The following is a 56750-nucleotide window of genomic DNA, read 5'->3' on the forward strand; positions in this document are numbered from 1 at the left end:
TGTAACATGGCCGGGGATGCCTTCAACCTGGGGCTAAGGTCGTTTTATTACGCGCTGGCGGTGGTCGCCTGGTTCTTCCATCCCGTTGCCTTCATAGCCGCCTCCACCATTGTGGTGATTGTGCTCTACCGTCGGGAATTCTGCTCCGATGCTCTGGAGGCGCTACGCTCAGGAAAAGTGTTTGAGGAGCCGGCTGCGAGCAAGGCCGAAAAAACCAACTGATCAACAGGATTCTCCTGAATGGATAATCAAACCCGAATAGACCGTGTAACCCGGTTTATCGAAACCCTGAACCAGGCCCGCGAGCTGGGTCTGTCAGTCACCGACGCTGGTGACGGCACGCTGACCCTGTGCCTGCCGTACAGTGACCGGATCATTGGTAATCCGGATACCGGCGTCATCCACGGTGGTGCGATCACCACTCTTATGGACACCACCTCCGGCTGCGTCATTCTTTGTGCCCTGGAGGATTTCGAGCTGTGCCCGACCCTTGACCTGCGGGTGGACTACATGCGACCGGCGCATCCCCACAAACCGGTCTACGCCCGCGCGGAAACCTATCGGATTACCCGCAACATCATCTTCACCCGCTGTGAGGCCTACCAGGAGGGCGGGGAAACCATTGCCAACTGCGTGGCCACCTTCATGCGCATCGGCAAAGAGGCCAGCCCCAAACATTACCGTGACCTGATCGCCGGAGGTGCCAAATGACCGATCCGGAAATCCTCCGTTACACCCAGGAAACCGGTGACTTCTCCCGCATGCTCGAAAGCATTCCCTATGCCACCTGGATCGGGCTGCAATGTGAGCGTTTCGGAGATGACCTGATTTTTCGGCTGCCAAAAAAGGAATCCAACCTGGGCAATCCGATCCTGCCGGCCATTCACGGCGGCGTGATTGGTGGCTTCATGGAGATGTCGGCGAACATCTATCTGATTATGTCCCGTGAATCCCTGCGCATGCCCCGCATCGTGGATTTTTCCCTGGACTACCTGCGTGCCGGCCTGAACCGGGAAACCTTTGCCGAGTGCCGGCTGACCCGGCAGGGCAACCGCGTGGCCAATGTGATGGTCACCGCCTGGCAGAAATCCCGTTCCGAGCCCATTGCTACCGCCCGGGCCCATTTCCTCCTCGAAGATTGATCCTGCCTGACCAATCCGGGGCTTGAAATGCCCCGGTGTGGCCCCATTTTTCCTGCAGACCTAACACGACAGTCGGGTGGCAAGGGCAGGAAGGCAGTTCCAAAACCGTGCGGAGCCATGGATGGCGGAGCCGAGCGTACAGGGACGTATTCACAGCGTGTTTTGGAACTGCCTTCCTGCCCGTGCCGCTCCACCGATCCAAGACAGCAGGAGAACCAAAAGCCATGACGGTTGAAGCAAACAAAGAGACTTTGGGGTTTCAGACAGAAGTTAAGCAGCTGCTTAACCTGATGATCCACTCTCTGTATTCGAACAAAGAGATCTTCCTTCGTGAGTTGATTTCGAACGCTTCGGACGCCGAGGACAAACTGCGCTTTGCAGCCCTGAAAGACGACAAACTTTTCGAGGGCGATTCCGAGCTGAAAATCCGCCTGGATTACGACAAGGACGCGGGTACTGTCACCCTTACCGATAACGGTATCGGCATGAGCCGGGATGATGTGATCTCCAACCTGGGCACCATCGCCAAGTCCGGTACCGCCGAGTTCCTGAAGCAACTGTCCGGTGATGAGAAGAAGGACAGCAAGCTGATCGGCCAGTTTGGTGTCGGTTTCTACTCCGCGTTCATCGTGGCGGACAAGGTGGACGTGTTCACCCGTCGTGCCGGCGCGCCTGCCGAAGAAGGCGTGCATTGGGAGTCCAAGGGCGACGGCGAGTTCTCCATCGAGCAGGTGAACCGCGAGCAGCGTGGCACCCAAATCGTTCTGCACCTGAAATCCGACGCCAGGGAGTTTGCCGACGGCTGGAAACTGCGCAGCCTGGTGAAAAAATACTCCGACCACATCTCCTTCCCGGTGGTAATGAAGTCCGAGTCCGAGGAAGAGGACAAGAAGGGCGAGGACGAGACCGTAAACGATGCCACCGCCCTGTGGACCCTGCCGCGTACGGAGATCAAGGACGAGGAATACAAGGAGTTCTACAAGCACATTGCCCACGACTTCGAGGATCCGCTGACCTGGTCCCACAACAAGGTCGAGGGCAAGCTGGATTACACCAGCCTGCTGTATATCCCCAAGCGGGCACCGTTTGACCTGTACAACCGGGAAGCGCCCCGTGGCCTGAAGCTGTACGTACAGCGCGTGTTCATCATGGACGACGCCGAGCAGTTCCTGCCTCTGTATCTGCGCTTCACCAAGGGTGTGATCGATTCCAACGATCTGTCCCTGAACGTCTCCCGGGAGATCCTGCAGAACGATAGCACCGTGGATAGCATCCGCACAGCCATGACCAAACGGGTACTGGATATGCTGTCCAAGCTGGCCAAGAAGCAGCCGGAGGACTACCAGGCGTTCTGGAATGAGTTCGGTACCGTTCTGAAAGAAGGCCCGGCCGAGGACTTCAGCAACCGCGAGAAAATTGCCGGGCTGTTGCGCTTTGCCTCCACCCATACCGGTGAAGCTGCGCAGAACGTCTCTCTCGATGAGTACATCGAGCGGATGAAGGACGGCCAGAAGAAGATCTTCTACATCACCGGTGACAACTTTGCCGCCGCCAAGAGCAGCCCCCACCTGGAAGTATTCAGGAAGAAAGGCATCGAGGTGCTGATCCTGTCCGACCGTATCGACGAGTGGATGATGGGCTACCTCAGCGAGTACGACGGCAAGCAGTTCCAGGACGTTGCCCGCGGTGACCTGGACCTGGGCGAGGTCGAGACCGAAGAGGACAAGAAACACAAGGAAGAGGCCGCCGAGGAGCACAAGGACCTGGTGGAGCGCATCAAGAAGGCGCTGGACGACCGGGTTCAGGAAGTGCGCGTGACCAACCGCCTGACCGATTCTCCCGCGTGCCTGGTGGTCGGTGAGTTCGACATGGGGGCCCAGATGAAGAAGATCATGGAAGCCGCGGGCCAGAAAGTGCCGGAGAGCAAACCGATCTTCGAAATCAACGTCGACCACCCGCTGGTCCAGCGCCTGGAAACCGAGAAGGGCGAAGAGCGCTTCAGCGAACTCTCCGCCGTCCTGTTCGACCAGGCCACCCTGGCCAGCGGCGAGCAGCTGAAGGATCCCGGCGCCTATGTGAGCCGGCTGAACCGGCTGTTGCTGGAGTTGGCTAACTGAGAGGGAAGGCCGTGAACATGGGGTCAGAAGAAGGCTTTCTTCAGACCCCTGACTTTCGCCCAACATCGGCGGCCAGCACCGGGGTCAGATGAACGCTTTCATCTGACCCCTTTTTCATCAAATTGGGGTCAGAAGAAGGCTTCCTTCAGACCCCGCCCCCCGCCTGCACCATCCATAAACAAAAACTCTCAAAAGTTTATCTTTTATTAATTATCCCTCTCTCCACCCCCGCGCTAAGGTGAAATCGTTCTCGTTAACGCAGGAGCAGTCCGATGTCATCCGAGAAGAGTCTTCCTTCCGTAGCATGGTCAGGCGCTCTCGCTATTCTGACGGACTATTTCGGGAACTACGCCATCGCCCAATAGGGCTACAGGCAAGGATTCGAGACGGGCTGCCGGCGTAACGGGAAAGGCTATAGGAGCCCGCTATCAAAGCAGTAGGAAACATTCAAGCAGCGCAATTTGAATGAACTATATTGAGTGTTGCTTCCATCACAAAACGTTTGTTTGCCAATGCAGCACAAACAGGAGAGTACGATGACTGAGAATAATACCGGCGGTAAATGCCCGGTCATGCACGGGTCTAACACTCAGGAGCAGGGAGATGTCACAGCCTGGTGGCCGGAATCCCTGAATCTCGACATTCTGCATCAGCACGACCGCAAGACAAATCCGATGGGCGAGGATTTCGACTATCGGGAAGAGGTCAAAAAGCTCGACTACGAAGCCCTTGAAAAGGACATGCATGAGCTGATGACCAACAGCCAGGATTGGTGGCCGGCGGACTGGGGCCACTATGGCGGCCTGATGATCCGTATGGCCTGGCACGCTGCGGGCACCTACCGTATCGCCGATGGCCGTGGTGGCGGTGGTACCGGTAACCAGCGTTTTGCTCCGATCAACTCCTGGCCCGATAACGGCAACCTGGATAAGGCCCGCCGTCTGTTGTGGCCGATCAAGAAAAAATATGGCAACAAAGTGAGCTGGGCCGACCTCTTTATCCTGGCCGGCAACATTGCCTATGAATCCATGGGCTTCAAGACCTTCGGCTTCTCCTTCGGCCGTGAGGATATCTGGCACCCGGAGAAAGACACTTATTGGGGAGCGGAGAAAGAGTGGTTGGCGCCGTCCGATAGCCGCTATGAAGACGTCGCAAAGCCGGACACCATGGAAAACCCGCTTGCTGCGGTACAGATGGGTCTGATCTATGTGAACCCGGAGGGTGTCAACGGCAATCCTGACCCAATCAAGACCGGCGAGCAGGTGCGCGAAACCTTCGCCCGTATGGCCATGAACGATGAGGAAACCGCTGCCCTGACAGCCGGTGGTCACACTGTGGGTAAGGCCCACGGTAACGGCGATGCCGATGCACTTGGACCAGAGCCGGAAGGTGCTGACGTTGAAACCCAGGGCTTTGGCTGGATGAACCCCAACATGCAGGGTAAGGCCACCAATGCCGTTACCTCGGGTATCGAAGGTGCCTGGACCGCCAACCCGACCCAGTTTGACATGGGCTACTTTGACCTGCTGTTCGGCTACGAGTGGCAACTGACCAAGAGCCCGGCTGGCGCAAACCAGTGGGAGCCGGTGGACATCAAGGAAGACCACATGCCGGTGGATCCCACCGATCCTTCGGTCCGCCGCAAGCCGATGATGACCGATGCTGATATGGCCATGAAGATGGACCCGAAGTACCGGGCTATCTGCGAGAAGTTCATGGCGGATCCCGAGTACTTCAAGGACTGTTTCGCCCGCGCCTGGTTCAAGCTGACTCACCGGGATATGGGTCCGAAGTCCCGTTACATTGGTCCGGACGTACCGGCTGAAGATCTGATCTGGCAGGATCCGGTGCCGCAGGGTGAGACCAACTACATCGAAGAGGCGGTCAAGGAAAAGATTGAAGAGGCCGGTCTGAGCCTCAACGAGCTGGTCTGCACCGCCTGGGATAGCGCCCGTACCTTCAGGGGCTCTGACATGCGCGGTGGTGCCAACGGTGCACGTATCCGCCTGGCTCCTCAGAAGGACTGGGAAGGCAACGAGCCCGACCGGTTGGCCAAGGTGCTGAAGGTCTACGAGCAAATCTCTGCTGACACCGGCGCCAGTATCGCGGACGTTATCGTGCTCGGTGGTAACCTGGGCGTGGAGAAAGCCGCGAAAGCTGCCGGTTACGACGTACACGTACCCTTCCTGAAGGGCCGTGGTGACGCGACCGATGAGATGACCGATGCCGAATCCTTCGAGCCGCTGGAGCCGCTGGCTGATGGCTTCCGCAACTGGCAGAAGAAGGATTACGTGGTCAAGCCGGAAGAGATGCTTCTGGACCGAGCCCAGCTGATGGGCCTGACCGCGCCGGAAATGACCGTCCTGATCGGTGGCATGCGGGTGCTGGGTACCAACTACGGTGGCACCCGGCACGGCGTGTTCACGGACCGCGTTGGCCAGCTGACCAACGACTTCTTCGTGAACCTCACCGACATGGCGAACCGCTGGGAGCCCACTGGCAAAAACTCGTACAACATCGTGGATCGCAAGAGCGGCAACACCAGGTTCACCGCGACCCGTGTTGATCTCGTGTTCGGCTCCAACTCCATCCTGCGTTCCTACGCGGAGGTGTACGCCCAGGACGACAACCAGGAGAAGTTCGTGAAGGACTTCGTTGCCGCCTGGACCAAGGTCATGAACAACGACCGCTTCGACGTGAAGAAATAACCCGTCAGTAACCGGCCGGGCATCCTGTTTCGGGATGCCCGGCTACCAACTTTCCGCCAAATTCCTTACAATCCGCTCCGCCTGATTTTTGATCAGTCGCCACCTGATTTTCTTTTCTCAGCCGCTGGAGCCTCCATGCGAATCATCCTTGCCCCGATGGAAGGGCTGGTCGATGCACCCATCCGTGAAACCCTGACCAAAGTCGGTGGCATTGACCGGTGCGTGACCGAATTCATTCGCGTGACCCACGGCATGCTTCCTCCCCGGATTTTCTACAAATACGCACCGGAACTGCATCGTGCCTGCGAGACCGAGGTGGGTACGCCAGTGGCTGTGCAGCTGCTCGGATCAGACCCCGAACAGATGGGCCGCCACGGCCTGAAAGCGGCCGAGCTGGGTGCGACCCAGGTGGACATCAACTTCGGCTGCCCGGCCAAGACCGTGAACAAGCACAAGGGCGGTTGCGTGCTGATGCGTGAGCCGGAACTGATGCACGAAATCACCGCCGCCGTGCGCAACGCTGTGCCTGTCGAAATCCCGGTGACCGCCAAAATGCGCCTGGGCTATGACGATCGTTCCATGGGCGTGGCCTGTGGTCAGGCCCTTGAAGCCGCCGGCGCCTCCGAGATCGTGATTCACGCCCGCAGCAAAGTGGACGGATACAAGCCGCCTGCCTACTGGGAGGAGATTGCCCGGGTGCGGGAAGCGGTCAAAGCCCACGTGATTGCCAACGGCGAGGTCTGGACCGTCGAGGACTACTGGCGCTGCCGGAAGGTGTCTGGCTGCGAGGATGTGATGATCGGCCGGGGCCTGATTGCCCGTCCGGATCTGGCCGCTCAGATCAAGGCCTCCCAGCGCGGTGAATCCTTCACACCAATGACGTGGCTGGAGGCTGTGGCACTGGTTCGGGAATATTCCGCCGCGCTACAGACCCGGCTCGAAGACAGATACGTTACCGGCCGCATCAAGCAATGGCTGAACTTTTTGCGTCAGGGCTTTGCCGAGGCGGAGTACCTGTGGCCACAGGCCCGCAAGATCCGCGACGTAGCCCCGATGCTCGCCTGCCTGGAGCAGGGGGTGCCCACTGATGCCCTGAAAGAGCGGGCAGCCTGACAGCGTCGTTTCTCTACCGTTGGTTCCCGAAAGCCCCTTCCGAGGGGCTTTTTGCGTCACTGGGGGACGTTTGCGGGTCTACACTGGTACGAACAGGCAGTGTGACCGTACAAACACAGACCAATAACAAAGAACGGAGAAGGAGGCACCATCTCATGAGTAACGGATTAGTCAGGCGGACCCTGGTGGGCATCGTCGCAAGTGCCGGTCTGTTCGCGGCGGGTGCCGGGCTGGCCCAGGAAGACGGGCAGGTGAAGGTAACGCCGCTTGGAAGTCATGACGGCGAATTCTGTGTAGTGGACCGCGCCATGGTGTTCGAGGATCCCAATGGCACCCGAATTCTCTATGACGCCGGTCGCACCGTGGCCGGAGCCGACGATCCACGGCTCGGTGACATCGATGTGGTGCTGGTGTCGCACATGCACGGTGACCATGTGGGCGATCGCCGCATCGAGGCGGTGAACCGGGGCGCGTGCGGCTCGCCGGAGTTTCCGGTAGTCACCCTGCCGCAATCCAACACCGTGGATATCGCGGTCGCGAAGCAGGCCACGATTGTCACCGGCAGCGAAATGCCGGCGTTCTTTGCCGCCAAGCTCGAAGCTGCCGGCGCGGACAAATCAAAATCGCAGCTGGTCCGTTTCGGGGCCAGCAAACAAGTGGGTGGGGTGAAGATCACGACCGTGCCTGCGGTGCACAGCAACGGCGTGTCGGCGTCCTTCCTGACCGGGCCGCTGGCGGAATACCTGAAAGCCGCCGGCGTGTCCGCGAACGTCGGTCCGCCCACCGGTTATGTGCTGACCTTCTCCAACGGTTTGGTGGTGTATTTGTCCGGTGATACCGGCATTACTGCCGAGCAGAAACTGGTGGTTGCTGACCATTACGGCGCCGAACTGGTGGTCATGAACATCGGTGATACCTACACCACCGGCCCGACCGAGGCGGCCTACGTCATCAACGACCTGATCAAACCCCGCGCGGTGATTCCGTCCCATGCCAATGAACCGGCCACCGAAGGCGGCAAGGTGAAAGAGGGCACCCGCACGGCAATCTTCCGCGATGCCGTGAACGTGCCCGTCCATATTCCCCTCAGCGGCCGCACCATGGCATTCAATGGCAGCGGCAAATGCGTGGATATCTGCGATTAGGCGTCAGTCTTCATTCTCCAACTCCGGGGAATAGTCCCCGGAACGAGCCAGGCCATTGAGCCTGGCCCGTTTGTGCAGGGCAGCCTGGGCTTTGTCTGCATTAGCCAGGTCACCGGCCCAGGCATGCTGCGCCGGCTCTTGCAGGGCGCGCCCGTACGAGAAGCTCAACTCCCAGGGATGGTAGCCCATGCTGTTGATGGCATTGAGATTGACGGTGGCCTCCGCCGGCGTCTGGCCACCTGACAGGAAGAAGATTCCCGGCACTGCCGCGGGTACCGCGCGCCGGAAAATCATCAGTGTGTGTTCCGCCACCTGTTCCGGGCTGGCGGAAGGCGATTCCTTGCCCGGGGTGACCATGCTGGGCTTCAGTACCATGGTTTCCAGATCCACATGGTGCCGGTACAGCGCCTTGAATACTTCCCGGAGTACCGCTTCGCTGACTTCCCCGGCCCGCTCAATGCTGTGGTGGCCGTCGATCAGTACTTCCGGCTCGACAATCGGCACAATGCCCATCGACTGGCACACCGCCGCGTACCGGGCCAGCACCTCGGCGTTGGCCTTGATCGCCTGGCGTGAGGGCAGGGTGTCGGAGATGTGGAACACATCCCGCCATTTGGCGAAGCGGGCACCCAGCTTCTTGTATTCCTCCAGGCGGGATTCCAGGCCATCCAGGCCATAGGTGATCTCGTCTCCGGGTGCATTGACCAGCGGGCCCTTGCCCTTGTCCACCTTGATGCCCGGAACGATGCCCTGACTGGCCAGCAGCTTGGGCATGGCTACATCCTCAAGGCTCAGCTGCTCCAGGGTTTCCTCGTACAGGATGACGCCGCTGATGTATTTGCCCAGGTCGGGGGTGGAGAAGATGATGCTCCGGTACTCCCGGCGCTTTGCTTCCGTGGATTCCACGCCAACCGCCTTGAAACGCTTGGCGATAGTGGGGGTGCTCTCATCCGCGGCCAGGATGCCTTTGCCGGGCTGGACCAGGTCCGCGATGGTTGCGGTCAACTCTTCCTGAATGCTCATTGGGTTCTCCTTTACCGGCAAAACCGGTGTCCTTTGGGATGTTTCGGGTAATTGTAGACCCTGTACGACTTGCGCAAATTTGACCTACGCTAAGACATACCGAATCCGTCTGGATTAGGCTAATTACAAGACCGACAGGAAGGATGGAAGACCGCTATGAAAACGGTTGTGAGTGTAAGCCAGGGATCGTCCGACTACGACTACGAGCTGGAAACGGAATTCCTGGGACAGGCGTTCCGGATTATCCGCATCGGCACGGATGGCGACATTGAAAAGGCCGAATCCGTTCTGGAGTCGGTGCACCCGCAGGCGGACGCCATCGGCCTGAGCATGATTCACGACCACTACCAAGTAGGGCGGGAACAGCTGGAGCACCCGGAGACCGCCAGGCTGGAAGCCTGTGTACCGGACAAGCCGGTCACCACCGGCGCCGGCCTGCGTGGTATTCTGCAGGAGTGGGCCATTCGCCACACCCAGACCGAGCTGGGCCATTTCTTCGATAACGCCCGCGTGCTTTTCCTGAACGGGCAGGCCGGTTACCGGATCGCCAAATCCCTCTCCGAACATACCGAGAACCTGCAGTTCGCCGACCCCTACCTCGATTTCGGGGTGCCCCGGGTACTGACTTCCCTGGGCCAACTCGAGACCTACACCCGGCTCACCGCGCCGCTGATGTTCCGGCCGATGGCGGTCAAAGCCATCAACGCGCTGCACCAGAGCCCGTTGTACCGGTTGGGAGAGAATCTGGTGGCCGGTTCCCTGCACAGTGCAGTCCGTGACTCCCATGTGATCGTGGGTGCGATCGGTGACCTTGAAAGCTTTACCGAGAAGGAGCTGGACGGCAAAACCGTCATCACTTCAAGGGTAACCGATGCGGTACTGGACTGGATGCGTTCCCGGCGCGTGGCGATGGTGGTGGACTACAGCCCGTGGCTGGAAGGACGGCCCATCGGCGTGAATGTGATGGAGGCGATGATCAGCGCCGCCCTGTCACGCACGCCGGAACAACTGGGCGCGGATGATTTCCTGGACGTCATCCAGAGCCTGGGTATCGAGCCCCGGATCCTGTACCCGAACGGCTACCGGCGGGTAAACCGGTTTGCCTTCGTGATTCATCCGCTGTCCCAGCAGTACCTGACCAAGACTCCGCCGCTGGACTGGGTGGCCAGTGTGTCGCCGCCGAAAGTGATGGACCTGGTGGAGAAGGCCATTGCCTACACGCCACCTTTCATCTATTCGAAAGTTTCCGGCATCCGATCACCCACCGGCGATGAAGTGGAGGGTTGGCTTATCACCGTCGGCGGTACCCCCCGGGAGATCATGGCCCATGGCCCGGAATTTACCTATAGCCGGTTGCTGGCGGCCGCCAAGCTGGCGAAGAAACTGGGCGCCCAGATCATGGGGCTCGGCGCTTTCACCAAGGTGGTGGGGGATGCGGGCATCACCGTGGCCAAACGGGCGCCGCTACCGATCACCACCGGCAACAGCTACAGTGCCTCAGGAGCCCTCTGGGCCGCCCATGATGCGGCGAAGAAAATCGGCCGTGTCCACGTTGGCGGAAGCGGCAAGATGGCCGGCAAAGCCATGGTGGTGGGTGCGACCGGAGCTATTGGCTCGGTCTGCGCCCGGTTGCTGGCCAAAGCGGTGGATGAGATCTACCTGGTGGCCCCGGAGGCCGCGAAACTGCTTGCCCTCAAGGAAAGTATCGAACTGGAAACTCCGGGCGCGGTGGTTCACGTGGCCGCCACCACAAACCGGGACCTGGCGGATATGGACATGATCGTGACCGCCACCTCGGGCGCGGGCAAGCGCATCCTGGATATCATGAAAGTGAAGCCCGGTTGCGTGATCACCGACGTTGCCCGGCCCCTGGATATTCCTGCGGAAGACGTGGCCAAACGCCCGGATGTGCTGGTGATCGAATCCGGGGAAATCCAGCTGCCGGGGAACCCGAAGATGAAAGATATCGGGCTGCCGAAAGGCATCGCCTATGCCTGCCTGGCGGAGACCATCGTTCTGGCCCTGGAAGGGCGCTTCGAGAACTTCACCCTGGGCCGTAACATCGAGTGGGAGAAGGTGCGGGAAATCTACAAACTCGGCCTGAAGCACGGCATGGAGCTTGCCTCGATTTCGGGCGTGAACGGGGTCTTCACTGAAGAAGATTTCGAGCGGGTGCGGACTCTGGCAGCCGAAGCAACAGAGCCCGCGTGAGCGGGCTCCGGACTCAGCCGATACCGTGGGCGCGGAAGTGCTCCACGTAGGCCTTATCCACCTTCAGAATGTGGTGGGTGAGCCAGTCCTTTAACAGTTCCAGGGTTTCCTCACCGGCCGAATCGCCGTTTTCATGGCGATCAATCAGGCTCATGATCTGGCCGGTGAACTTGTTGTGCTCGGCCTTGTGCGCATCCGTTTCCGGGTACCCCAGGCGCAGGAACAGGTCCTCCTCCACAATGAAGTGGTTCATGGTGTAATCCATGAGAGATTCCAGAATCTCGCTGGTTTTCCCCTGATCCGCGCCTCCGTCGAGTGCGTCATACAACTGGTTGGTCAATTCCACCAGCCACTTGTGTTGCTCATCAATCTCTCCGATTCCGACTTCAAGCTCTTTACTCCATGGCCAGAATGTCATCGGTATCTCCCCTGTATTCCTGTTTATAGTTATGTCTTCAGGGACATCCTATGAACAGGCATTCATCGGGATATTGACTGACGTCAAGGAAGACAGGGGAGTCTGTCCCGAACAGTCATCAGGATTGGAAGATTTGCAATATCCGGATAGCGCAAGTGCTCAGGCCGCCGCCACCCGAGAGGCCTCACGAGCCAGCAGGGTCTGCTTGCGTTCCACACCCCAGCGGTAACCACTCAGGTTGCCGTCGCTGCGCACCACGCGATGGCAGGGGATGACGACCGCGAGCCGGTTGGCAGCGCAGGCACCGGCGACCGCCCGTACCGCTTTCGGGCTTCCGACTTTTGCAGCGAGTTCTGCGTAACTGACCGTTTGGCCAGCCGGAATAGAGCGGAGCGCTTCCCAGACCCGTTGCTGGAAATCGGTACCCTCAATGGAAAGGGGCAGGTCGAGGCGTGATTGCGGCGCGTCGATAAAGCGGATCAGCTTGGGCAAAAGGCCACCCAGGTTGTCGGTGACTTGCTGCAGCGTGGCATCCGGGAAGCGGGATTGCAGTGCGGAACGCAGCGAATCGGGGTCATCGCCCAACTCGATGGTGCAAAGGCCCTTGTCGTCGGCTCCGGCAAGGACCCAGCCCAGGCTGCAGCGCTCAATGGCGTAACGGATCATGGGGGCACCTCCTTTCAATCAGGTGGAAGGATCCAGTACCCCAGCGTACCGCACGCCACTCAGGAGTGCCATATCCCGGTTCCAGGTGGAAAGGTCGTCAATGGAGAGCTTGCCCAGGCTGTCGTGACCACAGGCCCGTGCCATCACCTGCATCAGCGAGACTGAGCCCTGCAGGAAGTTCTTCAGCTGATGGGCGGACTTATCCACATCCAGGCGCTGGCGCAGATCCTTGTTCTGGGTGGCGATGCCGGCCGGGCAGTTGTTGGTGTTGCAGATGCGCGCGGCGACACAACCGATGGACTGCATGGCGCTGTTGGCGATGGCAATACCGTCTGCGCCCAGAGCCAGTGCCTTCAAAAAATCCATCGGCACACGCAGGCCCCCGGTCACAATCAGCGTGACCCGCCCGCTGGCACCGTGGTTGTCCAGATAGCGACGGGCCCGGGCAAGGGCAGGGATGGTAGGCACGCTGATGTGGTCCCGGAAAATCTCCGGTGCCGCGCCAGTGCCACCGCCCCGGCCATCCAGGATGATGTAGTCGGCGCCAGCGTCCAGGGCAAACTGGATATCCCGTTCAATATGGTTGGCACTGAGCTTGAAACCCACCGGAATACCGCCGGTGATCTCCCGGACCCGACCGGCGAAATCCCGGAAATCCGCCACCGAACCCAGATCCTCGAACGTAGGGGGAGACACCGCCGGTTCACCCTCGGGGATGCCCCGCACCTCGGAAATCCGGCCGGTGTTCTTGTTGCCGGGCAGATGGCCGCCGATGCCGGTCTTGGCCCCCTGGCCACCCTTGAAGTGGAAACTCTGGACCTTCCTGAGCAGGTCCTCTTCATAGCCGAATTTGGCACTGGCCAGCTCGTAGAAGTAGCGGGAGTTCTCCTGTTGCTCCTCCGGCAACATGCCGCCTTCGCCGGAACAGATGCCGGTGCCTGCCAGTTCCGCACCCCGGGCCAGGGCAATCTTGGCTTCCTCGGACAAGGCACCAAAGCTCATGTCCGAAACCAGCAGAGGCATGCTCAATGTCAGCGGCTTCTTTGCTTCCGGACCCACCACCAGCTCGGTAGCGACATCTGCGTCTTCCATCAGCGGCTTGCTGGCCATCTGGGCGACCATGATCTGCAGGTCATCCCAGTGGGGGAGAGTGTGCCGCGGAACACCCATGGCGGTGACCGGCCCGTGGTTACCCATGCTGTCCAGGCCTTCCCGGGCCAGCTGGTGGATGAATTCCACCGTGGGTTCCTCTTTGGTTGCCTTGGCCTTCGGGGCCTTGTCCTGATTGCCCGAGTCGCCGGACTCCTCTGAATCATCGGAGCTTTCCGGCGCTTCCTTGCCCACCAAGTCATCACTGAACTGCTGGTGAGTACCATCGCAGTAAGGGGGATTGCCGGTTTGCTTGCACTGGCACAGCACCGCCTCTTCGTTGTCTTCCGCCACGAAACGCCGGGGCGTGATGCCGGTCCCGGCGTGGGAGCCATCGCAGAACGGCTGGTTATCGGAGCGCCCGCAGGCGCAGAAGAAATACTCCTCGCCCTTCTCCAGCTTGACCTTGGTGGGCTTGTTGTCGGCAATGACTGGCTTTCCCATGGTACAGGCTCCTGAACCGTTGAGTGAGTTGAGGATACGGAGGTGTACGTTGTCCGAACGATGATCGGACCAGTGCACGGGAAAGTGTGGCTGAAGTGGATGAATCCCGCCAATGGGCGGGATTCCGATTATTTCGCCAGGTGCTCTGTCAGAAAGGCGGCAACCGTATTGAGGACTTTCGGCTGCTGCTCCCGATGGGGAACATGGCCGCAGTTCTCAAGGATGCACTGGGCCGAGGGCCCTTGAACCCCTTCAGCAATGCGCCGGGGAAATTCCAGGGTACCGAACTCATCGTGGTCGCCATGAAGGGCCAGCACGGGGCAGTGCACCTTCGGCAGGAAAGGTTCCAGGTTCCAGTGGTGGAAGCTGGGGTCCAGCCAGACTTCGGTCCAGGCCTCCAGTACCCAGAGGGCCTTGTCGCCATGATATCGGGCCAGTTTGTCCAGCTGCCCCGGTTTCTGGAACTGGGCTTTGGCGGCCCGGATGCCGTCCAGGGTGTGCTCTTCCACAAAGGCCTGGGAGGCTTCGGTGATCACCAGTTCGCAGTCCCCGGCAAACCGGGTGGCAATGATGATTGCCATGGCGCCGCCTACGCTGTGGCCGAAGAGCAGGAACTTTGTAAAGCCCAGGGCTTCCCGCAGGGCCGGGAAATAAATTTCCGCTTCTTCTTCGATAAAGCGCTGGGAAGGCAGGCCCTGACGCGGGGAAGACTGGCCGAACCCCAGGCGATCGTAGGCAATCACCGGACGTTCGAGCCGGCGTGCCAGCGCTTCCGGGAAATCCCGCCAGAGCTTCACGCTTCCGAGGGAGTCATGAAATAACACCATGGGCGCGCGGTCTTCGGTGCCGGCGGGGGTCCAGGTGCGAACAAACAATTCGCCCCCGGGGACATCAACAAAACGGTCCTGGACGTTCAAGACAAGGTCTCCAGATTCATTCAATTTCTACTCAAACGGAAGGAATGGCCGTAATCAGGCCACCAACTCCCGCAGATCGGCGAGGAAACGGTCCACCTGGGCCTCACTGGTGGACCAGGAACACATCAACCGGGCACAGCCGCCGATGAAGTTGTAAAATCGCCAGCCCCTTGCCCGCAGCGCGGCCTGGACAGGTTCCGGCATCTCCACGAACACCCCGTTCACCTGTCTCGGGTAACGGAGGCTCACCCCCGGCAGGCCGGCCAGGCCCTTTTCCAGCCGCTCGGCGCAGGCGTTGGCGTGGCGGGCATTGGCCAGCCAGACATCGTTCTCCAGCAGCCCGCACCACGGCGCGGAAATATACCGCATTTTGGAGGCCAGTTGCCCGGCCTGCTTGCAGCGCCACTCGAAGTCCTCGGCCAGGTCCCGGTTGAAGAACACCACGGCTTCGCCGAGGGCCAGCCCGTTCTTGGTGCCGGAGAAGCACAGCACATCCACGCCGGCTTTCCAGGTGATCTCGGAAGGGTGCACATCCAGCGCCGCCACGGCATTGGCGAAGCGGGCACCATCCATGTGGATGTTCAACCGGTGGGTGTCTGCCACGGCCCGGATGGCTTTCAGTTCCTCCGGGGTATAGACCGTACCCACTTCCGTGGCCTGGGTCAGGCTCAGGGCCTTGGGCTTGGGGTAGTGGATATCCGTGCGCTTGGTCACAAGATGCTCGATGCTTTCCGGCGTGAGTTTGCCATCCGGCCCCTCGCCAAGCAGCAGCTTGGCACCGTTGGAGGCGTATTCCGGGCCACCGCATTCGTCGGTTTCGATGTGCGCCAGCTCATGGCAGATCACACTGTGAAAGGACTGGCCGATGGAGGCCAGGGCCAGGGAATTGGCGGCGGTGCCGTTGAACACGAAATACACTTCGCAGTCGGTATCGAACAACGTGCGCAGGCCGTCCGCGGCCCGCTGGGTCCAGCTGTCCTCCCCGTAGGCGGGCTCGTCCATCCGATTCGCCTGCTCCATGGCGGCCCAGGCTTGAGGGCAGACACCACTGTAGTTGTCGCTGGCGAACTGTTCGGAATCGGACACGCTGAGCTCTCCTGTCTCGGGGATTGAGGTAACAGATTACCGTTTTTTGATAACTGACATCGAGTTGATGTGTGTCATCCTTCAATTAAGCTTACGGGACTCACCATAGGGACAGCCATTATCACAAAGGAGAAGTCAGCGTGACGGACTCAAAGAAACGGACAGTTCCAGACCCCAGCCTCGACGCACACATTCGTGCCCTGAAAGCCCGAGGGGTTGACGCAACCCCGGATGCCACCGCCACGCACCTGCACAACGGGATCGACACACCCCTCCCACCGGCTGACCTGCACGGTACCTACGTCAACCATCGGCCAATGCCCACCGCGGGCATTGAAGACCGTCGCGCCTACATCATTGGCAGCGGAATTGCCGGAATGGCTGCGGCCTTTTTCCTGATCCGCGACGGCCACATGCCGGCGGAGAATATCGTGTTTCTGGAAGAAGGTCCGATTGAGGGCGGCTCCCTGGACGGAGCAGGCAATGCTGAGGAGGGCTACATCGTCCGGGGTGGCCGGGAAATGGAGATGACCTACCAGAACTTTTGGGATGTGTTCTCCGAAATTCCTGCCCTGGAGCTGCCGGCGCCGTTCACTGTGCTCGACGAGTACCGCCTGATCAACGATCCGGACAAGAACTGGTCAAAGGCCCGCCTGCTGGAAAAGCAGGGGCAGATCGCAGATTTCTCCACCATGGGGTTGAGCCGCAGGCAACAGCTGGAAGTCATCCGCTTGCTGCTGGCCCGAAAGGAGGACCTGGACGACATCACCGTCGAACAGTGGTTCAGCGAGGGCTTCCTGGAATCCAATTTCTGGACCTTCTGGCGCACCATGTTTGCCTTCCAGAACTGGCATTCGGTACTGGAAATGAAGCTCTACATGCATCGTTTCCTGCACCTCATGGACGGGCTCAATGACATGACCTCGCTGGTCTTCCCCCGCTACAACCAGTACGACAGCTTCGTCCGCCCGCTGATGAACTGGCTCAAAGATCAGGGCGTGAAGATCCAGTACGACACCATCGTTTCGAACCTGAAATTCAGTACCAGGGGAGGCCAGCGCACGGTTACCGGGATCGAGTGCGAGACCGAACAGGGTGAGAAAACCATCCGGGTGCGCAAGCGCGACCTGGTGTTCGTCACCACCGGCTCGATGACCGAAGATACCGCCTACGGTGACGATGACACCGCGCCGGTACTGAAGGATGAGAAGGAACCGCGCGATTCTTCAGGCTGGCAGCTGTGGAAGAACCTGGCGAGCCAGTCCGACGTGTTTGGCCGGCCCGACAAGTTCTGTGGCAACGTGCCGCAATCCACCTGGGAATCGGTGACCCTGACCTGCAAGCCGTCACCGCTCATGGACAAGCTCAAGGAGCTGTCCGTCAACGACCCGTATTCCGGGTTCACGGCTACCGGCGGCATTGTCACCTTCACCGACTCATCCTGGCTCATGAGTTTTACCTGCAATCGCCAGCCGCATTTTCCCGATCAGCCGGATGACGTGATCGTGCTTTGGGTATATTCCCTGCTCATGGACAAGCCCGGCGATTGCGTCAAAAAGCCCATGCCGGAATGCACCGGCCGGGAAGTGCTGACGGAACTCTGCTACCACCTGGGCCTGATCGATCAGGTGGAAGAGGTGATCGCCGCCACCAAAACGCGAATCGCCCTGATGCCTTATATCACTTCCCAGTTCATGCCCAGGGCCCAGGGCGACCGGCCCGAGGTGGTTCCGGAAGGCTGTACCAACCTCGCCCTGATGGGGCAGTTTGTGGAAACCCCGAACGATGTGGTCTTCACCCTGGAAAGCTCGGTCCGGACTGCCCGGGTCGGGGTCTACAGTCTGTTGGAGATCCCCAAACAGGTACCGGACATCCACCCCGGCCAGTACGATATCCGCCGCCTGCTGCGTGCCACCCGAACCCTCAATAACGACGAACCGTTCATTGGCGAGGGCTTACTCCGGCGCTTGCTCGGTGGCACCTACTTCCGGCACATCCTGCCACTGGGGCAGGACGAGGACAGCGAGGACGTGGAAAAGCCCGGGCTATTCGAGCAACAGCTGAACGCGGTCCGTGATCTGCTCGGTGGCAGTCATACTCTAAACGAAGCCAGAGACCGTATTCAGGGCGTGGTGGAGAAGATCCGTGGGCGCTTTTGACCAGTCTTCCCGGGTGCGGCCTGATAAAACCTGTTAGTTGAGGTTGGGGCCCGTCGGGAACAGAGAGAACTCGGCATTTCACGGAATACAGTCGACCGCTTTGGCAAGCGGTCGACTGTGGTGTGGGTGGGGTTGCTCAAACGGCTGCGGCGGCCTTGTGGCTGGGGTGATGGGCACTGATGTGCCGGAGAAGCTCCATGGTTTCCTTCGAGGAGATCTTTTTGTCCCCGGTTTTCGCGACAGTTTCAGCGCCAGTGAAAGACACTATGTCTCCCATGCTGACCATACCGCAGAGCTGGTTGTACTGGTTGACCACAGGAAGGCGACGAACTTCATGCGCTTCCATCAGTTGCAGGGCTTTCGCAATGTCTTCTTCCGGTTCGCAGCAGTACAACTCTCGATGGCTGGAGATATCCTCTGCATGAATATCCCACAACGGTTTTGATTGCAGCGCAGCACCCATGGCAATGTCCCGATCGGTGATTATGCCCAGGGGGTGTTCCTGTTCATCTACCAGTGGAATTGCGCCACAATCGTTGTTCCACATCATCATGGCGATGTCTTGCAGGGAAGTGTGCGGCGAGCAGCTCGCCACCTCGGTAACCATTACTTCGTTGACTTTCATTCGAATATCCTCCGTCCTGGGGCTCGCATCTAAATGAATGCCATCAGCAATACGCCCTTGCGACATCGGATCCTGCATACTTCCATGGGGTATCCGTCCTGAAGGCTGCACCGGCTCCATCGCGGGAACGGTGCCAGTCCCAATGTGTGCTCAGATCGGGTGATTGTCGATGACCCAGATCAAAGTGATTGGCCTCCGGATTTTCCGGTAGGTTAAGCTTAGTCTATGACTACCGGGGGTTGGTTCCATGAGTAACGTTTTAAAAGTCGCAGAACAGCAGTGCGATGCCATTGATGCGCCGTGCACTGCCATTGAGAAGATCCTGACACCTCGTGTCGCAGATCTGGGCGGATTCTCGGTACGCCGGCTGTTGCCAACCGCGAAACAGAAAATGGTCGGGCCCTGGATCTTCTTTGATGAAATGGGGCCGGCGGATTTTCCCGCGGGCGAAGGCATCAACGTTCGTCCCCATCCACACATCGGCATCGCCACGGTGACCTACCTCTTTCAAGGCGAGATACTGCACCGGGATTCCGTGGGCAGCTGCCAGCCGATCCGACCCGGTGATATCAACCTGATGGTGGCTGGCCGGGGCATCGCTCATTCAGAAAGGGAACGCCCTGAAGTCACTGCATCGGACCATCGATTGCACGGCCTGCAACTCTGGCTGGCACTGCCGGAGACGCACGAGGAAACCGAACCGGCGTTTCACCACTATCCCAGTGACGATATTCCGGCGATTGATATCAACGGTGTTCCCGTACGGGTGATGATTGGGAGCGCCTATGGAGTGACATCCCCAGTGCGCAGCTTCAGTGAAACCCTCTACCTGGAGGCCACCCTCAAAGCCGGCCAGACTCTGGAGTTGCCCGATGCACCTGAGCGGGCAGTCTATGTGGCGAGCGGGTGCCTCAAGGCGCATGGCTCGGAACTACCAACCCACAGTATGGCCGTGTTTGCGCCGGAGCCTGGCGTTTGTATCACCGCTGCGGAAGACACCCGGATTGCCCTGATTGGCGGTGAGCCCGTGGGCCGGCGCTTTATCGAGTGGAATTTTGTGTCGTCCAGGAAGGAACGTATCGAACAGGCGAAGGAAGACTGGCGGGCAGGGCGGTTTGCGAAGGTTAAGGGAGACGAGGCGGAGTTCATCCCCTACTAGGCTGTAAGCAGATCCGGAAGGAAAGACGCCTCTTGCCAACATCGGCAAGAGGCGCAGCCAGTCGATTACTGGAAGGGGCTCTCCAGTTTTCCCTTGTATTTGTCGAAGGCATCACCATAGACGGTGCCGTTGCGATCGACCAGTTTCTTGATCGCGGCATTCATCATGTCCCAGGCGTCCATGTCGCTGTCGGGGTTATTGCCACCCCCGCCGAACTTCACATGGACATTGATGCCATCGTAGGTCGCTTCTGCAAGCACCTTGAGGAGGTTGATTACATCCCGGGCTGAAGCGTCCAGATCATTCAGGGTGGCCACACTTGGCGCATACTGCAGGTTGTGCTCCAGATAGTAGCGACCGTCCGTGAAAAAGATCTCTGGCCGGTAAAGCGGGTTGTCATAACGCCGCGCGAGATCCAACGCGTAAGTCTTGTAGTACTCTCGCACCTTGTTGGCGAGTATCACCTCAAGATTCCCTCCCGTGTCGTAAAGATCCATGATGGTCAGCGCAATGTTGGCGTCGGTATCGCCACCGTCCGCCTCATCGGTCAGGATTTCCCGGATCCGAATCTTCACATCATGGATGTCATCGTCCTTCCTGCGAATCTGGACTCCGTTGCTGGCTGTCAGAGTCTCGCGCACCGTCACCGAGCGATTCAGGGCCCGCTGATACTCGTTGTTGTCGTTGAACAGGCGACTGTCTGAAGGGCCGATGTAGGAAATCCGATAGCCGGTGCTTTGGAGACCTTCGGCAACCGCCTGGGCGCGTTCTCTCTGGAGTCTCGCATTCTCATCTGCGGGCCCGGTACTGTCCGCCGTGCCCAGGATCTGGATTTCCAGAATCTGGTTACGCTCTTTCAGTGCGGCGGCCCGCCGTTCCAGAAGATTACGGAGCGACTTCAGGTCGTCACGGGTGATCTCGGAGGAAGCCACCGGGAAGTCGTACACAATGTAGGACAACAACTGAACCAGATCCGGATTCGCGGCGCTGGACAGGAGCCTGTCGGTATTGAGACCTCCCACTGTGAAGAAAAACGGCCGGGTCATAGAGCGCTGGCGCTCCGCATCGCTGATCCTGTCCTCTACCGGTTCCATGAGGGGGAAGAAGGACTCGATGGTATCCTTCGACGGGGTGGCAAAGAAGCTGTGATTGAAAATCGCCTCTTCATCCAGAGGGTCCGATTTGGCAATTGGAAAACTGTGCCGGGAGGCGGCTGTTCCGCCGGGTCCGGCAACAGCACCTTCCAGCTCATCGGCCATTGCTCCTGATCCTTGACCAGACCGGGATTGAGCCGCTTTCACGCTGGTAGTCACCTGACCATCGGGCGTTGTCTCCGTCACAGACACATCGCGTTCTCCACCGAAGCGTTCCACCAGATCCTTAGAATTGGTGGACAGTCCGGAGGGCGATCTGCGTCCCATGGCTTCAGCTTGGGCCTGCAGTGCTTTCTCACCATCGGCCCTGGACATCGAGCCCTTGTTGACCGCACGATCAATCGCCGCCCGTTTCTTGTCGAAGTTCTGCCCGGCATCCCGTTCCGATTGCAGCTCTGCCAGCCTGGCCTGGAGCGCATAACCTCCGAACTGCCCGGCCAGGTTGGCGGCAGAATTCAGGGCGCCCATGGCGTTTTTCTGGGTGCCTTCCAGGCCCGCCATGTCTCGGAATGCGCTGTTGCTTCCCAGTGTGCCCAGTATGTCACCAAATCCTTGGGGCGCCGGCGCGGCAGGGGCATTTTGCAGGTTAATGATGGAGTCGGGCATGTCCGTGGGTGTCATGTTCTGGGGCTGGGTTCGGCGAGAGTCAAAGAAGGTGCTTGGGAACTCCGCCAGGGCCGGATCCTCGTCGTTCAGTACCCAGTCGGTTGAGCCGTGATGCTCCTCGCAGGCCTCGCACTGGTCCATGATGGCCTGGGCATAGAGACCGTCGGTGGGCAGGCTGACGCGCATGGGCGTAGAGGGTGCCCCTTCGCCCTTGTAATAGTTGAACGCTTCCTCGTAACTTTCGTGGCCGTTAACGCCAAGGAATGCGCCGGCGGCCACCCGGAACACCAGGGAGTTCCCCAGTATGGCGATGGGCTCGCGTTCCACCACTGAGGCTATGGAACGGCGGTCGCTGGAGGAGATGGCAAAGCCATCGAGCAGCATGTAGAGCTCATCCCGGTCCATCGTCCACCAGAGCACCTTGTGGTAGTAGTGCAGGTTGTCGTTAATGTGGTCGAGAATCTTCTCGTTGGCTTTCTCTGCTTCCCGCCTGGGATTCTGCTTTTCCCAGTTCGACGGATTGAAGGTGAGGGTTGCGCTCTCCGTCGGCGCCGGCCGGGTGGTGTCCTCATCATCCCAGGCCGGCGGAGAGATCAGGTCCTGGGTGCCTGTAGATGCGCGAACACGCCGGTTGTAGTGGTCGGTGTGGAATTCCACAGTGGCGCTGGTTACGTTGGCGACCGAACCTTTCGGCAGGTGTTCGGAGGCCGAGAGCGTTAGCCGGGTCAGCGCTGCGCGGGTGGTGTCGGACAGTGAATCTGTGGGCACGTTGAAATCAACCCGAACGGTCCGGTTGAACTGGTATTCGCCCACCAGTGTGAAATCGGCGCCCTGAAGCTCGCCACTGTCGGTCTCCAGCTTCAGCCTGTCGATCCAGCGACGGGCCATGGACGGTGCAATTTCCCGCTGGAAATAGGCATCGCGCTGGGAGGCACTGTAGTCGCGGATGCGGGCAACGATTTGTCCCACCGGTATTGGTAGAATTCCTGCGTATGCCTGCCACACCCGGGTGGTTACCTTTTCTCCTACGGCACCTTCCTCCTTGAGCTGGTCGTCGATCTCGTCCGACACCACCTCATCCCGAGGCCGCTCAATGCCGAGTTTGATGTAGATAGAACCGGAGAGACTTCGCACCGTCTGGGCGGTTCGTTCGCCGTCGGGAGGTGTGTCAGCACCTTCCCAGTTGTTTGCCACTGCTTCGGCGTATTTCAGGGCCCAGCGCAGCTCGCGTTTCTTTAAGTAGCGTTCGAAGACGTCCCGCCACCGGGCAATTCGATTCTGGGTAAAGGGCCGTATGGAGAAGGGTACGAACAGGCACTCCCGAACCCCGGCCAGCACGGTGTCCACCCGCATATGGCGGAGGATTTCGTGATAGATCACCGTCAGGGAATGGCAATAGTTGGGGTTGCGGACGACTTCCGACACGCCCTCAATCGATTCATCCTGACTGACTTCGTTTACCACAGTGCTTTCAAACTGGCGGAGAGAATCACCGAACTGGCGTACCGCGTCACGCAGGCTCTGTTCCTCGGCTGCGGCGACGCTGCGGCCGCCGTTCTGCCAGCTGCTGGAACTTGCTCGGCCATGAGCTGCACCACCCCCGATCACTACCGGGCCCATGGCAAAGCCGATGCCACCCGCAACCCCCGTGGTTTGAGACTTACTGCCGCCTTTACTCCATTCGTTCAGGTTGGAACGGACGGCATCGTTGTAGTCCCTCTCCCGCAGGGTGGTTTGTGAAACCTCCTCGCCAAATTCGGTGCGCTCAGACCGGATGCTCTGTTCGCGGCGGCGCCAGTCCAGTTTGACGATGCGGCGGGTTTGACGTGGTGCGAGCGTCAAGGTGTGCGCCACGTCGCCAAGGGAGTAGCCGTTCGAACGCCATTGCACCCGCCACTCAAGGATATGGCCGCCGGCAACGGACAGTGCCTGGTACTGGGTGGAGTCACCATCCCAATCAATCGGGTTGTTGGGGCCCACGGGTTGGCGCCGGTTGAGCCAGGGGATCTTGGGCAGTGGCAGGAAATCGATGGCTTTCACGGGCGGCATCAGGAGTGTGTTATCCCGGGGCAGGAACCGGTTCAGGCTGGAGCCCAGGTTCCGTAGGACCGGAAACCCACTGCCGAAAGCCGGGTTGCTGCTCTCATTGTTCGCGACCATGGCACTGCGGATCATCATCGGCTGGTTGGCATCCTTGGGATGCAACAGACCCTTGTAATCCGGTTTGGTGTTGGCGGTGGACTCAATCTCCGGTTGCTCTACCCGGAACACAGTATGGAAACGCCGTTCTCCGAGAATTCGTGCCGGATTGCTGAATGGCTTGCAATAGGAACCGGGGTCGTCGCTGAACAGGTCCGGTTCATTAAGAAGACTTTCTTCATTCACGTTGAGTGGCGGGTGTTTACCGTTTTCCGACTGACTGTGTTTCGACGCGCCTTGGTCGTCGGCACCTTTTTCCTGCCAGGGGAGGAGTATCCGAAGATCACGCTGGGGCGAACGCAGTGTCGGGTCTTCCCGGTATCCGATGATCAGCTCGGGGCCGTTCAGCAACCAGGCCCAGCCAGGTGCTTCGGTTTGTGGATCAAAGTGTCGGTTGATCTGGAAGGAGCCATCGAATTTAAGATCGGCGGCGGTGAGCGAGAACACACCAAGCTGCTCAGCAGTGGTGGCGTCCAGCGGAGACTGGCTGGAGCTTGTACCCAAGGCTCCTTCAGGTGACTGTCCCAGCAAAGCTTTCAGGGCATTCTGTTTGGCGGGGGTGTCAACCAGATCAACACTGAGAGTGTATTGGTCGAAGCGCTGATCTGGCTGGCCAAGGCGAACGAAACGGCCGGAACGCGAGAGCACCGGCTGCTGGTCGGGCTCCAGGCGGGCCAGCGCCTGTTTCAGTGTGGCGGATGGAATTACCAGTTTTACCGGTTCGCCCTCGCTGGCGGGCGTACCGTCAATGGTGCCCAGGTCCGCGACTTCCAGGCCCTGCCGGTTTTCGAGGATGGCGTTGATGGTTTGATCAAGGGCGATGGGCTGGAGGGTAGCTTCGGCCCGGGCGTGCCGGTCCAGCCTTAAAATGTCACTGCCGGGGTGGGATGTGGGTTCCCCGTCGTCGGTTTTGCCTGGAATCTGGTAGGTAATCCGTATCTGAAGCGATTCGGCTTCGGTGCTGTCGACACTGTCCTTGGGTTCGACGGTCAACCGGAGTTGGTCTGGCATGATTGGTCCCTTTCTGTTGCTTGTGCATCCCTGCCATCGCTCCGCGCTGGAGCAGACTCTTCAGACAATACAACCGGGCCCACGCATGACCATGCGTTATGGGGCAAGACAACCTTGTCACATCAGGACTTCACTGCGCCGATTAGCGCGAGGCAATGCCACTGGCATGCTTCCATTTTCCCTGTGCCGGCGAGTGGAGGTGTATGATTTGACTACATTCTTTCGCCGACTGTTTGCAGTGAAAGGATTGCGGCTGAGGCCGGATTTGTAAAGTCTGAACCGCAATTTTGTGCAATAAATCTCCTTTGAATCAGGCCAGACTCAGTGAACCATCACCAAGGAGCACTGATCCAATGAGTCTTTCACTGATTCTGCCCATGTCCGCCTTTGCCCTGGCCGCATCCATATCGCCGGGGCCAGTTAACCTGGTATGCCTGAGCAGCGGAACCCGTTACCCCGTTTCGCGGGGGCTGATCTTCGTAAGCGGTGCCACCATCGGCTTTATCGCACTGTTCATCTCCGTTGGGCTGGGACTTTACTCCCTCCTGACCCTGGTGCCGGCCTTTGAGGCATTTCTGAGGTGGGCGGGTGTGGCATTTCTGCTCTATCTGAGTGTGAAACTGGCCCTCGATAGCGGCCACATGCCCGAGAATGCGGCGGAAAAGGCACCCGGCTTCGGGACCGGGGCGTTGATGCAGTGGCTCAATCCCAAGGCCTGGTTAGCCTCGGCTTCCGGCATCGGCGCCTATACCAGCGCTAATGACTGGCCCCAGGTGCTGTTGTTCGCCTCGGTGTACCTGCCGATTTGCTGGCTCTCCCTGGCGTGCTGGGTCTATGCAGGTGCCTTTCTCCGGAAACAGGTTCAGCGGCCCGTGGTGTTGGCAACGGTAAACCGGGTACTGGCTTTACTGCTCGCGGCGAGCTGCCTGTACCTGGTGATCGGCTGAAGCGCGCCGATACTGGTTTGGCGTTGCTGCCATCAGCCGTTTGAAGGCACGCTGGAAATGCGGTTGGTCGGCGAAGCCCGCGTTCAGGGCTGCCTCGGCAATGGCGGAACCGTTCTTGAGTTCATGGCGCCCCAGTTGCACGCGACGGTTCACCAGATAAGCGTGGGGCGTGAGTCCGAAATGTTGTTTGAACGCCCGGATCAGATGGCCCGGGCTGAACCCGGACAACTCGCAAAGGGTGTCCAGCGAGACGTCATCTGTTGCGTGGTCGTCCAGATAGCGGGCCAGGCCAGCGAGAATCTCTGGCGTCTTTGGTGCTGTTGCGACGGGTTGGCTCGCCAGTTCATGCATCAGGTCTGACAGAAACTCCACAAGCTTCGATTGCTTCTCAAGCAACTCATGCCCCGGTTCCAGCAGGCATTCGGCCAACTGGCAGTAACGTTCAAACCAGGCGGCATCCGATATCACTGCAGTGGAGATGTCCTGCCACCGCGGTTCCGGGAGCAGTCCCGCCCGGAACCGCAGGTCTGTCAGCCACGTCGTATCCACATATAACATCAGATACGCCCACGGCTGATTGTCGATGGGATTGCAGGTATGGACCCACTCGGGGTTCATCAGCACAAGATCCCCCGCCTGGACACGGTAATGATCATCCCGGTACTGAAATTTACTCTTGCCCCCGGTGATGGCGCCCATCGACCACTGGGTGTGAGTGTGCGGGGCATAGCAAACCTCGCGACCGTCGGCGACCTTGCGCAGCTCCACATGGGGCAGGCGGGCGTCTCGCCAGAAGATGGGCTTGCTTTTACTGGTGGCTGTTTTCATCTGAATTGGCGCTCGCAGTCAGCAAGAACACCGGATAGCTCCGATCTTCTTTTTCGATGGCGCTGGCGGACACGACCTCAACTCCGGAGAAGCCTGCCTTTTCAGCAGCACGGGCGATGTCGTCCCGCTCAAAACCGAAATGGAATACGCCGGTGTCTTCACTATGGAAGGTGCCATCTTCCTTGTCCAGATCCGAAATGGCGATAAAACCACCCGGCTTCAGAAGCTCCCGGAAGCGTCGGAACATGGCATCAATATCCCTGACGTGATGCATGGTCATGGAGGAAATGATGCCATCGAACCGTTCATCGATTGACTGCTTTTCAAGATCAATCTCCTTGATCTCCAGCTCGCAGTTCAGTGAAGCCCGCTTTTCGGAGAGCTGGCGGTTCATGGAGGGGGATATATCCACCGCCGTGATTTTCTTCACGTGAGGGGCAATCCGCTCCAGCAAAAGACCGGTTCCGGAGCCGAAATCCATCAGGTGCATGGAGGGTTCAATATGCGCCTTTTCCAGAATGGTGTTGGCGATATTGGTAACGTTATCGACGCGATCGCGATTCTGCTCGTAGGTGTCTGCCTTTTGGGCGAAGTAGTCTTTGCTCATGAATCTGGCCGTTTTTGGTTAAGGAAACTCAACTGATTATGCGGCGTTCGTGACCGAGTTCAAGATGAAATAACGTTATGCTAAAAAAGTCGTAAGAGCATTTCTGTGGATTGGAGAAAGCTGGCCCCTCCATTAATGCGAACAGGCCGGCTCATTCTACATTGTCGCCATCGCCGTCGTTTCCGTCTTAATCGTCATCGTCACTGCCCTTGTTACTGCCATTACCACGGCCATTACCTTTACCACTGCCATCGCTGCTTCCGTCGTCACTGGCATCATTACTGCCATCGTCACCGCCATCGCCACCGCCACCGTCGCCGCTGCTGTCGCCGCCGCTGCCATCACCGCCACCGCTGCCGCCGTCATCGGTGCCTGAAGGTAGGGGAGCCGACGGGATAGCGGCGAGGTTGCCACTGGAGATCAGGTCAACAAACTCACCGTAACTCGCAACATTCGGTAAATTTCTGACAGCCTCAAAAAAGACATCGAGCAGCTTGTCGATCGTGTCGTTTATCTGGAAACTCGAGTGGAAAGGATCGAAATCAGCCGGGACACTGTAGCCTGCCTGTGTAAGGGCCTGAACAAACTCGTTTTTGGCTTGATCCAGGTTGTTGGTCATTGAGGCATAGTCGTCCTGCTGGTACCAGATTTCCGGTGTGCTCGAAGTTGAGAGGGTAATGATCAGATCTGTGAATGGGGTTACGTTGACGGTCCCCGCTGAGCCGGTATAACTGTGCAACACGTCATACTCCGCTCCAGCACTCACCCTCAGGGCACAGGGTAGAGCGGTCGCGGCTACTTGCCCTGTAAAACCGCCTGAGGAATCCGTCTGGACCTCTTCAATGAAACGTCCCCCGTTTTCGCATCGGGCATCAACCGGAGCATTTGCAATCGGGGCGCCCACAGCTGCCCGCCCGGACAAAACCACTACCAGTTGGTCCGTGGCAACTTCGCTCCCACTTGGATCATTGGATGATATTCCGTCGCACCCGCTTATTATTGCTGCCAGAGCCGGGATGCAAGCTCCCTTCGCTACCCAGATCATGACCAAACCCTCTGTCAGCCCTCGACACACCTGCCAAAAGGTGTTTGGAAGCAAGATGAACGCCACGGAACAAGATGTTCACTGAAAACAGACATCGGCAGCGATGGGCGATTTGCGCCTGGAAGATGAAGTGTAAAATAGGCCGACGGATTCTAAGCTCTCGCCAGAACCGGTGCAGCCCGGGGCAGCATCGGGGGGGGTAAGCTAAGGTCTTTATCCTGGGACCGTATCTAACCGGATGTGAAGGTCAGGCGACCTTGTCCTCGGAGCGGCCATGGTCGGGGAGCCAGCCTTCAGTCGCCAGCGCTCCGGCAATGGCCCGGTAGCCTTTGTCACTCGGATGATAGCCGTCGCTGGCCAGCATCGAGGTGTCGGTGATGGTCGGGTAGGTCAGATAGCGGAAATCCCCCGGGGCCCGGTGCGCCAGTTCCTGGTACAGGCGATCCAGCTGCCGCGCCCGCCAACCCATGATATGCCGGAGCGGCGAGGGCAGCGCCGTGAACAGATGCATCGGCGGTACGCTCAGCAGGTAGACCGGCGCCGGGTAGCGTTGGGCGAGCAGGTTACGCAGGTCCGTCAGCTGCTGGCGAAACCGGAACCTCGGGGTGAATCCGGTGGTGTCGTTAACGCCCATGCTGAGTAAAACCACATCGGCTTCCGGCAGGTCGGCATTTGCCAGCTTGCTATTGAGCTCGCCCAGACGAATGCCGTTCACTCCGAAGGTATGCCAGGCGATGGTCTGCCCGGAGCGTTCATACAGCTGCAACGCCAACTGGCTGGCGAGGCCCTGGTCATGGGTGGACACACCCACGCCAGCGGCGGTGGATTCGCCGATAACCAGAACCCGGAACACGGGGGTGCCCTTGCCGTACTGGCCCCCTGGAGAGCCCTTAGCTTCCGGGAGTCGTGGCGTTTCCCGCCGGGCACGTTTGCCCTGGTACAGCAGTACCGGGAAAAGCAGGGCGGTGGTCAGCCAGAAGGGAAGGTGCATGGGTAAACCTCAATCAAGTAGCAAGCGCCTTCTCAACGGCCTGAGCGGCGTGGAGTTCGGTGGTGTCATAGAGAGAGACTGACGTATCTTCCTGCCGGATCAGCAGGCCGATCTCGGTGCAGCCGAGGATGACTGCCTGCGCGCCCCGTTCTGCCAGGGAAGCGACGATCTCCAGGTAAGCCTGCTTTGACGCCTGAATGATCTCGCCCTGGCAAAGCTCCTCATAGATGACCCGGTGAATCAATTCCCGCTCCGGCTCATCCGGAATGATCACCTGTATCCCGGTCTGTTCCAGACGCTCCCGGTAAAACTCCTGCTCCATGGTAAACCGCGTACCCAACAGTCCCACACTGGAAACGCCATCCCGCTTCAGGACCCCGGCCGTTGCATCGGCAATATGAAGCAGGGGAATCCCAATGCTCTTTTCAATCTCCGGTGCTACCTTGTGCATGGTATTGGTGCCAATCACCAGAAAATCCGCTCCGGCCTGTTCAAGAGCGCGGGCAGCCCGGGACAGAATGTTGGCAGTCTCTGCCCATTTGCCCTGGTGCTGGAGCGCCTCGATCTCGGCAAAATCCACGCTGTAGAGAATCAGCTTTGCAGAATGCAGTCCGCCCAGGCGTTCTTTCACGCCCTCATTGAGCAGCCGATAGTAAGTCTGGGTCGATTCCCAGCTCATTCCGCCGAGCAGACCAATGGTTTTCATGCTAGCCCTTCTTAACCAGACTTATCAGATACAACAAAATGACAGCGCCAATGGTGGCCATGATTATTGAGCCCAGCAACCCGCCTGTTGTTATGCCAAACAAACCGAACAAAAAGCCGCCCAATACTGAACCGACAATTCCCACAACAATATTGCCCAGGATGCCAAACCCTCGTCCTTTCACAATGTTGCCGGCAAGCCAGCCGACAAGTGCGCCGATGGCTAAAAATATTATTAAGCTAATGATATCCATGTTGCCTCCAGTGTAAATCCTTGGCGAAAATGTATGTTCCGACAACAAAACTCATAGCACCGGTAGTGACGAAAGTCATTGTTGGATTAGAATATTTGCGCGCTTTCTGACCTGAATTCTAGGGCCACCATCTCACGATCATCGGCCTCACAGTCAGCCCGTGGATGATGATCGAAAGTACGATAACAACCAGCGTAATGTGGATGAACTCTACGGCGAGGTCTTCCGGCAGGCCAAATACGATCGCGAACATCAGGTAATAGATTGAGCCGATTCCGCGCACGCCAAACCAGCCGACCAGCAACTGCAGCCTGAACGGGATTCCAGAGCCAAGCAGGCCCAGATAAACGCTGACAGGCCGAATTACTGCAAACAGAAACATCGCCAGTCCGACGGACCTGAAGCTCCAGGAGTCTAGAAAGAGCATCCCGCCCAACAATAATACGAGCACCAGCTCCGCCATTCGCTCCAGGGGTTCCTTGAAAAGCAAAGAGCCCTCGGACACCTGGGGCCTCAGCTGTGGCCTTTGCTTCCAGGTGTGATCCATAGATACCGGTAACATGTGACCGTCATGACCAGGGGCGTCCCTGGCTGCGAGCTTGAGTTCCGTTTGCCGAAGAGAAATTGCCGAGACAAAAACTGCCATAAACCCCCAAGCCTCAACGACCAGACAGGTGCCATAAACCACACCGATCAATCCCAGACCAAGAAAGTCGTCCAGTAAAGGGCCTTCGCTCTCCAGGACGCGCTGCTTCTGTACAACATGTGCCAACAACCATCCCAGGGCCAGTCCAACAACCAGGGCCGACAGCGTTGACCACAAAACGTCCTTCAGCACCCAGGTACTGAGCAGTTCAGAACTTGCCGGAGAGCCGATCATGGCCAGCCCCAGCATGACAAACGGGAAGGCGCTGCCATCATTCATGCCGGCTTCACTGGTCAGGGTGAATCGCAAAGGGTCCTGATCGCCCACGTGGCGAACCTGGACTTCCGTTGCCAGCACTGGGTCGGTGGGCGCCAGAATGCCGCCCAGGAGAATGGCTGCGCCCAGGGGCAGGGCAAGCACGTAGTAACCAAAAGCCGCAGTCAGCGCGACACTGATAGTCATGGAGAGAAATGCAAGTCGAATCGGCGCGCGCCATGCCCGCCACTGGAACGGGACCGGCATTTTCATACCGGCAATGAACAGCGACACCAGAACCGCAACTTCGGCCAGCACTTCCAGTAGTTGTGCCTGTTCCAGCGGGTTGAAATGAAAGGCGCCAAGTACTGACGGTCCGAGTGCAACGCCGACTGCCAGGTAGACCAGGGGCGGCGTCAGATGGAAACGCCGAAGAAGGGATGACCGCAGACCTATCAAGATCAACAGGCTTCCAATCAATACAAACCAGGTTGCGATGGTCACGGTGGTTTTCCGCTTGCTTTCGAACGGGGCAGTCGCCGCTTCAGTGAACGGTCGACTGCGATCCGAAAATGGCCTTTACAGGGTGGCGGTAGCCTTGTGGCCGGGGTGATGCGCACTTATGTGCCGTAAAAACTCCATCGTATCCGCCGAGGAAATCTTTGCATCTCCGGCTTTCTTTACGCTTTCGGTGCTCGTGAAGGAAACGATGTCCCCCAGGCTGACCATGCCGCACAGCTGGTTGTACTGATTCACAACGGGAAGACGCCGCACCTCCCGTGCTTCCATCAGCTGGAGTGCTTTCTGAATGGTGTCCTCCGGCCCGCAGCAATAGAGTTCCCGATGGTTGGATATCTCCTCGCCGCGAAGCTCCCACAAGGGTTTGTGTTGTAGCGCAGCGCCCATGGAGATGTCCCGGTCGGTAATGATGCCCACTGGATGCTCATCGTCATCGACCAGTGGAATGGCGCCACAGTCGTTGTTCCACATCAGCATTGCGATGTCCTGCAAGGAGGTTTGTGGGGAACAACTCGCCACTTCGGTAACCATGACTTCGTTGACTTTCATTTGGATTTTCTCCGTCCTTAGGGAAGCGTTCGAATGAATGCCGTCAGCAATACGCCCTTGCGACGTCGGACTCTGCAAACCTCATTGGGCTATCCATCCTGAAGGCAGCGCCGTTTCCATCAATGATCCGGCGCAACGTCCAATGTGAGCTTATATTGGCTGATTGTCCATGACTGATGCGCATCAAAGTGCCCGGGCCCCGGGGCACTGCAGTCCCAGCCATGTTGTTGGAAATTATCCGCCACAGGATCTAATTTTATTGGCAGGGAGGGATCAGCCATGGATCAGGGTAATCTCCAGGAATCGGGCAACAGCTCACCGGAACACAGCGAGGGCATCCGGGTTGGCCGGGAGTTGCTCGCGGCCACGAAGCCGTACGTTGAAGAGTCAGCCGCAACAAGCTGGTGGTACGTCGGCTCTACCTTCGGATTGATGATTGCAGCACTGACGGCCGCCGGGGTGATTCCGTGGTGGCCCCTCAGAGTGGTGTTTTCAGTATTGGGAGGTCTGCTGATGGTACGCGCCTTCATCACCTTTCACGATTACCTGCACGGTGCGATTCTCAAAGACTCCCGGATTGCCTACTGGCTTTTTCACGCCTACGGCGCCCTGACCCTGACGCCAACGCGCTCCTGGCTTGCCAGTCACAATTATCACCACGGCCACGTTGGCCAGATTTCGTCTGCCAGTGTGGGCGCTTTCCCGCTGATAACCGCCCGTATGTGGCGGGAATCAACGTGGTGGCAGCGCTTCGCCTATCGTGCACAGCGGAATCCCATGGTGGTGCTGTTGAGCTACCCCATCGTTTTCGGGTTAAACATTACGCTCATCCCCCTGCTGAAGGACCCCGGCAAACACTTCGACTCCCTGATAGCACTGCTCAGTCATTTCGGGTTGATTGCAGTGCTTTGGATGCTGGGCGGGTTCAGTCTGGTCTTCTTTGTCATCCTGTTACCCATGACCCTTGCCTCGGCGATGGGGTGTTATCTGTTTTTCGCCCAGCACAGTTTCCGCCGCATGAAGATTGCCTCGTCAGAAGACTGGACCTTTTACCGCGGGGCCATGGAGTCCTCAAGTTTCATGCGGATGAATCGGGTTATGCAGTGGTTTACCGGGAATATCGGTTTCCACCATATCCACCATCTCAATGTACGAATCCCTTTCTACCGCCTTCCGGATGTAATGGCGGCCATTCCCGAACTGCAATCACCAATAACAACAACCCTTGCACCCGGCGACATTGCGGACTGCTTCCGGTACGCCCTTTGGGATGAGGACAAGCAGCGAATGGTGTCCTATCGGGAGGCCCGGGGTTGAACGAGGAGGACGAGTCGCCTCACCCGCAGTGCATCAGCGACTCATGTTTTATGCCGGGATTCCACCTTTCAGGAAGCAGATTCCGGCTTGATGATCAGTAGGTTAGCAGGATCACCATGGTGCAGGACGACCTTCGCGTCTGAATTGCCGGCGGTAAACTCCAGAACCTGTCCAGGCCCCAGATCAATATCAACCCGGCAACCATCACCACAGAACAGGCTGATTGAAAGCCTGGCGGTATGGGTATTTTCAATGCTGGCAGATTCGCCGGCACCAATTCTTTCTCCGACATCCGGTAAGTTAGTCATAGGTAGTGAGCTCCCTGCGTGTTTTGGGGACCAGACTGCAATCGTGCTTCTGGTCACTCACATGAAAATAGTACGAGTTGGCTCACGCTGCCGCTATTACGATCAACTTTAATTCAGGGTCAGATACCGTATTCCCTTTCTACCTTCGCCACCCGAACACGAAAGCTGGAATACCATTGCTGGTGACCCAGCCGCTGGGCTTCCTGATGCTCGGCATTGCTTTTCCAGTTGCGGATGGCTTCGAGGCTTTCCCAATAGGAAACCGTAATGCCCAGACCTTCCCGGGCGGACTCCATACCCAGGTATCCGGGTTGCTGGGAGGCCAACTGCGCCATGCGCTCGGCCATTTCCGTATAGCCGTTATCCCCGTCCGTCCGGTGGCTGCTGAAAATAACGGCGTAGTAGGGAGGGGTGGGGGTATTCGCGATGTCTGACATAATATCCTCCGGGCAATTGATGCAATGCAGCGCGGTGTTTTCCAGCTGTGAAAGGATCAGCTTTTGGAATCAACCTTGTTGATCGTGCCCTGGGCCACTGCAACGGTGCGCTCACCGGCCTCTCCATTCGCGATAACGGTGCACTGGCAGACTGCCTGGTTTCTGCCCGACGAGAGGACTGTGGCCCTGGCGACCAGCTTGTCTCCGATCGCAGGGCGGAGGTAATTGATCTTGTATTCGGAAGTCACCGAATCGCCCAGGACAGAGCCCCCGGCATAGGTCAATGCGTTGTCAGCCAGGTAACTGACAACGCCTCCATGAACAAAACCGTGCTGTTGTTTCAACTCCGGCCTGATGGCAAGCGAGAGAACGGCGGTTCCGGGCTCAAAGACCTCCAGCTCGGTGCCGAGCAGGGCGCTGAATGGCTGGTTCTTCAGTATTTTCTTTCCAAATTCCAGTAACTCACTCATTGAATGATCTCTCCTCAGCATTACCGCCGTTAACCCCGTGCTCTGGTAATTGGTCCGCCAGATGGCGCAACTTGTCCGGATTGCGAATCACATAAAGAGCCACTATTCGATTCTCCGCTATAGTGCAAAAGAGACATCGCTGGCCAGAGCCTGAGCGTCTACCGGAGCCTCCAGTGGTTCCAGCAGAGGCTCCGTCAAGGCAAAGTCAGTCACAAATCCGGTACTTCGCATGGTTTTCAAAACGCCGCTTCGTTCGGGTGAGCGTTCCTGAATCCTACGCCAATCCGGTTCCAGGCATTGATGACGCCGATTAACAGCGTCAGATCCACAAACTCCTTCTCAGAGAAGTGGGCGAGGCCCAGCTCATAGTCCCGGGTGGGAGCGCCGGTGTCCTGGAGTCTCGTCAACGCTTCGGTCCAGGCCAGCGCCGCTTTTTCCCGGGGGGTATACAGGGACGATTCACGCCATGCGGACAGCAGATACAGCCGAGCCTCACTCTCACCAGCTGTGCGGGCTTCACTGGTGTGTTTGTGCAAGCAAAAGGCACACCCGTTAATCTGCGAGGCCCGCGTGACTACCAGCTCGATGAGGCTTTCTTCCAGCCCACAACGGCGCACATGGTCGTCCAGCCTGGCCATGGCTGCGATGGCCTCCGGATTGGCTTTGTAAGCATTCAGGCGTTTCTCCATTTTCTGGCTCCTCTGTGATCCATGGATCATTTCCATGGATTTCTACAGAGGTAGACGAATTGGCCCCGGACTTTGTGACATGCCTGAGAAAGCTTATGGCCCGCGAGATCCGTTGAGCGGGGTCCGAGGCCCCCGTTACTTAACCCCTTCGCGCCGCTTCAATGGTCGCAATGTCGATCTTACCCATCTCCATCATCGCCTCGAACGCCCGGCTCGCAGCTGCAGGATCCGGGTCGGCGATGGCTTCGGTCAAAGCCACCGGCGTAATCTGCCATGAGATGCCCCATTTGTCCCGGCACCAGCCACAGGCGCTTTCTTCGCCGCCATTACCGATAATGGCATTCCAGTAGCGGTCGGTCTCCTCCTGATCGTAGGTGGCAATCTGGAAGGAAAAGGCTTCGTCGTGGGTAAAGGCGGGCCCGCCGTTGAGCCCGAGGCAGGGGATGCCGAGGACCATAAACTGCACGGTCAGCACATCGCCTTTCTTGCCGGATGGAAAGTCTCCCGGAGCACGGAGGATTCTGCCCACGGATGAATCCGGAAAAGTCTCCGCATAAAAGCGGGCCGCCTCTTCGGCGCCGCCATCGAACCAGAGGCAAATGGTGTTCTTTGCGTGTTCCATCGCGTTAGCCCTCCTGCCGTAGTTTTTCGCGGCGTGCGAGTTCCGCCGGAGTAGGTGGGTCCATGGCAAAGTCGCCGGTTGCTACTTTGCCATCGCGCACGTAGCGCGCAAGCACTATGCCGCTCGGTGAAACCCGGCTGGCGGCCAGCTTGAATGCGGCTGGTTTGGTGCCATCGCCAAACAGCTTCTTGCCGTGGCCGAGTACGACCGGGAAGGTGAAGACATTGATCTGATCCACGAGGTCGTTCGCGAATAGCGTCTGTAGCAGATCCGAGCTGCCTTGCGTAACCAGCGCAGGACCCTCCTCCTGCTTTAGCCGTGCGACATCGGCCGCTGCGTCATTGAGTGCCACCGAGCCCTGCCAGGTCAGATCGAGCCCTTTCCGGGTTGCAACGTACTTGTTGATCGAATTGAAGGTTTTGGCGATGGAGTCGTCCGGCCCGTCCTCGGCATAGGGCCAGTGAGCGGCAAAAATCTCATAGGTCTTGCGCCCGAGCAGAAGGTCGAAGGGCTGGCCGAACATACGGTCTATCTCTTCGCCAAACACCTCATCCACCATCGGGGCGACCCAGCCGCCGTAGCCGAATCCACCGGTGGGATCTTCTTCAGGCCCGCCGGGTGCCTGCATCACTCCATCCAGCGACACCATGGCACCAACAATCACTTTTCGCATGAGTTCATCCTCCTGGTTTGCGTTCTTGCAACCAGTAGTCGCGTGAGGCACCGATAAATCGACAGCAAGTTTTATTCTGGATGCAAACCCGTTTAGCTGCCCCTCGGCGCAAACATGATGATCGCCATACCCAGCAGGGCCACGGCCGAGCCAAGGATGTCCCACCCGGTGGGCCGGATACCGTCAACCGCCCAGAGCCACAGTATCGCCATAAAAACATAGACCCCGCCATAAGCCGCATACACCCGGCCGGCCGCCGTCGGATGAAGCGACAACAGCCAGGCGAAAAGCGCGAGGCTGAGGGCGCCGGGCACAAGCAGCCAGATGCTTTTGCCTTCGCGAAGCCAGAGGTAGGGCAGGTAACAGCCAACGATCTCCGCCAGGGCGGTGACGACAAACAGACCGAGGGTTTTCAGTTCAGGCACTGGGCAGGGCTCCTGTTGATTGGCTGGCGGCTGTTAGCCGGGTCGATCAGTCAGTCTACTGACCGCAGCAGCGCCCGGTCCAGAGCACTCGGTTCCCCCTAAGTGGTCGGCCACAGGGGCGGCCATTGCCCGTGCTTCCTGATGTACTGTTCGATAGGCTCACTGCGATAACCATTCTGGTACCGCTGCTTCACACTGGGATGGACGAAGGTACGGTTCTGGTCCGGCGCCGGTATTTCCCGGACCAGTTTGCCCAGCAGCTTATACTTGCCCTTGTACTCGTTGTGCTGTTCAGCGGTGGGATGGGTCCGGGTTGGCAGGTTGTTATTGAACACCAGCTGGTGTTTTTCCGCCTCCTCCGCCATCCAGAGCAGGGGAATGTCTGCCAGAATCCGGCCCAGCTTGTCCGGCCCGTAGCCGCCGCCAACGTCCGAGTGCACGCCGGCAAACCACACCTGCTCCAGATCGGTCCCCGGTCTGGGCTCCCAGAGAGTAGGTTCAAAGGGCTCCCGCTGTTCGTCGAGCGAAAGAGCATGGCGTGCCACCCGAACATTGCTGCCGATCTTGCGATCGTAAAACAGATCGCGATCCCGGATCAGCCCAAAGACCGTGAAAGGCAGTCCCAGGGCGCCAACCGTGTCCCACACGCCGACGAACTTGATAGCAGTGCGCTGCTCCACGGAATGCTTTTTCTTCCACGCCATGGAGTAGTCGTCGTTGGCCTTGTGGCTTTTGGTCTTGTAAAGCTTGAAGGCGGTTTCGATCAGCTCGGCATTGTCTTTGCGCAGAACGCTGCAGTTGTTGACCATCCCGCAGAGGCTGCGGGCGGTGTATGCACCCCGGCTGAACCCGAACAGGAAAATCTCGTCACCGGGTTCGTAGTTGTGCACCAGGAAGCGGTAGCCATCCATGACATTCTTTTCAAGGCCATAGCCCGTGGCGCCGGCGCGGATCTCATCGTGGTAGGAGCCAATGCCCCAGTCGTAGAACACCACCTGTTCCACCCCCTCACCATCCGAAGGCCGAATGGCCCGGGAGAACTGCAACACATTGGTAGGAAAATCCTCGCTGAGGTTTTCCTCGGGCCGGTTCCAGGTGCCGTCAAAGCAGATCGCGATACGTTTCATGGGGGTGACCTCCTGTCATCCGGTTCCGTGTTTCCCCGGGGCTGCTATCCAAAGCCCATACCCGGGGTGGGACTCAGCTATTTGTCTCCGTTAAAGCCTTGTATAGGGCATCCAGGCTGTCAGGGCCAGCGCCCAGCCGGACGCAGTTCTCAGAATCGCGCTCCCACGCCGCCGCCGAGTCGAGGTGAAGATGAACATTCACCACCGTATCGAAATCCTCCTCCAGCAAACCGGCGGGCACCCAGACCAGCTCGGTGCCTCTCAGCTGGTTGGGCACCGGACTGCCACACACGGAGCAGAAATCACTGCGATAGCCGGTGGGTTTCTGGAACGAGGTGATCCTGTCCTGGCCTGAGAGCCAGCGGAAATCCTGCTGGTGGACAAAGGTTGCTGCGTTGGCTGCCGATCCGGTGGCCTTGCGGCAGAGGGAGCAGTGGCATTGGTAGAGGTTGGGGAGATCGCACTGGATCTCGAATTGCACTTCGCCACAGAGGCATTCGCCGTTCATTGGTTATTCCGATTAACAGTGGAGTAGGGCCCGTTATGGGTAAAGCGCAACTACAAGCTGTTGTTTCAGTAGCTTAAAGCCAAAGACCTTCCCGCGCACATCAGTTGCCAAGATTCCGGTTGCCATGGGGGTACCCGATTACAGGCGAAACCAACAGGCTATCGAAGCTGGCTGTCCTTACTGCCTCTGCGATTGATGCTGCCGGAGTGGGTCTGCTGCTTCTCATGGGCCGACTGGCAGTCAATGCACAGCCGTACACCGGGAATGGCCTTGCGCCGGGCTTCCGGAATCGGAGCGTCACACTCATCGCAATTCGTGGCGCTCTCGCCTTCGGCTAACTGGCTGCGTGCGCGCTGAATTTCGTCTTCAACGCTTGCGTCGATCTGTTCCTGAACCGCACCATCACGTGACCATCCACCTGCCATGAGCCCCTCCGGAGTCTGGATGACTGAAACCACCAAACGGTATCATTCGAGTGCAGGTGCTCCAAGATTGCCGATAACCCAACGAGGCAACACCATGTCCTATACCAGCCAATATACACCCGAAACGCTCAGCCGTGACGAGCTGGACCAGACCACGGGCCCGATGGTCATCGAATTCGGTACCAACTGGTGCGGGATCTGCCAGGGTGCGCAGGCCGATATCAAGGCGGCCATGGACAATCACCCAGGCGTTCCGCATGTGAAAGTTGAGGATGGCAAAGGCCGGAGGCTGGGGCGTACATTTGGCGTTAAGCTCTGGCCGTCGCTGATTTTTCTGAAGGATGGTGAAGAAATGGTGCGGCTGGTCCGCCCGGAAAACAGCGGCGAGATCGAGGGTGCACTGAAGAAAATTCTGTGAGGACGTGCTGGTAGTGGTAGATGTAAAAGTCTGTCCCGCTTTCGGAGCGGAAACAGGTTTCCTCGATCTATCCTCAGGTTTTGTCCCTCACCCACTTGTCACCTTCCTTGTGGTATTCCTTTTTTACCGCCGCCCAGGCTACCTTGTGGGCTGTTTCTTCCCGCCCTGAATTGCCACGGCGATCTTCAGGATCGCTATATTCTTCCCAGGCGGAATTGAACGCTTTGCGATAAATCTCCTGAGCATGGGCTGGCAAATTGTCTCGTACACTGGCTGGTAGTTCCGAATTGCTATCGTATGGCATTGGTCTCGTCCTTAAAACGTTTCCCTCAGTGACAGCCTAGCAGCTGGTAGTCCCGGGGCCGGCAAAAGCTTACAACTCCAGCACAAGATTTCTGCCGCCAAGAAAAAGCACCCAAACCGTTACCGCAGCCCAGTGAATGATCACCGGAACCCAGATAGACCGGGAAAGCACGTAGGCGTAGCCACAGGTAACCCCCATAGCGCATACGATGACCAGAAACCACGGATCCAGGAAAAGAGGAACAGCGGTGGGGTTAAACGCCAGCGCATTGAACGGATGCCACAGAACGAAGACCAGTGTGCTGATTGCCACACTCCAGACAGCTTTCAAGTGCCCCGATGCCAGGATGTTTCTGGGTATAAGTACGCCCCTGAAGAAGGCCTCTTCGAGCATCGATGGGAACACGAACAATATGATGGGTAGCACGGGCGTGATTGGCGAGTCCAGCCACCCGAATTGGAAAAAACCGGCGCCGAAACCAACGGATACCGATAGGATTGCGAACACTGGGACCAGTGCCCAGGCCTTCAACGGGGCCTGGAAAGGGGAGGTCAGGAAACCCTGGCCAAGGTTGTTGCCGAGGGACTTTACAGGCTTTGCTGAAATCATAGGGTTACGGATTCAGAAAATAGATCTGTTCCGGTCTTCTCGCCCAGTCACTTGTCGTGTGATGGTCGCTCACTCTGGCAGACCCTCGAATTTTGGCACGTCTCCTAACTCCCCATCCCAAGTAGCTTTGCTGGATGAAAAAATGTGCGCAGTTGGCAACATAGAGAGTTCAGTGTCCAAACACCCTGCGGGAACGACGAGCAAACCTGCGATCTGAGTGCTTGGCAATGCTGAACCACACAACTTACAAAAGCTTTTGTTGTGACGAGTGCCTGGAAGCGTAAAGGAAGTTACAGCATCTGCACCCGACTGCCAGATCAATTTAGCTGACCGTGAGAACAGATTTGCCGCATGAGCAGAACCCGTATCTTTTTGGCAACGTAGACAATGACACAGGTAAAAGCTGTCGAAGTCACCTTCTACCTCAAAGTTCACCGTGCCGCACAGACAAGAACCGAAATGATTAGTCATCAGAACTCCTTCCATGGCCACTGGGTGAAATACAACGAGGCTGTAGAAAAACCCGGTTCCGAGTCGTTCCCAGCGCCTGGTTCTTAAAATTTTTGTAGCGGCCATCAGCTAGCTGATTATCGCCATTCCAATGTTCAGCCATCAGTTTCGGCCCTTTGACGGTCTCAGTGCCGGTATTACTAGCATTCAGCGACCACATTTCTGGCCTTCCACCCTCGGCATTACGCCGCCAACCGCCCGTAATTCGCCAGCTTCTCAATATTGTGCACCAGGCAGTATAGCTGCCACTGGCTCTGTACTTTCTTCCTGCCTCGCAGGCTGAAGCGGTTCAGTCGCTTCGTGGTACCAATGTTACCGAACACCGGCTCCACGACCGACATCCGGTGACTATAGATTTCCTTGCCTTGCTGGCTATCCACACGGTGTTTCATCCAATCCGTGTAGGTCGGCAGGCGCTTGTTCTCAATGATGAATGATACCTGCCGACCTTTGCCTTTCCGGTGATTGGCAGCCTTCGGGTTCTGCATGCACTGGTGCTTCTTCGGGCAGTGTCGGCATTGCAAAAGGCGGCCCTGGAAGTAGGCCCGACTCAGGCCATTTTGGTCCGTGCGAGTGGCATGGTATTTCAGGCTCTCACCCGCCGGGCAAAGGCAGGTCAGGCTGACCGGATCGAACTGGAATTCACTGGCCGGAATAATGTCTTTCCAGCCCGTATCCGGCTGGTTCTGATGGCGCTTGCCATACTTGTCTTTCTGGTTCTGGAACTTCGGATCACGGCTGCGGAACCGGTTGTCCGGCACGTAGCCATTGATCTGCCGTTCGTGCAGGTACTTCATGTTGGCTTCGTTGGCGAAGCCGGTATCAGCGGTAACGATGGTACCTTGCTGGTAGATGTTGTCGGCGATACCCAGTTTCTTGAAGCGGGCTTCCACGCTCTCCACTACCGGTTGCAGGGTGTGGTGTTCCTGGCCTTCGCCAAAGGCCTGGGCGTCGATGATGATCTGGTGTTTCTTGTCCACCGTGGCCACGCCGTTATAGCCCTGAATCGTGCCCTTGCTGGTGGTCATCTTGGCGCTTTCGTTATCGGTGATGTTGCTCTTCACTTCCTTGCTCCGCTTCCCCCGGCCCATCCTTGGGCGGTTCGTCTTTAGGAAGCGGTCGACTTTCTTTGCGGCCTCATCCAGGGAGAGGATGGTCTTCGCTCGTCGGATATCCCGGTCCAGTTCGGCCTCGGTCTCAGCCTCGTCCCGCTCGTGATGGGCCTCGAGGTGATGGCGAACCAGCCGTCGCAGCTTGGCGCGTTTCTCTTCCAGTTCTTTGAAGGTGCCGGACCATTCCTTGGCCGCATTCGACGACATCTTGCAGCCGTCGATGGCAAAGAGTTCGTTGCCCAGCAGGCCCTGGTCGTGGCAGACCAACAATACCTGCTCGAACAACTCTTCGATCTCATCCGAGTGGCTGCTGACGAACTTGGCCAAGGTGGTGAAGTGCGGAACGGTATCGCAGGATAACGCTTTGAAGATGATGTTGGTCTCGCAGCACCACTGCATCTCGCGACTGGAAGTAATGCCCTTGGAGTAGGCGAACAGGATGATCTTCAGGAGGATGGCCGGATCGTAGGCCAGCCGGCCGGTGTCTTCGTTGCGGTACTTGGGATGGAATACCGACAGGTCCAGCTTGTGCTCGATCAGGTAGTGCACCGCGTGTTCAAAGGTGCCGGGCTGAAGCTGTTCCTGGTAGTTGATCACGACCATCGCGTCTTGGTCGTAGCTGTAGTGCTTGAAGCGGGGCATGCCGACCTTCCGTTGATCCGTTTTCTGCATCCTATCAAAGCCAAGCGCTGGTTTTTGGGAGTTTTTCTACAGCCTCAACGCGGAAATAAGCGGCGGCTCGTCAGGGGAGTCCGGTGGACGGCCACCAGGCCGGGAATGGTATTCCCCCAAATAATTGGACACGCCCCCATCAGTTAGCGCTCGTCACGACATAGCCAAAGATATCGTCTGTAAGACGCTCACAACTGTCAGGAACCCACCAATTACGGTAAGTCTTCTGTTAGAGAGATCGATCCCCTGAATCAGGATAAAGCTCCCAACCGCGCCGCTGAAAAAACCTCCGCTGAACTGAGAACCACCAACCGCAAAGACAAACACCAAGTAAACCACTGCCAGGAAATACAGCAATACTCGTAGCGGCTTGACCTCAAAACGCTTGTAGTAGGCCTGGTCTTCTGGGGAAAGTTCTTCTTTGCTCACTGAAAACTCCCTTGAGCCTTTAACGCCTGCAGCAGGGGCGCGACGCTAGGAGCGTCCCTTGCCTGCACTGGTTATGTTTTAGAGCGAATCCGCAACCTGGAATCCACGCTCTGTGATCTCGAATATTTCTCCTTTGATGCCTCGCTCTACGACCAAGTCCGCTTCAATCAACTGTTGTAGGGCTGCCTCCCATTGGGCGACGACTCTGCGATTCTGATCGTTGATCAAATTCTTGCCGTTCGTTTGAAGGTCAGTACCCCCAAGGTGGCGGAGATGCATGATCACACCATGCCCATCCAAGCTGGCCTCTTTTAGCAACATTCTGGCTTCCTCCGATAACTCCGGTAACTGGGAATCGTCAGGAAGCGGGATGGGATCTATAAACGAGGCTTCTTCCGCAGAGGCAAACAGTTGATGCTCATTCAACTTTAATTGGAGGTGCCGATAGAACTTTTCCTTGAACTGAGAGTGGCTGTCATAGACCTCGTATAGCCCTCGATCTTTGCAGGAGGACTTAAACCTTTTTAGCTCTTGGTATTGCCCCTCATCAACACTATCAAGGCGTGCAGGTTGCTCCGAGAAATACAACATTGCCTGCTTTCCCGATGATATGTGCCGCTCAATTTCTTCGACAGTTCCACTCGCGTAATCCTGCGTTTGTGTTCCGATTCGGGTCCAAAAAACGCCGACCAATAGATCGCCTTTATCCAGCACCTGATCATTTATGATTGATTGAGCTGAATCTCCCATTTCAGGGGATGAATGTGACTCCCAGCCAGTCGGCAGTAGAACAATCTTGCGGGTCGAAGAATGGACGGCATTCCATTCAGCAATGACTTCCCGAACGATAGCCCTCTCGGAGGCGACATCTCCGGGTGAGGCGATCATCACGTTATAAACCGTTGCCCTGTAGCTCATAGGAAATCCATTTGTTTGAAAACATAACAGCGTATTCGATAGACGTATTCATGATTACTGAAATGTGGCGTCTTCATTTATGCGCCCTATGTTTACGTCATTTATAAGCAACCTACGGATAAATATGGCCTTAAATCAGTAGATTACCAGTCTGTTGCGCCAAAAAAACCCAATATCACCGCGTAATAACGAACCGATCACACGAATACAGGCCCCGCTCAGACAATCCCCAACCCCAAACAAAAAGGCCCGAAGTTCTCACCCCGGGCCTTCTTGCTAATTCACCACTAAATCACCTCAACCGCACTTGCTATCGCCGCAAGCCAGGCAGGTGGCGCAACCGTCCATTACGATCACCGCCTTGGTGCTGCACTTGCCGCACATGGTGGCGTTGGCGGGGTAGTCGTTGCTGGTTTCGTCATTCGTCGCCGTGCTCTGGCTGGCTTCGAACTCGGCGCGCTTTTCGGCGAGGATGCGCTTGGTGGTTTCGCTCATTTCCTCGCTTTCCAGCAGGCCGATGGCCTTCAGGTGCTTCTCGATCACGGCGCCGATTTCGGCCACCAGTGAGGGCATGAATACGCCGCCTTTCTTGAAGTAGCCGCCGTTGGGGTCGTACACGGAGCGCAGCTCTTCCACCAGGAAGGTGACGTCACCGCCTTTGCGGAACACCGCGGAGATGACGCGGGTGAGGGCGATAACCCACTGGAAATGCTCCATCGACTTGGAGTTGATGAACACTTCGTAGGGCTGGCGGCTCTCGTGGTCCGTTCCCTCGTTGAGCAGGATGTCGTTGATGGTGATGTACATCGCGTGCTCGGCCACCGGCGGCTTGATCTTGTAGGTGGTGCCCAGCAGGAAGTCCGGCCGTTCGATGTATTCGTTCATCTGGACCGGCTTGCTTTCTGCCTGTACCTGCGCCTGGTGCTCGTTCGGGGTTTCGGTCTCGGCCTTCTTAACGCGGTAGCCGACGATTTTGTTGCTGATTTTGACTGTCATGTTCGTTGTCCTGTTGTCGGTTCCCGGATCAGTACTTGCCGTAGGTGCCTTCTTTAAGCGCATCAAACAGGTTGGCGGCGTTGTGGATTTCGCCGTCGTACTCCACCTGTTCGTTACCGCGCAGGGTCACCTTGCTGCCATCGTCCAGGGTGAACTCGTAGAGGGTGTTCTCAAGGTCTTTCTCTTTCACCAGCACGCCCTGGAACGCTTCCGGGTTGAAGCGGAAGGTGGTGCAACCCTTCAGGCCCTTGTCGTAGGCGTACAGGTAGATGCCCTTGAAGTCCTGGTATGCGAAGTCTGTCGGAACGTTGGCCGTCTTGGAAATCGAGGAATCTACCCACTTCTGGGCGGCGGCCTGGATGTCCACGTGCTGCGTCGGCGTTACGTCGTCCGAGGTGGTGAAGTAGGCCGGCAGTTTCTTGTCCTCGTCTTCGGAGAACGGCATGGCGCCCGGGTTCACCAGGTGGCGGTAGGCCAGCAGCTCGAAGGAGAATACGTCTACCTTCTCCTTGGTCTTGCGGCCTTCGCGGATGATGTTACGCGCATAGTGGTGCGAGAAGCTCGGCTCGATGCCGTTACTGGCGTTGTTGGCCAGTGACAGGCTGATGGTGCCGGTGGGCGCGATGGAGGTGTGGTGGGTAAAGCGGCCACCTTTCTCGGCCAGCTGCTTCACCAGCTCCGGCTCCACGTGGGCGATCTGCTGCATGTAACGGCTGAAGCGGGCGTGTAGCAGCTTGCCCTTGAGGATGTCGCCGACCTTGTAGCCTTCTTTGGCCAGCTCCGGGCACTTGGTCATCATCTTCGGAGTGATTTCGAACTCTTCGTCCATGATCGGCGCCGGGCCTTTCTCTTCGGCCAGGGCCAGGGACTGGCGCCAGCCTTCCACGGCCATCTCACGCACCACTTCCTCGGTGAACTGTACGGATTCTTCAGAACCGTACGGCATACGCAGCATGGCGAGGGTGGAGCCCAGGCCCAGGATACCCATGCCGTGGCGGCGCTTGTGGGTAATCTCGTGGCGCTGCTCGGCCAGCGGCAGGCCGTTGATCTCAACCACGTTGTCCAGCATGCGGGTGAAGATGCCCACTACCTTGCGGTACTTCTCGTAGTTGAAGCTGGCCTTGTCGGTGAACGGGTATTCCACGAACTTGGTCAGGTTCACCGAGCCCAGCAGGCAGCTGCCATACGGGGGCAGGGGTTGCTCGCCGCAGGGGTTGGTGGCGCGGATGTCTTCGCAGAACCAGTTGTTGTTCATCTGGTTGACCTTGTCGATCAGGATGAAGCCCGGCTCGGCGTAGTCGTAGGTGCTGGTCATGATGGTGTCCCAGATGAACTGGGCCTTGACCGTCTTGTAGATGCGGCAGGCAACCTTGCCTTCATCGTTGACCACGTAACCGTCCTGCACCGGGAAATCGCGGTACAGGTACTGGGAGGTATCGCTCAGGTCCAGGCCTTCGTCTTCCACTTCCTTCTGGGTGACCGGGAAGGAGAGGTGCCAGTCGTCGCCGTTGCGCACGGCTTCGATGAAGTCCTCGGTGATCAGCAGGGACAGGTTGAACTGGCGCAGGCGGCCGTCTTCACGCTTGGCCTGGATGAACTCGATCACGTCCGGGTGGTGAACGTCGAAGGTGGCCATCTGTGCACCGCGGCGGCCACCGGCGGAGGACACGGTGAAGCACATGCGGTCGAAGATATCCATGAAGGACAGCGGGCCGGAAGTGGTGGCGCCGGCGCCGGCTACGTAGGCGCCGCGGGGGCGCAGGGTGGAGAACTCGTAACCGATACCGCAACCGGCCTTGAGGGTCAGGCCTGCTTCGTGGTTCTTCTCCAGGATGTCGTTCATGGAGTCATGGACGGTACCGGAGACGGTGCAGTTGATGGTGGAAGTAGCCGGCTTGTGGGCTTCGGCACCGGCGTTGGAGGTAATACGGCCGGCAGGGATGGCGCCGTTCTGCAAGGCCCAGATGAAGTCCTTCATGTGCTTGGTGCGCACGGACTTGTTTTCCACTTCCGCCAGGGCTTTGGCCACACGTTCGTAGGTGGCGTTGATGTCCTTGTCGACGGGTTCACCGGTCTTGGTCTTGAGCTGGTATTTGCTGCTCCAGATATCCAGTGAAGCTTCCTGCATGGGAATCGTTGTGATCACTGCCTGTGCCTTAGCGTTCATTGCCACCCTCGGTTCTTCCAGTATGTCTCTTTTCGATGGCGCCGTCGCCGGTGCCATACCCCTTTGAGTCGTGTTGCGTCTGTCTGTTTCTGTGTCTTGCGGGCCCGGCTTGGGCGGATAGGGAAGAAGACCACAAGATGTGGGGGTCTTCCCTGCCAGCCGTTGACGGCCGTTCCCGTTGTGTGATCGTTGCTGAGGCCCTGGCTGAGGCCTTCTCGCGCCTGCCGGGTGGGCAGGTCGGGTTTGTCCTTGTGGCCCTATATGTGGGCTTATTTTTCAAGGAGTATAACAGGATATAGTATTGTGTGAATAAGAACGCAACTATTGATTGGGGATGCGGGGCAAAGAAAATCAATGGAAGAGGGCTTGAAAATACCGAAAGCCGCGGAAAAACCGACGCTTGGGAAAGATTGCTCAAAAACACTACATATTGTGGTCAGATTTCAGTCAAATGATGCCAATCATTCGGAGTTGCATGTTTTGTGATCCCTGCACGTACCCTTGCCGGACGTGTCGCTAAAGTGAGCGGGTGGCGTCGTAGTAGCGCAGTGGCCCACAGGAAGTGATAACGACTATAAAAAGGACGAAACAATGAAAGGCCTGAAACTTACCTTGCCGGCGCTGTGCGTGGCAGGCGCTCCGCTGTTTGCCCAGGCGGATATCCAGATGCTGGATGAAACCTCCATGGGCAACATCACCGGTCAAGCCGGCGTCAGTATCGAATTGGAGACGAAAATCGGAATTGGCCGGTTTACCTACACGGATGAGGGCTCCCTGGCGATCAACGACATCCGTATCGGTGGCACCAACCGGACGGACCTGTTCGGCTTCAACGGAATGGGCGGTCCTGTCGCCACCGACACCCTGGATAACATCCGAATCGATATCGACATACTGGCGGACGGCGATGCCGCCATCAATATCCAGCCAACCTACTTCAACGCAGTGGATTTCCGGATCAGTACCGGCTCATGGCAGTTGCTGAGCAGTGACGGATCGGAATCAACCACCTTCCTGGACAACTTTGTGGCCGAAGGTGTGATGGGGCGGGGCGAAATTCACATCGATACCAGTACGGATGTCATGCGCTTTGCCACCGCGATTGGTATTGAGCGGATGGATTTCGATGTTCCCTTTCTGGCGGTCGGGGTTCGGGGCATGAGCATCACCGGGGCCGACTGGGATCCGTATGTCTTCCGGAATCCGATGGATGTCTTTGCCGAGGTGGAGCTGTTCATCTATGAAGGAGCCCGGCTCGCCGGACCCGGGTCCGCCCTGGCCATTGATATGCCGGTCTTTGAGGCGGACATGCGGATCGATGAATTGATTGTTGGCCAGCAGTCGATCGGCAGTATCTTCCTCGATAATCTGGCGATCACCGATACCGCCATGCGTATCTATGGTCACTGATACGCGAGTGTCGTGATGCCATGCCATAAAAAAGGCGGGAGCTTTACGTCCCGCCTTTCTTGTTCTTCCGGGTCAGCCCAGCAGCAGACTGTCGTCATCCACTTCCAGACCGCGCTGTTGCTCGAACAGCCCGAGCAGGTCCTTCACTTCCAGACCTTCCCGTTCCTTGCCGGCAATGTCGAACACCACCTGGCCCTGGTGCAGCATCACCGTGCGGGTGCCGACTTCCAGAGCCTGTTTCATGCTGTGGGTGACCATCAGGGCAGTGAGTTTCTGCTCCTCGATGATGTTTTCGGTCAGTTCCAGTACGAAGGCGGCTGTTTTCGGATCCAGGGCAGCGGTATGCTCGTCCAGCAACAGGATGCTGGAGGGCGTCAGGCTTGCCATCAGCAGGCTCACGGCCTGGCGCTGGCCGCCGGAGAGCAGGCCCATCTTGTCGCCGAGGCGGTTTTCCAGGCCCAGTTTCAGGGAGGAGAGGCTCTCGCGGAACTGGCCAAGGTACTGCTTCTTGACCGCCGAGGTTAACCCCCGGCGCTGGCCACGCTTGATGGCGAGGGCCAGGTTTTCCTCGATGGACAGGTTTTCGCAGGTACCCGCGAGCGGGTCCTGGAACACCCGGGCCACCCGCGCCGCGCGCTTGTGGGTGGGCAGGCGGGTAACGTCCTGGTTGTCCACGATGATCTGGCCGGTATCCACAATCACCTCGCCGGCGAGGGCATTGAGGAAGGTGGATTTGCCGGCGCCGTTACTGCCGATCACGGTGACAAATTCACCCTGGTTTACGGTCAGGCTCATGCCCCGGAGTGCCGGGTTTTCCAGCGGCGTTCCCTTGCCAAAAGTCAGTCGGAGATCGCTTGCACTGATCATGTCGATTCCTCAGGCCTTTTTGCGGGTGAGTTTGCCGATCACGGAATTGCGCACGCCCGGCAGGACGATGGCGAGGGTCACGAGTACCGCTGTGATCAGGTTCAGATCCTGGGCCTGCAGGCCAAGCACGTCGGCGTTCAGGGCAAAGGCAATGGCCAGGCGATAGATGATGGCGCCTACCACGCATGCTATCAGCGCCCGGACGACCGTTGAGGGCGTAACCAGCGCCTCACCGCCAATCAGGGAGGCCAGGCCGATGACGATCACGCCCACACCCATGGTGACGTCCGCCGCGCCCTGGCTTTGGGCAAACAGGGCGCCGGCGAGGCCCACCAGGCCATTGGACAGGGCAACACCCAGAACGATCATGCCGCCGGTGGCGATGCCCTGGGCCCGGGCCATCCGGGGGTTGGCGCCGGTGGCACGCATGGCCAGACCGGTTTCGGATTTCATGAAGCGCCAGAGCAGGATCAGGGAAATAAACACCACGACCACGAACAGCAGCACCGGCACCTGGTGGAAGGCCAGGTCCAGTTCGTACCAGGGGGTGAGTACGGTTTCCTCGGTCAGCAGGGCGACGTTGGGCCGGCCCATGATCCGGAGGTTCACCGAGTACAGGGCGATCATGGTCAGGATCGAGGCGAGCAGGTTCAGGATGTTGAGTTTGACGTTAAGCAGCGCGGTCACGGCACCGGCAGCCATACCGGCGAGTACCGCCGCACCGGTGGCAATCCAGGGATTCCATCCAGCGATAATGAGCATGGCGGCCACGGCGGCCCCCAGCGGGAAGCTGCCGTCAACGGTGAGGTCGGGGAAGTCGAGAACGCGGAAAGAGATGTAGATGCCGAAGGCGACCAGGCCATAGATGAGGCCGGTTTCCAGGGCGCCGTAAAAAGCGATTTCACTGAGCATGGGTAGTATTCACTGTGAAAGAAAAACGGGCGGGCCCTTGTGGGGTCCGCCCGTATTGGTCAGGGCGTTTACTTGTCGTTTTTGACGACTTTTTTCGCTTCCTTGACGAAATCTTCGGACAGGGTGATACCCATACGCTCGGCGGCGGCAGGGTTCACGAACAGGTCCAGGGTGTCCATGGTTTCAACGGGCATGGTGGCGGTGTCCGCACCCTGGAGCACGCGGTAGACCATCTTGCCGGTCTGGCGGCCGTGCTCGTAGTAGTTGAAGCCGAGGGCTGCCACGGCACCGCGCTCGACGGTGGCAGTGTCGGCGGCGAAGACCGGGATATCGGCACGCTCGCCCACGGAGATGACAGCCTCGGCGGCACTGATCACGGTATTGTCGGTGGTCAGGTAGATGGCGTCGGCTTCACCCACCAGGGAACGGGCGGCACCCAGAACCTCGGAGGTCTTGGTGGCGGCGGCCTTGACCAGCTCCAGGCCACGGGCGGCCAGGCGCTCCTCTAGCATGTTGACCAGGGAAACAGCGTTGGCTTCACCCGGGTTGTAGACGGTACCGATGCGTTTGGCATCCGGCATCACGCGCTGGAGCATGTCCAGATGCTTATCGAGCGGCAGCATGTCACTGACGCCGGTGATGTTGGCGCCCGGTGCTTCCAGACTCTTGACCAGCTTGGCGCCTACCGGATCGGTAACAGCGGAAAACACGACCGGTATATTGCGGGCGGCTGCGGCGACGGTCTGGGCGGAAGGCGTGGCGATGGCCACGATCACATCCGGACTCTCACCGACGAACTTGCGGGCAATCTGGGAGGCGATGGCGGAGTTACCCTGGGCGCTCTCGTGCATCACGGTCAGGTTTTCGCCTTCCTTGTAGCCTTGTTCAGCCAACTGGTCCTTCACGCCCTGGTAAACGGCGTCCAGCGCAGGGTGTTCGACGATCTGCGTGATGGCAACGGTCTTGGCTTCCTGGGCCTGTACCAGGCTTGCCGCTGCCAGCAGGGAGGCACCCAGAAGAGTGCGCAGAGTTCTCTTGGCCATATACCCATCTCCGAGTTTTTAAGGGTTTCAGGTGTGTCGGGTCTGACGTCCGGAAAGAGCGGGAGTTTATCACAGGCCGGGGGCGTAAGGGGTAGGGGAAGTTGCCTGCGGCAAGGTTTTTCACGCAAGAAGTTGTAAATTCTAATTGTTTTGCGTTGGTCACGTTTTGACGGGCGAATGTATGTTGAAATACCCTACGAAAGTCTAATAACACGCCTGATAAGGCGAACAATTAAAAGCACTGTGACGCATAAGGAAGGTCCATGGACACAACAAACAAGCTTCCCCTGGATATGGTTTATCACTGGGAGAAGGCGAAGAAGAACGACCTCTACATGACCCAGCCCGTGGGCGATGGCAAGGTGGTGGAGTACACCTGGGGTCGTGCGGTAGAGGAAGCCCGCCGGATGGCGGCCTATCTCAAATCCCTGAATCTCCCGGAAAAGAGCCGGGTGGGCATTATTTCCAAGAATTGCGCCCAGTGGGTGATGTCAGATTGGGCCATTTGGATGGCCGGGCACATTTCCGTTCCCCTGTACCCCACGCTGAATGCGGACACTGTCAACTACATCCTCAACCACGCCGAGTGCGAAGTGTTGTTCGTCGGTAAGCTGGATGACTGGGACATGATGAAACCCGGCGTGCCCGAGTCGGTGCGTTGCATTTCCTACCCGCTGAGCCCGCCCAACGATTTCGAAACCTGGGACGATATTGTCAGCAAGTATCCGCCGCTGGAGGAGAACGTTCAGCGTGACCCGGAAGAGCTGGCCACCATTGTTTACACCTCTGGCAGCACCGGCCGGCCCAAGGGTGTCATGCTGAGCTTCAACAACATGGCCTTTGCTGCCGCAGGCGGCATCGAGACCCTGGGCGTCGGCCCGAACGAGCGGATGCTGTCCTACCTGCCGCTGGCCCATGTGTTCGAGCGCACCTTCGTGGAGCTGGGCTCGCTGTATTCCGGTTTCCAGCTGTATTTTGCGGAATCACTGGATACCTTCGTCCAGGACCTGCAACGGGCACAGCCTACCCTGTTCCTCTCGGTGCCCCGCCTGTGGGTGAAGTTCCAGCACGGCGTGCTGCAGAAGCTTCCGAAGGAGAAAATGGATCGCCTGATGAAGATCCCGCTGGTGAACCGGCTGATCAAGAAGAAGGTGCTCAAGGGCCTGGGCCTGGACAAGGTGAAGCTGGCCGGCAGTGGCTCGGCGCCGTTGTCCCACGATGTGCTGGACTGGTACCGCAACCTGGGTCTCGAGTTGCTTGAAGGCTACGGCATGTCCGAAAACTTTGCCTATTCCCACATGAACAAGCCGGGTCGGGCCCGCACCGGGTACGTGGGCGAGTCGCTGCCGGGTGTGGAAACGAAGATCAGCGAGGAAGGTGAGGTGTTGGTCAAGAGCCCGGCCACCATGATGGGCTACTACAAGGACGAGGAGAAAACCCGGGAAACCTTCACCGAGGATGGCTTCCTGAAGACCGGTGACAAGGGCGAGATCGACGAGATGGGTCGCCTGAAAATTACCGGCCGTATCAAGGAAATCTTCAAGACGAGCAAGGGCAAGTACATTGCGCCTGCGCCCATCGAGAACCGCCTGATGTCCCACGATGCCATCGAGATGGTGTGCGTGTCCGGCGCCAACCAGACCCAGCCCCACGCCCTGGTGATGCTCGGTGAGGAGACCCGTCCGAAACTGGCGGACGATAATTACCGCAAGCAGCTGGAAGACAGCTTCAAGAACCTGATCCAGGAAGTGAACAAGACTGTCGACCCTCACGAGCAGCTGGCGTTCATTACCGTGGTCAGCGATGAGTGGTCGATCGAGAACAGCTTTCTGACACCGACCCTCAAACTGAAACGGAACGTGGTGGAGGATGCCTACCAGGCGAAAGTGGATAGCTGGTACGCCCAGAAGCAACCGGTGATCTGGCAGTAAGGCCGCGCCTTCCCGCTTCATCGCTCAATGAAAGGGCCCGGATTTTTCCGGGCCCTTTCTGTATCTGGCCATTTCTGGCCGACGTTAGTCGCATGTTGAAAACGCCGGCTCGGGCCTAAACTTCTGGTAGTCAGGAGGAAGTTATGACCCAGTTGGCCCTTTTTCAGAAACGAATCAATGAAGATATTCCCCTGTCCCGCGCGCTGGGTATCCAGCTGCATTCCTGGGACGGTCACGCCCTGGTGCTGAGCGCACCGCTCGAACCCAACCGTAACCACCAGGGCACCGGTTTCGGCGGCAGCGTCTATTGCGCTGCGGTCACCGCTGCCTGGAGCCTCACTGAGCTCGCCCTGTGGGATCTGGGCCTCAGGGGCGCGGTGGTCGTGCAGAATGGCAACATCGATTACCTCGAGCCGGTCAACAACGATTTCTTTGTGGTGTGCCGGCTCCCCGGGGAGGAGATTCCGGAGCGCTTCCGCAAGAGCCTTGCCCGCCATGGCAAGGGGCGGCTGGACCTGACCGCGGAGGTGTTCTGTGGTGAGCCCACCGATTTGCCGAAGACCGATCCGGTGGCGGTATTCCAGGGTCGCTTCGTAGTTCAGGATGTACGGTCCCGGGTGGATCTCTGAACGGGGCGGCGGGCCGCTACATTCTAGGCAATACTGCGGGTATTGGAGATGGAGCGGCTCATCAGAATGATCGGCACGATGCCCGCCAGGACAATGATCAGTGAGGGCAGGGCACTGTGGAACAGGCGCTCGTCAGAGGCGAACTGGTAGACGTAGGTCGCCAGGGTCTCGAAGTTGAATGGCCGAAGGATCAGCGTGGCCGGCAACTCTTTCATGCAATCCACGAACACCACCAGAGCCGCGGTCAGCAGGGTGCCCCGGAGCATAGGCAGGTGTACGTGTACCAGTGTCTTGCCAGGCGTGTAGCCGAGTGAACGGGAGGCCATGTCCATGCTGGGCGTGACCTTCTGCAGGGCACTCTCCACGCTGCCGGCGGAAACCGCCAGGAAGCGGACGGTGTAGGCAAAGACCAGCGCGAACGCCGTGCCGCTGAGCAGCAGGCCGGTGCTGACACCGAAGGTATCCCGCATCAGGCTGTCCAGCCAGTTATCAAAACCCGCCAGGGGCACGATTACACCCACCGCCAGTACCGCGCCCGGCATGGCATAGCCCAGGCTGGAAAGGCGCATCAGTATCTGCATGCCCCGGGTGTTATGCAGGCGCCGGCTGTAGGCCAGGATAACCCCGATCAGCAGGGTGGTCATGGCAGCGGCACTGGACAGGAACAGGCTGTTCAGGGTGTTCTGTACGAAATCGGGATTCCAGCTTTCTTCGAAATATTCCCAGGCATACAGGCCGAGAGTTCCGGCGGGTACGACGAACCCGAGGATGAACGGGACGGCGCACACGGCAACGCAGATCAGCTGCCGGGGAAAGGACATGGTGAAACGGCGGATCGGGTCCCGGTTGTCGCGGGCGGCATATTGCTGCTGACGCCGGCGGGAGTAGCGCTCAAGGGTCACCAGGATCACCACAAACACCAGCATGGTGGTGGCAATCTGTGCGGCACCACCGAGGTTGCCCAGGTTCATCCAGGTATCAAACAGGCCGGCGGTCAGGGTCTGCACGGCGAAGAAATCCACGGTGCCGAAATCGTTGAGGGTTTCCATCAACACCAGTGACAGGCCGACGGCGACGGCGGGTCGGGCGATGGGTAACACCACCCGGAAGAAGGTGCTCAATGCCGAATGGCCCAGACTGCGGCTGACCGCAAACAGGGACGGCGATTGCTCCAGGAAGGCGGCCCGGGCCAGCAGGTAAACATAGGGGTAGAGCACCAGGCCAATCATCAGGGTGGCGCCTTCCAGGCTGCGAATCTCCGGGAACCAATAGTCAGAAGCATTCTGCCAGCCAAACCAGTCACGCAGGGTGCGCTGAACCGGGCCGGCGTAGTCCAGGAGGCTGGTGTAGACATAGGCAATCACGTACGCCGGAACCGCAAAGGGCAGCAGCATGGCCCATTCGAAGAATTTGCGCCCGGGAAATTCGCACATGGTCACCGCCCAGGCCGTCGACAGGCCGATCACGAGGGTGATGGCACCAACGCCAACCATCAGCTGGATGGTGGTCCACAGGTAACGCGGCAAGGTGGTGTCGATCAGGTGAGGCCAGATGTTCTCCTCGGGAAAGAAGGCGAGGAAGATCACCGAAAGCACGGGCAGGGCCACAATGGCGGTAATAAGAGTGGCGGAAATGATCCAGCGACGGGAAGCGCGTTTTGCCAGCAAGGGCTGGGAAAGCCCCGGATCAGCGGCGGTTACGGCCTCGGTCATAATGCTCCCGTCTGTCAAATGGAACTGAGAAAGATTGAGGATTGTAGTCAGCAGTCAGTTGCGCTGCAATGACTCGCGTCATTTTAGGAACCGGTAGGCCTGATACAGGAAAGGGCGCTGCAGCGCCCTTTCCATGGTTCCATTGCTTTTATCCGGTGCGATTACTCGCCGTCGTAATCGACGCGATCAACCAGCTTTACCGCTGCCTCGCGGTTTTCCGCGATAGTCTGCAGGGACAGCTGGTCCGGATTGATCTCACCCCATTCGGCGACGAGGCCGGAGGGCTTCACTTCCGGGTTGGCCGGGTACTCGGTATTGGCCTCGGCGTAGATACGCTGGGCTTCCGGAGAGGACAGGAACTCCATCAGCTTGACGGCGTTCTCCCGGTTCGGCGCGCTCTTGGTCATTGAGATACCGCTGATATTCACGTGGGTACCACGGCCATCGGCGTTCGGGAACACCAGGCGAACCTGCTCGGCGATCGGGCGCTGGTTCTCGTCCTGCAGCATGTTGCCGTAGTAGTAGCTGTTGCCGATGGAAATGTCACACACGCCTTCTGCAATGGCCTTGATCTGGTCTCGGTCGCCGCCCTGGGGCTTGCGCGCCAGGTTGTCTTTTACATCCTGCAGCCACTGCTCGGTCCACTCTTCGCCGTGATGGGCGATCATCGAGGAGAACAGGGCGATGTTGTACGGATGCTTGCCGCTACGGG

General features: G+C 58.4%; 56 protein-coding genes (2 of these 56 only partly in view). 17 read left to right on the forward strand and 39 right to left on the reverse strand.

Features of this window, described 5'->3' with window-relative positions:
* The 7 genes from ACQUTG_RS05865 to ACQUTG_RS05895 all read left to right on the forward strand — a co-directional run.
* Positions 1-222, forward strand: partial view of a DUF599 domain-containing protein gene (locus tag ACQUTG_RS05865; protein ID WP_428918514.1) — the end only. Its footprint begins 507 nt before the window's first position; 222 of the gene's 729 nt are visible here — the last part of the coding sequence; its start codon lies off the left edge, out of view; the stop codon is at positions 220-222.
* 18 nt (positions 223-240) lie between these two features.
* Positions 241-711 carry a PaaI family thioesterase gene (locus ACQUTG_RS05870; RefSeq protein WP_410330257.1) on the forward strand — a complete coding sequence of 157 codons (471 nt, stop codon included), beginning with the start codon at positions 241-243 and terminating at the stop codon, positions 709-711.
* On the forward strand, positions 708-1142 hold the full coding sequence (locus tag ACQUTG_RS05875) for a PaaI family thioesterase (RefSeq protein ID WP_113862315.1): 435 nt from the start codon (positions 708-710) through the stop codon (positions 1140-1142). Before ACQUTG_RS05870 ends, ACQUTG_RS05875 begins: the two co-directional genes overlap by 4 nt.
* Before the next feature lie 224 nt (positions 1143-1366).
* The gene (gene htpG / locus ACQUTG_RS05880; protein WP_428918515.1) at positions 1367-3259 is read left to right on the forward strand and encodes a molecular chaperone HtpG; all 1893 of its coding nucleotides are present in this window, start codon (positions 1367-1369) and stop codon (positions 3257-3259) included.
* Positions 3260-3795: 536 nt separating this feature from the next.
* The gene (gene katG, locus ACQUTG_RS05885) at positions 3796-5967 is read left to right on the forward strand and encodes a catalase/peroxidase HPI (protein WP_428918516.1); all 2172 of its coding nucleotides are present in this window, start codon (positions 3796-3798) and stop codon (positions 5965-5967) included.
* 135 nt (positions 5968-6102) lie between these two features.
* Entirely contained in the window at positions 6103-7080 is a 978-nt protein-coding gene (locus ACQUTG_RS05890) for a tRNA dihydrouridine synthase (protein WP_428918517.1), read from the forward strand.
* A gap of 155 nt (positions 7081-7235) precedes the next feature.
* Positions 7236-8225 (forward strand): MBL fold metallo-hydrolase, encoded by a 990-nt coding sequence (locus tag ACQUTG_RS05895; RefSeq protein WP_428918518.1) that lies wholly within the window; start codon positions 7236-7238, stop codon positions 8223-8225.
* 3 nt (positions 8226-8228) lie between these two features.
* Here ACQUTG_RS05895 and ACQUTG_RS05900 read toward each other — a convergent pair whose 3' ends face one another.
* Positions 8229-9248 carry a class I fructose-bisphosphate aldolase gene (locus ACQUTG_RS05900; RefSeq protein WP_428918519.1) on the reverse strand — a complete coding sequence of 340 codons (1020 nt, stop codon included), beginning with the start codon at positions 9246-9248 and terminating at the stop codon, positions 8229-8231.
* Between the two features lie 156 nt (positions 9249-9404).
* On the opposite strand from ACQUTG_RS05900, the gene ACQUTG_RS05905 reads away from it, so the two are divergent.
* Positions 9405-11459 (forward strand): dehydrogenase, encoded by a 2055-nt coding sequence (locus ACQUTG_RS05905; RefSeq protein ID WP_428918520.1) that lies wholly within the window; start codon positions 9405-9407, stop codon positions 11457-11459.
* Between the two features lie 13 nt (positions 11460-11472).
* Here the strand turns inward: ACQUTG_RS05905 and ACQUTG_RS05910 are convergent, their stop codons facing one another.
* The 5 genes from ACQUTG_RS05910 to ACQUTG_RS05930 all read right to left on the reverse strand — a co-directional run bounded on the left by ACQUTG_RS05910 (position 11473) and on the right by ACQUTG_RS05930 (position 16139).
* Complete coding sequence (locus ACQUTG_RS05910; RefSeq protein ID WP_428918521.1) at positions 11473-11877, reverse strand: bacteriohemerythrin; 405 nt, start codon at positions 11875-11877, stop codon at positions 11473-11475.
* Between the two features lie 159 nt (positions 11878-12036).
* Positions 12037-12543: a methylated-DNA--[protein]-cysteine S-methyltransferase gene (locus tag ACQUTG_RS05915; RefSeq protein ID WP_428918522.1), complete on the reverse strand. Its 507-nt coding sequence runs from the start codon at positions 12541-12543 to the stop codon at positions 12037-12039.
* Positions 12544-12561: 18 nt separating this feature from the next.
* Complete coding sequence (locus ACQUTG_RS05920) at positions 12562-14136, reverse strand: glutamate synthase-related protein (RefSeq protein WP_428918523.1); 1575 nt, start codon at positions 14134-14136, stop codon at positions 12562-12564.
* 128 nt (positions 14137-14264) lie between these two features.
* On the reverse strand, positions 14265-15053 hold the full coding sequence (locus ACQUTG_RS05925) for an alpha/beta fold hydrolase (RefSeq protein WP_428918524.1): 789 nt from the start codon (positions 15051-15053) through the stop codon (positions 14265-14267).
* Between the two features lie 54 nt (positions 15054-15107).
* Complete coding sequence (locus ACQUTG_RS05930) at positions 15108-16139, reverse strand: threonine aldolase family protein (protein WP_428918525.1); 1032 nt, start codon at positions 16137-16139, stop codon at positions 15108-15110.
* Between the two features lie 140 nt (positions 16140-16279).
* Between ACQUTG_RS05930 and ACQUTG_RS05935 the strand changes: the two genes are divergently transcribed.
* A complete protein-coding gene (locus ACQUTG_RS05935) occupies positions 16280-18298 on the forward strand; it encodes an oleate hydratase (protein ID WP_428918526.1) in 2019 nt (672 codons plus the stop codon).
* Between the two features lie 136 nt (positions 18299-18434).
* On the opposite strand, the gene ACQUTG_RS05940 is transcribed toward ACQUTG_RS05935, so the two are convergent.
* A complete protein-coding gene (locus tag ACQUTG_RS05940; RefSeq protein ID WP_428918527.1) occupies positions 18435-18923 on the reverse strand; it encodes a CBS domain-containing protein in 489 nt (162 codons plus the stop codon).
* A gap of 247 nt (positions 18924-19170) precedes the next feature.
* Between ACQUTG_RS05940 and ACQUTG_RS05945 the strand changes: the two genes are divergently transcribed.
* Entirely contained in the window at positions 19171-20082 is a 912-nt protein-coding gene (locus ACQUTG_RS05945; RefSeq protein ID WP_428918528.1) for a pirin family protein, read from the forward strand.
* Between the two features lie 65 nt (positions 20083-20147).
* On the opposite strand, the gene ACQUTG_RS05950 is transcribed toward ACQUTG_RS05945, so the two are convergent.
* The gene (locus ACQUTG_RS05950; protein WP_428918529.1) at positions 20148-25052 is read right to left on the reverse strand and encodes an OmpA family protein; all 4905 of its coding nucleotides are present in this window, start codon (positions 25050-25052) and stop codon (positions 20148-20150) included.
* A 353-nt stretch (positions 25053-25405) separates the two neighbouring features.
* Between ACQUTG_RS05950 and ACQUTG_RS05955 the strand changes: the two genes are divergently transcribed.
* Positions 25406-25999: a LysE family translocator gene (locus tag ACQUTG_RS05955; protein ID WP_428918530.1), complete on the forward strand. Its 594-nt coding sequence runs from the start codon at positions 25406-25408 to the stop codon at positions 25997-25999.
* Here the strand turns inward: ACQUTG_RS05955 and ACQUTG_RS05960 are convergent.
* The 8 genes from ACQUTG_RS05960 to ACQUTG_RS05995 all read right to left on the reverse strand — a co-directional run bounded on the left by ACQUTG_RS05960 (position 25958) and on the right by ACQUTG_RS05995 (position 32398).
* The gene (locus tag ACQUTG_RS05960; protein WP_428918531.1) at positions 25958-26827 is read right to left on the reverse strand and encodes a helix-turn-helix domain-containing protein; all 870 of its coding nucleotides are present in this window, start codon (positions 26825-26827) and stop codon (positions 25958-25960) included. The genes ACQUTG_RS05955 and ACQUTG_RS05960 overlap by 42 nt on opposite strands.
* On the reverse strand, positions 26808-27434 hold the full coding sequence (locus tag ACQUTG_RS05965) for a class I SAM-dependent methyltransferase (RefSeq protein ID WP_428918532.1): 627 nt from the start codon (positions 27432-27434) through the stop codon (positions 26808-26810). Before ACQUTG_RS05965 ends, ACQUTG_RS05960 begins: the two co-directional genes overlap by 20 nt.
* Before the next feature lie 187 nt (positions 27435-27621).
* The gene (locus ACQUTG_RS05970; protein WP_428918533.1) at positions 27622-28176 is read right to left on the reverse strand and encodes a hypothetical protein; all 555 of its coding nucleotides are present in this window, start codon (positions 28174-28176) and stop codon (positions 27622-27624) included.
* Between the two features lie 550 nt (positions 28177-28726).
* The gene (locus ACQUTG_RS05975; protein ID WP_428918534.1) at positions 28727-29470 is read right to left on the reverse strand and encodes an SGNH/GDSL hydrolase family protein; all 744 of its coding nucleotides are present in this window, start codon (positions 29468-29470) and stop codon (positions 28727-28729) included.
* Between the two features lie 13 nt (positions 29471-29483).
* Entirely contained in the window at positions 29484-30176 is a 693-nt protein-coding gene (locus ACQUTG_RS05980) for an aspartate/glutamate racemase family protein (RefSeq protein WP_428918535.1), read from the reverse strand.
* Between the two features lies 1 nt (position 30177).
* The gene (locus ACQUTG_RS05985; protein ID WP_343817148.1) at positions 30178-30429 is read right to left on the reverse strand and encodes a GlsB/YeaQ/YmgE family stress response membrane protein; all 252 of its coding nucleotides are present in this window, start codon (positions 30427-30429) and stop codon (positions 30178-30180) included.
* Positions 30430-30547: 118 nt separating this feature from the next.
* Positions 30548-31834 carry a cation:proton antiporter gene (locus ACQUTG_RS05990; protein ID WP_428918536.1) on the reverse strand — a complete coding sequence of 429 codons (1287 nt, stop codon included), beginning with the start codon at positions 31832-31834 and terminating at the stop codon, positions 30548-30550.
* Positions 31835-31909: 75 nt separating this feature from the next.
* Positions 31910-32398 carry a CBS domain-containing protein gene (locus tag ACQUTG_RS05995; RefSeq protein ID WP_428918537.1) on the reverse strand — a complete coding sequence of 163 codons (489 nt, stop codon included), beginning with the start codon at positions 32396-32398 and terminating at the stop codon, positions 31910-31912.
* A gap of 279 nt (positions 32399-32677) precedes the next feature.
* Here ACQUTG_RS05995 and ACQUTG_RS06000 point away from each other — a divergent pair, with 279 nt between their 5' ends.
* A complete protein-coding gene (locus tag ACQUTG_RS06000; RefSeq protein ID WP_428918538.1) occupies positions 32678-33715 on the forward strand; it encodes a fatty acid desaturase family protein in 1038 nt (345 codons plus the stop codon).
* Positions 33716-33783: 68 nt separating this feature from the next.
* Here ACQUTG_RS06000 and ACQUTG_RS06005 read toward each other — a convergent pair whose 3' ends face one another.
* The 10 genes from ACQUTG_RS06005 to ACQUTG_RS06050 all read right to left on the reverse strand — a co-directional run bounded on the left by ACQUTG_RS06005 (position 33784) and on the right by ACQUTG_RS06050 (position 39399).
* Positions 33784-34023 (reverse strand): hypothetical protein, encoded by a 240-nt coding sequence (locus ACQUTG_RS06005; protein ID WP_428918539.1) that lies wholly within the window; start codon positions 34021-34023, stop codon positions 33784-33786.
* Positions 34024-34142: 119 nt separating this feature from the next.
* A complete protein-coding gene (locus tag ACQUTG_RS06010; protein WP_428918540.1) occupies positions 34143-34460 on the reverse strand; it encodes an antibiotic biosynthesis monooxygenase family protein in 318 nt (105 codons plus the stop codon).
* Positions 34461-34516: 56 nt separating this feature from the next.
* Positions 34517-34930, reverse strand: a complete 414-nt coding sequence (locus ACQUTG_RS06015) for a PaaI family thioesterase (RefSeq protein ID WP_428918541.1) — start codon at positions 34928-34930, stop codon at positions 34517-34519.
* A gap of 236 nt (positions 34931-35166) precedes the next feature.
* Complete coding sequence (locus ACQUTG_RS06020) at positions 35167-35619, reverse strand: carboxymuconolactone decarboxylase family protein (RefSeq protein ID WP_428918542.1); 453 nt, start codon at positions 35617-35619, stop codon at positions 35167-35169.
* Between the two features lie 139 nt (positions 35620-35758).
* Positions 35759-36241, reverse strand: a complete 483-nt coding sequence (locus ACQUTG_RS06025; RefSeq protein WP_428918543.1) for a VOC family protein — start codon at positions 36239-36241, stop codon at positions 35759-35761.
* A 4-nt stretch (positions 36242-36245) separates the two neighbouring features.
* A complete protein-coding gene (locus tag ACQUTG_RS06030) occupies positions 36246-36914 on the reverse strand; it encodes a dihydrofolate reductase family protein (protein ID WP_428918544.1) in 669 nt (222 codons plus the stop codon).
* 92 nt (positions 36915-37006) lie between these two features.
* A complete protein-coding gene (locus ACQUTG_RS06035) occupies positions 37007-37339 on the reverse strand; it encodes a YnfA family protein (RefSeq protein ID WP_428918545.1) in 333 nt (110 codons plus the stop codon).
* 98 nt (positions 37340-37437) lie between these two features.
* The gene (locus tag ACQUTG_RS06040; protein WP_428918546.1) at positions 37438-38466 is read right to left on the reverse strand and encodes a DUF2235 domain-containing protein; all 1029 of its coding nucleotides are present in this window, start codon (positions 38464-38466) and stop codon (positions 37438-37440) included.
* Between the two features lie 73 nt (positions 38467-38539).
* Positions 38540-38974 carry a GFA family protein gene (locus tag ACQUTG_RS06045; RefSeq protein WP_428918547.1) on the reverse strand — a complete coding sequence of 145 codons (435 nt, stop codon included), beginning with the start codon at positions 38972-38974 and terminating at the stop codon, positions 38540-38542.
* A 158-nt stretch (positions 38975-39132) separates the two neighbouring features.
* A complete protein-coding gene (locus ACQUTG_RS06050; protein WP_428918548.1) occupies positions 39133-39399 on the reverse strand; it encodes a DksA/TraR family C4-type zinc finger protein in 267 nt (88 codons plus the stop codon).
* A 19-nt stretch (positions 39400-39418) separates the two neighbouring features.
* Between ACQUTG_RS06050 and ACQUTG_RS06055 the strand changes: the two genes are divergently transcribed.
* Positions 39419-39817, forward strand: coding sequence for a thioredoxin family protein (locus ACQUTG_RS06055; protein ID WP_428918549.1), 399 nt, complete (start codon positions 39419-39421; stop codon positions 39815-39817).
* 73 nt (positions 39818-39890) lie between these two features.
* Here ACQUTG_RS06055 and ACQUTG_RS06060 read toward each other — a convergent pair whose 3' ends face one another.
* The 8 genes from ACQUTG_RS06060 to ACQUTG_RS06095 form a co-directional block, all read right to left on the reverse strand.
* Positions 39891-40121, reverse strand: coding sequence for a ChaB family protein (locus tag ACQUTG_RS06060; protein ID WP_428918550.1), 231 nt, complete (start codon positions 40119-40121; stop codon positions 39891-39893).
* A gap of 69 nt (positions 40122-40190) precedes the next feature.
* The gene (locus tag ACQUTG_RS06065) at positions 40191-40730 is read right to left on the reverse strand and encodes a CPBP family glutamic-type intramembrane protease (RefSeq protein WP_428918551.1); all 540 of its coding nucleotides are present in this window, start codon (positions 40728-40730) and stop codon (positions 40191-40193) included.
* Positions 40731-40799: 69 nt separating this feature from the next.
* Complete coding sequence (locus ACQUTG_RS06070) at positions 40800-41201, reverse strand: GFA family protein (protein ID WP_428918552.1); 402 nt, start codon at positions 41199-41201, stop codon at positions 40800-40802.
* 221 nt (positions 41202-41422) lie between these two features.
* Positions 41423-42994: an IS1182 family transposase gene (locus tag ACQUTG_RS06075; RefSeq protein ID WP_428918553.1), complete on the reverse strand. Its 1572-nt coding sequence runs from the start codon at positions 42992-42994 to the stop codon at positions 41423-41425.
* Positions 42995-43177: 183 nt separating this feature from the next.
* A complete protein-coding gene (locus tag ACQUTG_RS06080; protein ID WP_428918554.1) occupies positions 43178-43453 on the reverse strand; it encodes a hypothetical protein in 276 nt (91 codons plus the stop codon).
* Between the two features lie 78 nt (positions 43454-43531).
* Positions 43532-44371: a DUF4062 domain-containing protein gene (locus ACQUTG_RS06085; RefSeq protein ID WP_428918555.1), complete on the reverse strand. Its 840-nt coding sequence runs from the start codon at positions 44369-44371 to the stop codon at positions 43532-43534.
* A 297-nt stretch (positions 44372-44668) separates the two neighbouring features.
* Positions 44669-45367 carry an NrdJb gene (locus ACQUTG_RS06090; RefSeq protein WP_428918556.1) on the reverse strand — a complete coding sequence of 233 codons (699 nt, stop codon included), beginning with the start codon at positions 45365-45367 and terminating at the stop codon, positions 44669-44671.
* 28 nt (positions 45368-45395) lie between these two features.
* Complete coding sequence (locus ACQUTG_RS06095; RefSeq protein WP_428918557.1) at positions 45396-47534, reverse strand: adenosylcobalamin-dependent ribonucleoside-diphosphate reductase; 2139 nt, start codon at positions 47532-47534, stop codon at positions 45396-45398.
* 305 nt (positions 47535-47839) lie between these two features.
* Between ACQUTG_RS06095 and ACQUTG_RS06100 the strand changes: the two genes are divergently transcribed.
* Together ACQUTG_RS06100 and ACQUTG_RS06105 are read left to right on the forward strand one after the other, a co-directional pair.
* The gene (locus ACQUTG_RS06100; protein ID WP_428918558.1) at positions 47840-47989 is read left to right on the forward strand and encodes a hypothetical protein; all 150 of its coding nucleotides are present in this window, start codon (positions 47840-47842) and stop codon (positions 47987-47989) included.
* 136 nt (positions 47990-48125) lie between these two features.
* Entirely contained in the window at positions 48126-48944 is an 819-nt protein-coding gene (locus tag ACQUTG_RS06105) for a DUF6160 family protein (protein WP_428918559.1), read from the forward strand.
* 72 nt (positions 48945-49016) lie between these two features.
* Here ACQUTG_RS06105 and ACQUTG_RS06110 read toward each other — a convergent pair whose 3' ends face one another.
* From ACQUTG_RS06110 to ACQUTG_RS06120, 3 genes are all read right to left on the reverse strand, one after another.
* The gene (locus tag ACQUTG_RS06110) at positions 49017-49811 is read right to left on the reverse strand and encodes an ABC transporter ATP-binding protein (RefSeq protein ID WP_428918560.1); all 795 of its coding nucleotides are present in this window, start codon (positions 49809-49811) and stop codon (positions 49017-49019) included.
* Between the two features lie 9 nt (positions 49812-49820).
* On the reverse strand, positions 49821-50723 hold the full coding sequence (locus tag ACQUTG_RS06115) for an ABC transporter permease (protein ID WP_428918561.1): 903 nt from the start codon (positions 50721-50723) through the stop codon (positions 49821-49823).
* A 68-nt stretch (positions 50724-50791) separates the two neighbouring features.
* Positions 50792-51766 carry an ABC transporter substrate-binding protein gene (locus ACQUTG_RS06120; RefSeq protein WP_428918562.1) on the reverse strand — a complete coding sequence of 325 codons (975 nt, stop codon included), beginning with the start codon at positions 51764-51766 and terminating at the stop codon, positions 50792-50794.
* 263 nt (positions 51767-52029) lie between these two features.
* On the opposite strand from ACQUTG_RS06120, the gene ACQUTG_RS06125 reads away from it, so the two are divergent.
* Positions 52030-53697, forward strand: a complete 1668-nt coding sequence (locus ACQUTG_RS06125) for an AMP-binding protein (protein ID WP_428918563.1) — start codon at positions 52030-52032, stop codon at positions 53695-53697.
* A 143-nt stretch (positions 53698-53840) separates the two neighbouring features.
* Positions 53841-54326 carry a thioesterase domain-containing protein gene (locus ACQUTG_RS06130; protein WP_428918564.1) on the forward strand — a complete coding sequence of 162 codons (486 nt, stop codon included), beginning with the start codon at positions 53841-53843 and terminating at the stop codon, positions 54324-54326.
* A gap of 23 nt (positions 54327-54349) precedes the next feature.
* Here ACQUTG_RS06130 and ACQUTG_RS06135 read toward each other — a convergent pair whose 3' ends face one another.
* Both ACQUTG_RS06135 and ACQUTG_RS06140 read right to left on the reverse strand, forming a co-directional pair.
* Positions 54350-56038 (reverse strand): ABC transporter permease, encoded by a 1689-nt coding sequence (locus tag ACQUTG_RS06135; RefSeq protein ID WP_428918565.1) that lies wholly within the window; start codon positions 56036-56038, stop codon positions 54350-54352.
* A gap of 161 nt (positions 56039-56199) precedes the next feature.
* Positions 56200-56750, reverse strand: partial view of a Fe(3+) ABC transporter substrate-binding protein gene (locus ACQUTG_RS06140; protein WP_428918566.1) — the 3' portion only. It continues 466 nt past the right edge of the window; 551 of the gene's 1017 nt are visible here — the last part of the coding sequence; its start codon lies off the right edge, out of view — the gene reads right to left on this strand; it ends in the stop codon at positions 56200-56202.

This window comes from Marinobacter sp. DUT-1 (genome assembly GCF_050379415.1).
GTDB lineage: Bacteria > Pseudomonadota > Gammaproteobacteria > Pseudomonadales > Oleiphilaceae > Marinobacter.

Bases quoted from the DNA above. Each gene is read 5' to 3' on its own strand.
- ACQUTG_RS05890 (WP_428918517.1), top strand. From the start codon at position 6,103: ATGCGAATCATCCTTGCCCCGATGGAAGGGCTGGTCGATGCACCCATC.
- ACQUTG_RS06110 (WP_428918560.1), bottom strand. From the start codon at position 49,811: ATGATCAGTGCAAGCGATCTCCGACTGACTTTTGGCAAGGGAACGCCG.
- ACQUTG_RS05950 (WP_428918529.1), bottom strand. From the start codon at position 25,052: ATGCCAGACCAACTCCGGTTGACCGTCGAACCCAAGGACAGTGTCGAC.
- ACQUTG_RS06055 (WP_428918549.1), top strand. From the start codon at position 39,419: ATGACTGAAACCACCAAACGGTATCATTCGAGTGCAGGTGCTCCAAGA.
- ACQUTG_RS06045 (WP_428918547.1), bottom strand. From the start codon at position 38,974: ATGAACGGCGAATGCCTCTGTGGCGAAGTGCAATTCGAGATCCAGTGC.
- ACQUTG_RS06070 (WP_428918552.1), bottom strand. From the start codon at position 41,201: ATGACTAATCATTTCGGTTCTTGTCTGTGCGGCACGGTGAACTTTGAG.
- ACQUTG_RS06075 (WP_428918553.1), bottom strand. From the start codon at position 42,994: ATGCCCCGCTTCAAGCACTACAGCTACGACCAAGACGCGATGGTCGTG.
- ACQUTG_RS06065 (WP_428918551.1), bottom strand. From the start codon at position 40,730: ATGATTTCAGCAAAGCCTGTAAAGTCCCTCGGCAACAACCTTGGCCAG.
- ACQUTG_RS06060 (WP_428918550.1), bottom strand. From the start codon at position 40,121: ATGCCATACGATAGCAATTCGGAACTACCAGCCAGTGTACGAGACAAT.
- ACQUTG_RS06105 (WP_428918559.1), top strand. From the start codon at position 48,126: ATGAAAGGCCTGAAACTTACCTTGCCGGCGCTGTGCGTGGCAGGCGCT.
- ACQUTG_RS05960 (WP_428918531.1), bottom strand. From the start codon at position 26,827: ATGAAAACAGCCACCAGTAAAAGCAAGCCCATCTTCTGGCGAGACGCC.
- ACQUTG_RS05945 (WP_428918528.1), top strand. From the start codon at position 19,171: ATGAGTAACGTTTTAAAAGTCGCAGAACAGCAGTGCGATGCCATTGAT.
- ACQUTG_RS05980 (WP_428918535.1), bottom strand. From the start codon at position 30,176: ATGAAAACCATTGGTCTGCTCGGCGGAATGAGCTGGGAATCGACCCAG.
- ACQUTG_RS06120 (WP_428918562.1), bottom strand. From the start codon at position 51,766: ATGGCCAAGAGAACTCTGCGCACTCTTCTGGGTGCCTCCCTGCTGGCA.
- ACQUTG_RS06000 (WP_428918538.1), top strand. From the start codon at position 32,678: ATGGATCAGGGTAATCTCCAGGAATCGGGCAACAGCTCACCGGAACAC.
- ACQUTG_RS06090 (WP_428918556.1), bottom strand. From the start codon at position 45,367: ATGACAGTCAAAATCAGCAACAAAATCGTCGGCTACCGCGTTAAGAAG.
- ACQUTG_RS05940 (WP_428918527.1), bottom strand. From the start codon at position 18,923: ATGAAAGTCAACGAAGTAATGGTTACCGAGGTGGCGAGCTGCTCGCCG.
- ACQUTG_RS06115 (WP_428918561.1), bottom strand. From the start codon at position 50,723: ATGCTCAGTGAAATCGCTTTTTACGGCGCCCTGGAAACCGGCCTCATC.
- ACQUTG_RS05955 (WP_428918530.1), top strand. From the start codon at position 25,406: ATGAGTCTTTCACTGATTCTGCCCATGTCCGCCTTTGCCCTGGCCGCA.
- ACQUTG_RS06030 (WP_428918544.1), bottom strand. From the start codon at position 36,914: ATGCGAAAAGTGATTGTTGGTGCCATGGTGTCGCTGGATGGAGTGATG.
- ACQUTG_RS05900 (WP_428918519.1), bottom strand. From the start codon at position 9,248: ATGAGCATTCAGGAAGAGTTGACCGCAACCATCGCGGACCTGGTCCAG.
- ACQUTG_RS06050 (WP_428918548.1), bottom strand. From the start codon at position 39,399: ATGGCAGGTGGATGGTCACGTGATGGTGCGGTTCAGGAACAGATCGAC.
- ACQUTG_RS06010 (WP_428918540.1), bottom strand. From the start codon at position 34,460: ATGTCAGACATCGCGAATACCCCCACCCCTCCCTACTACGCCGTTATT.
- ACQUTG_RS06040 (WP_428918546.1), bottom strand. From the start codon at position 38,466: ATGAAACGTATCGCGATCTGCTTTGACGGCACCTGGAACCGGCCCGAG.
- ACQUTG_RS06015 (WP_428918541.1), bottom strand. From the start codon at position 34,930: ATGAGTGAGTTACTGGAATTTGGAAAGAAAATACTGAAGAACCAGCCA.
- ACQUTG_RS05875 (WP_113862315.1), top strand. From the start codon at position 708: ATGACCGATCCGGAAATCCTCCGTTACACCCAGGAAACCGGTGACTTC.
- ACQUTG_RS05870 (WP_410330257.1), top strand. From the start codon at position 241: ATGGATAATCAAACCCGAATAGACCGTGTAACCCGGTTTATCGAAACC.
- ACQUTG_RS05895 (WP_428918518.1), top strand. From the start codon at position 7,236: ATGAGTAACGGATTAGTCAGGCGGACCCTGGTGGGCATCGTCGCAAGT.
- ACQUTG_RS05995 (WP_428918537.1), bottom strand. From the start codon at position 32,398: ATGAAAGTCAACGAAGTCATGGTTACCGAAGTGGCGAGTTGTTCCCCA.
- ACQUTG_RS05910 (WP_428918521.1), bottom strand. From the start codon at position 11,877: ATGACATTCTGGCCATGGAGTAAAGAGCTTGAAGTCGGAATCGGAGAG.
- ACQUTG_RS06020 (WP_428918542.1), bottom strand. From the start codon at position 35,619: ATGGAGAAACGCCTGAATGCTTACAAAGCCAATCCGGAGGCCATCGCA.
- ACQUTG_RS05905 (WP_428918520.1), top strand. From the start codon at position 9,405: ATGAAAACGGTTGTGAGTGTAAGCCAGGGATCGTCCGACTACGACTAC.
- htpG (WP_428918515.1), top strand. From the start codon at position 1,367: ATGACGGTTGAAGCAAACAAAGAGACTTTGGGGTTTCAGACAGAAGTT.
- ACQUTG_RS06125 (WP_428918563.1), top strand. From the start codon at position 52,030: ATGGACACAACAAACAAGCTTCCCCTGGATATGGTTTATCACTGGGAG.
- ACQUTG_RS06130 (WP_428918564.1), top strand. From the start codon at position 53,841: ATGACCCAGTTGGCCCTTTTTCAGAAACGAATCAATGAAGATATTCCC.
- ACQUTG_RS05975 (WP_428918534.1), bottom strand. From the start codon at position 29,470: ATGCACCTTCCCTTCTGGCTGACCACCGCCCTGCTTTTCCCGGTACTG.
- ACQUTG_RS05985 (WP_343817148.1), bottom strand. From the start codon at position 30,429: ATGGATATCATTAGCTTAATAATATTTTTAGCCATCGGCGCACTTGTC.
- katG (WP_428918516.1), top strand. From the start codon at position 3,796: ATGACTGAGAATAATACCGGCGGTAAATGCCCGGTCATGCACGGGTCT.
- ACQUTG_RS05915 (WP_428918522.1), bottom strand. From the start codon at position 12,543: ATGATCCGTTACGCCATTGAGCGCTGCAGCCTGGGCTGGGTCCTTGCC.
- ACQUTG_RS06135 (WP_428918565.1), bottom strand. From the start codon at position 56,038: ATGACCGAGGCCGTAACCGCCGCTGATCCGGGGCTTTCCCAGCCCTTG.
- ACQUTG_RS06005 (WP_428918539.1), bottom strand. From the start codon at position 34,023: ATGACTAACTTACCGGATGTCGGAGAAAGAATTGGTGCCGGCGAATCT.
- ACQUTG_RS05920 (WP_428918523.1), bottom strand. From the start codon at position 14,136: ATGGGAAAGCCAGTCATTGCCGACAACAAGCCCACCAAGGTCAAGCTG.
- ACQUTG_RS05965 (WP_428918532.1), bottom strand. From the start codon at position 27,434: ATGAGCAAAGACTACTTCGCCCAAAAGGCAGACACCTACGAGCAGAAT.
- ACQUTG_RS06025 (WP_428918543.1), bottom strand. From the start codon at position 36,241: ATGGAACACGCAAAGAACACCATTTGCCTCTGGTTCGATGGCGGCGCC.
- ACQUTG_RS06095 (WP_428918557.1), bottom strand. From the start codon at position 47,534: ATGAACGCTAAGGCACAGGCAGTGATCACAACGATTCCCATGCAGGAA.
- ACQUTG_RS06085 (WP_428918555.1), bottom strand. From the start codon at position 44,371: ATGAGCTACAGGGCAACGGTTTATAACGTGATGATCGCCTCACCCGGA.